This window comes from Massilia niastensis DSM 21313 (assembly GCF_000382345.1).
GTDB classification, from domain to species: domain Bacteria; phylum Pseudomonadota; class Gammaproteobacteria; order Burkholderiales; family Burkholderiaceae_D; genus Telluria; species Telluria niastensis.
The window spans coordinates 1-57,671 of the sequence record NZ_KB908108.1 but is presented as its reverse complement, the minus strand read 5'-3'; the positions used below and the strand labels follow the sequence as shown (position 1 = coordinate 57,671).

The following is a 57,671-nucleotide window of genomic DNA, read 5'->3' as shown; positions in this document are numbered from 1 at the left end:
CCAGTCGCTGCCGGCCAGCGACACGATCACCGGGCGGCGCGCATCCTCGATCAGGTCGCGCCGCTTCTGGTACAGCCGGTCGCCGCAGGTTTCCTTGTCGCCCTTGATGCCGGTCAGGACCACGAAGTCCAGGGATGCTTCGGAGCTCGCCTTCAGCGCATGCTTGAGCCAGGCTTCGCCGCCGTCGGCGGCATTGTTGCCGATGACGGCGAACTGGTGCGCGTCGCCATCCTTGTTCTTCTTCTTGCCATTCTCGCGCGCGCCGGCAGGCGCGATGGCCAGCAGCGCGGCGAGCATGCCGGCGAGGACGACGGACAGCTGCAGCCCCGGCATCAGGCGGCCAGGCGCTTCAGTTCGTAGAGACGCTCGAGCGCCTCGCGCGGGGTGAGCGCGTCCGGGTCGATGTCGGCCAGCAGTTCGCGCAGGCCGTCGTCGGCCGGCGCGGGCTGGGCCGGCTCGCCTTCCCGCATCGCATGAACCGCATCCTCGCAGGGAGGAGCGGCGAACAGGTCGAGCTGCGGCGTCGCGTCGAGCGCCTGGGCTTCCAGCCGCGCCAGGTGCTTGCGCGCGGCCTTGATCACCGCCGGCGGCACGCCCGCCAGCTGGGCCACCTGCAGGCCGTAGCTCTGCGAGGCCGGGCCGTCCTGCACCGCGTGCAGGAACACGATGCTGTCCTTGTGCTCGACCGCCGACAGGTGCACGTTGGCGGCGCTCGGATGGGATTCCGGCAGCTGGGTCAGTTCGAAGTAGTGGGTCGCGAACAGCGTGAAGCTGCGGCTGGCGTCGATCAGGTGGCGCGCGATCGCCCATGCCAGCGCCAGGCCGTCGAAGGTCGAGGTGCCGCGGCCGACTTCGTCCATCAGCACCAGCGAATGCTCGGTGGCGCCGTTCAGGATAACGGCCGACTCGGTCATCTCGACCATGAAGGTCGAGCGCCCGTTGGCCAGGTCGTCGCTGGCGCCGATGCGGGTGAAGATGCGGTCGATCGGTCCGATCGTGGCGCTGGTCGCCGGCACGTAGCTGCCGACGTAGGCCAGCAGGGTAATCAGGGCGACCTGGCGCATGAAGGTCGATTTACCGCCCATGTTCGGGCCGGTGATCAACAGCAGGCGCCGGTCGTTCGACAGGCGGCAGTCGTTCGCGATGAAGCGCTCGATCTGGTTCTCCACCACCGGGTGGCGGCCCTCGACGATGCTCAGGCAGGGCGCGTCGACCAGTTGCGGCGCGCACCAGTTGTTGCGCAGCGCATGGCTGGCCAGCGCCACCAGGGTGTCGGCCTGCGCCAGCGCGCGCGCGATGGTCTGCAGTTCGCCGATGAAGGGCGCGAGTTCGCCCAGCAGCTGGTCGTACAGCATCTTCTCGCGCGCCAGCGCGCGGTCCTGGGCCGACAGGGCCTTGTCCTCGAAGGCCTTGAGTTCCGGCGTGATGTAGCGCTCGGCGTTCTTCAGGGTCTGGCGGCGGCGGTAGTCGTCCGGCACCTTGTCGGCCTGGCCGTTGGTGACTTCGATGTAGAAGCCGTGCACCTTGTTGTACTCGACGCGCAGGTTGGCGATGCCGGTGCGCGCCCGCTCGCGGGTCTCGAGGTCGACCAGGAACTGGCCGGCGTTCTCGGACAGCGCGCGCAGCTCGTCGAGCTCGGCGTCGAAGCCGCGCGCGAACACGCCGCCGTCGCGCACCATGGCCGCCGGTTCCTCGGCGATCGCGCGGGCAAGCAGGTCGAGGCAGGCGTCCGGCGTGGCCAGGTCGTCGTGGATGTCGCGCAGCAGGCAGGTGTCGCCCGGGATGAAGCAGCGCGCCACCTGCTGGCGCAGGCTCGGGAGCTGCTTCAGGCCGTCGCGCAGGCAGGACAGGTCGCGCGGACGCGCCGACAGCAGCGCCACGCGGGTGGTGATGCGTTCGATGTCCGGCACCTGGCCCAGGGTCGCGGACAGGCTGCCGCAGGCATCAAGCTGGGTCAGCGCCTCGATCGCCTGGTGGCGCGAGCGCGCGACCGCCTGGTCGCGCCGGGCATGGTGCAGCCAGTGGCGCAGCAGGCGCGAACCCATCGCGGTGCGGCAGCCGTCCAGCAGCGAGAACAGGGTAGGGGACTCCTGGCCGCGGATGGTCTCGGTCAGTTCCAGGTTGCGGCGGGTGGCGGCGTCGAGGCCGATGTATTCGTTCTCGGTCTCGCAGGCCAGCGTACGCACGTGCTGCAGGCCGCGGCCCTGGGTCGACAGGGCGTAGCGCAGCAGCGCGCCGGCCGCGCCGAAGGCGGCGCCCAGCCCGTCCGCGCCGAAGCCGGTGAGGGTGGCCACGCCGAGCTGTTCGAGCAGGGACTGGTGGCCCTTGACGACGTCGAAATGCCATTCCGGCACGCGCTGGGTGTGCGCGACCGGGGCGTCGTCGAACAGGTCGGCGCCGTCGGCGCGCAGGATCTCGGCCGGCGCGATGCGTTCCAGTTCATGGGCCAGGCGCTGCTCCACCGTGCGCTGTTCGCCCGAGAATTCCATCAGGCGCAGCGCGCCGCTGGCCAGCGACAGCCAGGCCAGGCCGGCGGTGAAGGTCTTGCGCTGGTTCAGGACATACAGCGCCAGCAGCGGACGCTCCGATTTCTCGGGCAGCAGGTCGGAATCGGTCAGGGTGCCGGGCGTGACCACGCGCACCACCTTGCGCTCCACCGGTCCCTTGCTGGTGGCCGGGTCGCCGATCTGTTCGCAGATGGCGCAGCTCTCCCCCAGCTTGACCAGCTTGGCCAGGTAGCCGTCCAGCGAGTGGAAGGGCACGCCGGCCATCTTGACCGGATTGCCGCCCGAGGCGCCGCGCGCGGTCAGCGTGATGCCGAGCACGCGGGAGGCCTTCTCGGCATCCTCGTAGAACAGTTCGTAGAAGTCGCCCATGCGGTAGAACACCAGCATGGTCGGGTAGTCGGCCTTGATGCGCAGGTATTGTTGCATCATCGGAGTGACGCTACTTTTCGCGTCTTTCGTAATTCGTTGGTCTAGCGGCATTTCTCTGTCTAAGTGCATGATGTTAAGAGGCTATTCGCTTGTCTTCTCGGTGTGTTGCGTAGCCGGGACATGCTCCCGCATGCCACTACACTCTGTAGTTTGACTTACATTTTGAGCTTGCTTAAGGAAACCTGCGCGACAATCCGCTTCCTGTTCATCATGGTGTGTCAAAAGCTACGCCAGAGTTGTGCCGGAGACTACACATGCAATTCGATGCACGCGCTGCCAAGCTGCGACAGCCAGGCCAACACTTTACCACCTCCGACTGCCAGAGGCTTCGCCAGTCCGTCGGACGATGGCGGCTTGCTTGAGTTCTGGCTGTTATGCCCAGCTTCGCCTCGACCGCGCCCAGTCGCGCAAACAGCGCGTCAATGACGCGGTCCTTGCCCGTATCGGACAACTGGATCAGGTCGGGGCGGTTTCGTTGGCATGTCGGCATCATGCGTCAAATCGGCTCAGTTCACAACCACCTGGCGTGGTGCTCGCCCAGGCTTGAACAGTCACATTTCGTTTGCCTGTCGGTGCGGCGCGTCTACACTGTAATCAAGCTTGAACCTCAAGCTCATTCATAGGAGAACATCATGAAAGCACGGCTTACCAAGTTTGCGCTGCTGGCGGGTAGCGCCGTCGTCGCGACCATGTCGTTTGCACAAGAAGCTGCGACGCAACGCAGTGGCGGTCAAGACATTCAACAAGTGAAGATAGTGCGTCCGGCATTGGCCAATCAGATCGCTCCATATGGTTACGCGAGCACCGGAATCCCCGAGCGGATGGTCGATCTCGGCGGCGGCAAGAAGTACATCAACGTCACGCGCCTGGAAACCGTCCAGATCAACAAGGACGGTAACAGCGTCGTATGGACCTTCGACACGCTTGGCCTGGGGTCGTTTTCTCTCGCCAAGGTAATACCGTGGGCCCCGGGCGTCACTGTGTACATGGAAGAAAGCCCCCTGTACAGCGGGGGCTGAAGATGATCGGCACTGCGGATCATGCGCCCCAGCCCTTTAAAGGTCTCAACTAACGATTCCATTTTTCAGCACGCGCGCCGTCGATGAATGCTTCGGCCCGCCCGTATGGTTCCCCGCACGAGCGGGCGGGGGACCCGCTCCAGAGCCTGAAGAGACTGAAATCCCTCGGTTTCCCCGCGCGAGCCGGGACAGGATCCAGGTCATCGAAACCACGGCCAGCGCCTACCTGCTTTCCAGCGCAACCGCTAGGCGAAGCGGGCGCGCCCTTCGACCGCGACGCGGCCATTGCAGATGGCCGCGAACTGTCCCGCCTCCGGTCCCGCCGCCAGGCTGACCTGCGCGCCCAGCGGCGCCGGGCTGCGAAACGCGCAGGCGATCGATTCCATCCGTCGCCCCGACGCCTGCTCCAGCTGCGCGCAGGCCTTGGCCATCGTGTGCGCGCCGTGGATGATCGGGGCGCGCATGCCCATCAAACGCGCCGTCCATGGCCACAGGTGGATCGGGTTCCAGTCGCCCGACAGCGCCGCATAGCGCCGGCCCGCGTCGCGCGCGAGTGTCCAGCCGCCGGCCGCCGTACCCGCGGGCAGCTCCTGCTGGGCCGGCTTGTCGCCGGAGCGGCGGCTTCCACGCTTCACCAGGTAGGTGCTGGCGCACTCGAAGGCCAGGCGCTCGCCGTCGTGGGCCCGGGTTTCCAGCACGCAGTGCAGGGCGCCGTTCGGCGCCGGCGGCTGCATGTGCAGCGCCGTCGCGATGGCGAGCGGACGCGCGAGGAGCACGGGGCCGTGCTGGGTCAGGGTGTTGTCGACGTGGATCAGGCCGGGAAGGCGGAACGGGATGTCGCCCTCGAGCATGGTCGCCAGCTGGGCGCGCTGCGCCAGCAGGTAGAGGAAGGTGAGCGGCACGGCGTCGCCGGAAAACCCGAACGCGGCGCAGTAGCGGCGCACGTGGCCGAGGTCGATCCGGCCGAGCAGCCAGGTGGCCTGGACCGGGTTCCGCGCCGAGGGCGTCGGCCGCTTGAGCAGGGCGCGCAACAGCATCGTCGCGCCCATCGGCGGGAGAGGGGGGGAGGGCGGGGCACTCATCCGTGAAGGATAACGCGGATCGTGCCCCGCCGGAAGCTCAGGCCGCCTGCGCCGCTTCCCTGACGCGGCGCCCGATGTGGGCCAGCGCCTCGTCGACCTGGTCGATCAGGATCAGGCACAGGTCGCCCGCTTCGAGGCGCGCCAGGGCGCGGTCGATGGCGACGAATTCGCCATTGATCTCTTCCACGTGCGCGGTGCGGGTGGCGCCGTCCAGGCCGCGGCGCAGCAGGCCGATCACTTCGCCGTCGGCGCGGCCGCGCTGGCACTGGTCCTGGTACAGCAGCACGTCGTCGAAGGCCTTGCCGAGGATCTCGGTCTGCTGGGTGATGTCCTGGTCGCGGCGGTCGCCGGCGCCGCTGATCACCACCGAGCGGCGCCTGGCCGGCATGCTCTCGACCGCGCTCACCAGGGCCGCGATCGCGTCCGGGTTGTGGCCGTAGTCGGCGATCAGGGTCGCGCCGCGGTAGTCGAACACGTTGAAGCGGCCAGGCGCGTTGTCGCTCTCGCCCACGAAGGTCTTCAGGCCCACGCGGATCGCGTCCCAGGCGATGCCGACCGCCCAGGCGGCCGCCACCGAGGCCATCACGTTCTCGACCTGGAAGCCGACCATGCCGCCGCGGGTGATCGGCACTTCGCCCAGCGCGATGCGCTCGACGCGCTTGCCCTGCGCGGCGACCAGGTGGCCGTCCTCGACGAAGACCACGCGCCGGCCCTGGGCGCGGTGCATCGACATGATCGGGTTGCCGATGTCCTGGGCGAAGAAAGTCACGTCGCCGCGGGTGGTCTCGGCCATCGCGGCCACCACCGGGTCGGCCGCGTTCAGCACGGCCATGCCGCCGTCGGCCACGTTCTGCACGATCACGCGCTTGAGCACCGCCAGGTCCTCGAGCGTGGTGATGTAGTTCAGGCCCAGGTGGTCGCCCGCGCCGATGTTGGTCACCACCGCCACCTGGCAGCGGTCGAAGGCCAGGCCCTCGCGCAGCAGGCCGCCGCGCGCGGTCTCGAACACGGCGGCGTCCACGTCCGGGTGCAGCAGCACGTTGCGCGCGCTGCGCGGGCCGCTGCAGTCGCCGCTGTCGATGCGGCGGCCTTCGATGTAGACGCCGTCGGTGTTGGTCATGCCGGTGCGCAGGCCCGAAGCGGTGAGCAGGTGGGCGATCAGGCGCACGGTGGTGGTCTTGCCGTTGGTGCCGGTCACCGCCACCACCGGGATGCGGCCGTCGTCGCCTTCCTCGAACAGGGTCGAGATGATGGCCTCGCCGACATCGCGGCCCTTGCCGAACGAAGGCGAGAGGTGCATGCGCAGGCCGGGCGCGGCGTTGACTTCGACGATGCCGCCGCCCTGTTCCTCGATCGGCTTGAGCACGCTGTCGCACACCAGGTCGACGCCGCAGATGTCCAGGCCGACCATGTGGGCGGCGGCGATGGCGCGCTCCGCCACTTCCGGATGCACGTCGTCGGTCACGTCGGTGGCCGAGCCGCCGGTGGACAGGTTGGCGTTATTCCGCAGCACCACGCGCTGGCCCACGGCCGGCACCGAATCGGCGTTCAGGCCCTGCTTGGCCAGGCTGGCCAGGGCGATGTCGTCGAAGCGGATCTTGGTCAGCGAGGTCGCATGGCCGTCGCTGCGGCGCGGGTCGAGGTTGACCTGGTCGACCAGCTGGCGCACGCTCTGCCTGCCGTCGCCCACCACCTGGGGCGGATCGCGGCGCGCGGCGGCGACCAGCTTGTCGCCGATCACCAGCAGGCGGTAGTCGTGGCCCGGCAGGTAGCGCTCGACCATGATGTCGTCGCGGAATTCGGAAGCGGTGTGGAAGCCGGCGGCCAGCGCCTCCTTGGTGGTGACGTTGACGGTTACACCCTTGCCCTGGTTGCCGTCCTTCGGCTTGATCACGACCGGCAGGCCGATCTCCTGGGCCGCAGCCCAGGCGTCTTCCGGGTCGCTCACGACGCGGCCGTGCGGCACCGGCACGCCGGCGGCGTCGAGCAGCTTCTTGGTCAGTTCCTTGTCCTGGGCGATCGTCTCGGCGATGGCGCCGGTGGCGTCGATCTCGGCGGCCTGGATGCGGCGCTGGCGGCTGCCCCAGCCGAACATCACCAGGCTGCCTTCGGTCAGGCGGCGGTAGGGGATGTTGCGCTCCAGCGCGGCCTGCACGATCGAACCGGTCGACGGGCCGAGGCGCACGTCCTCGTCCAGTTCGCGCAGGCGCGCCAGCGCGCCCGCGAGGTCGAAGGGCTGGTCGTTCAGGGCGGCGTCGCACAGTGCCTGCGCCAGTTCCAGCGCCAGGCGGCCGACGTCTTCCTCGGTGTACTCGACCACCACCTGGTAGACGCCCTGCTCGAGCGTGGCGGTGGTGCGGCTGAAGGTCACCGGGCAGCCGGCTTCGGCCTGCAGCGCCAGGGCGGCGTGTTCCAGCACCTGGGCCATCGGCACGGTGTCGTCATGCCCGGTCGGCTGCAGCGGTCCGATGCGCGGGAAGCGCGCGCGCAGGCGCGTTTCGAAACCGGAAAGGGTGTTGATCGACTCTTCCGGCAGCGTGCACTTGACGATCGCCTCGACCGAAGTGTGGTGGCTCCAGAGATTGGGGCCACGCAGGGCCCGTACGCGTGATACTTCCATAAACCTTCAATCCTTTCGCGGGCCGCGACGACCCTGAAGCAGGGGCGGGCACCATGGCCCGGCATGCACCGGGCCGTTGCAGTGATTCACTAACCAGTTAGCCGTTTGCTTTTTTCCGGGTGGCGTCGAAAGCGCGCAGGCCGCCGCAGATCAGGTCGGCCGGCACGCCCAGCGCCCAGGCCGCACCCACGGCCGCCAGCACATTCTCGGGATGCTTCACGGTGGAGGGCTTCATCTTCGCCAGTTCCAGCAGCGGGGTTTCTTCCGCGCCCTCGGCCAGCACCACGCGCCCGCCACGCAGGAACACGACGCACCCGCCGGCTGCGCGGTGGCGCGCCAGGACCGCGTTGTTCTCGTCGGCCGCGTAGAAGATCACGCGGCCGTCGGACAGCGCGGCCAGCGCGGCCACGGCTTCGTTCGCCGCGTTCAGCACCGCCGCGCCTTCCGGCAGGATCACGTCGACCTGGGTGCGGATCACGTTGCGCATGGCGTCGTCATCGCGGATGTAGAACTCGGCCAGGTCGTCCAGGCCTTCCATGTCGGTCACGATGCCGACCGCGCAGCGGTCGTAGGGCAGGCCCTGGGACAGGATCGAGCGCGCGTTCGATTCGAACACGGCGGTCTGCACGGTGCGGTTGATCAGCAGGCGCTGGCCGGCCTCGAAGCCGGTACTGTCCCTGCTTGAAACCTGGCGCGCGTCCAGGTACAGGCCTTCGCCGTTGGCCACGCCGACGTGCTTGCCGCCGATGTGCACCAGGCAGCCCACCAGGCGCGCGATCAGGCTGGTGCCGAGGGTGCCGGTCACGCCCACCACCGGGATGCGGCCGTTCTCGCCCTCCTCGAACAGGTGGTCGACGATCGCCTTCCCGACCTTGCGCGGCGCGCCGGACGCCGGCTTGATGTGGGCCAGCAGGCCGGGGCTGGAATTGACTTCGATGATGGCGCCGCGCTGTTCTTCGAGCGGGCGCGAGATGTCTTCGCACACCAGGTCGATGCCGGCGATGTCGAGGCCGACGATGCGCGCCGCCAGCGCCGCCGCATGGGCGACCGACGGGTGCACCAGGTCGGTGACGTCGTCGGCGACGTTGCCGTTCAGCTGGATCAGCACTTTCTGGCCGGCCTGCGGCACCGAATCCGGGGTCAGGCCCTGGCGCTTCAGGTCCAGCTTGATCTCGTCGCTCTCGTGCGGCTTGACGGTGCCGAGCGGGAATTCCTCGCTCTCGCCGCGGCGCGGGTCGATGTTGATCTGGCTGTCGCACAGCGCGATCACGCTCTGCCTGCCGTCGCCGGTCACCCACAGCGATTCGCCCTTGGCGGCGGCGACCACCTGGCGGCCGACCACCAGCAGGCGGTGCTCGTTGCCGGGAATGAAGCGCTCGACCAGCACCGACTTGCTGTCGCCTTCCTCGGCGGCGATCGCGTAGGCGGCGACCACGTCGGCCTCGCTCATCAGGTTGAGCGAGACGCCGCGGCCGTGGTTGCCGTCGATCGGCTTGAGCGCGACCGGCAGGCCGATGTATTGGGCTTCTTCCCAGGCCTGCCCGGCGCTGCGCGCCACGGCGCCTTCCGGCACCGGCACGCCGCAGGAGGCGAGCAGGGTCTTGGTCAGGTCCTTGTCGCTGGCGATGCCTTCGCCGATCGCGCTGGTGCGGTCGGTCTCGGCGGTCCAGATGCGGCGCTGCGCGGCGCCATGGCCGAGCTGCACCAGGTTGCCTTCGGTCAGGCGGATCGAGGGGATGCGGCGGTCGGTGGCGCCGTCCACGATGTGGGCGGTCGACGGGCCCAGGCAGTAGCGGTCCACCAGGTCGGTCAGGCGCGCGACGGTGGCGGGCAGGTCGAACGGGGTGTCGTTGATGGCCGCCATCAGCAGCGCATGGCCGGCCTCGAGGGCGGCGCGGCCGACGACTTCGTCGCGGGTGCGGAAGGCCATCTTGTAGACGCCATGCTCGCCGGTCGAGCGGGTCTTGCCGAAGCCGGTCTTCATGCCGGCCAGGTTCTGCAGTTCGAGCACGACATGCTCGAGGATGTGGCCGGCCCAGGTGCCGTCGCGCAGGCGTTCGATGAAGCCGCCGCGCTCGCCGACGCCGCAGCGGTGTTCGACCAGGCCGGGCAGCCAGGCGGTCAGGCGGTCGGTGAAGCCGGGCAGGGTGTTCGAGGGGCATTCCTCGAGTTCGCCGAGGTCGAGCCAGACCTCGATCACCGGGCGATAGGTCCAGATGTTCGGTCCGCGCAGGTGCGTCACGCGGAGAAACTTGATGTCGTTCTTCTTCGTCATGTAATCAATGTCATAGTCGGCAGGCGCTCGCGCGCCGCTGGCCTTTGCCTTATGTGCCTGACTGTCCGCCGGGTAGCAAAAGGCGGCTACCCTAGCACACATCATGTATACTTGCTGAAACAAAGCTTACTGCCGAGCATTATTTCTGCCAGTTTCATTCTTTGTCATCCAAACGATACGCCGAAACGTTACAACGCTCTGTGGAGCGTTTCACGCAGCGGCGCACTGGACGGCCCTTGTGCCCTTGTCAAGCCGGCTGCCTATGCTCATCCCTCACCAGAACTTTGCCTGACATCGGGCGCATTACATGACAACTCAACAACTTGCCATTCCGTCGTCGCTGGCGGTAGCCGCCAGTTTTTTACCCGAACATTGGCAAAATGACGTTGCGAAACAGCTTGCACCAGGGGAAAACGTTTTAACTAGCGTAGAGGTTGACCTCGACGCGAAATTACATTTCGTCAAAGGCATCGTGCTCGTCACCGACCGCCGCCTGCTGGCGCGCGCCCCGGGCGAGAGCGCCTGGCGCGACTGGCCCTACCGGGCCGGCCTGGAGCTGCGTCACCATGACCATGCCGGCGTCGGCCACCTCGAGCTGGTGGATGCGCACGGCTTGCTGGCCGCCTGGCGCTTCACCCTGGGCCAGAACCTGCAGGCGATCCGCGTGGTCGACCATTTCCGCGACCAGGTGGAAAGCGTCGTCACGGGTGTCCAGGTGTTGCCTCCTGATCAACACACCTGCCCGAGCTGCAAGGCGCCGCTCGAGCCGGACCAGGAAGAGTGCCCGATCTGCGAAAAGGTGCTGCACACCCCGCCGTCGACCTGGACCCTGTTCCGACTGTGGCGTTTCGCCCGGCCTTACCAGGGACAGCTGCTGCTGGGCTTCATCCTGATGCTGGGCTCGACCGGGGCGCACCTGATTCCGCCCTACCTGACGATGCCGCTGCTGGACAATGTCCTGATTCCTTACCAGAACGGCCAGCAGATCGACATCAACCTCGTCTATCTATATATGGGCGGCCTGTTCGGCGCGGCCATGCTGGCCTGGGCGCTGGGCTGGGCCAAGACCTATGTGCTGGCGCTGGTGTCCGAACGGATCGGCGCCGACCTGCGCTCGACCACCTATGAACACCTGCTGCGGCTGTCGCTTGAATTCTTCGGCGGCAAGCGCACCGGCGACCTGATGTCGCGCATCGGCAGCGGCTCGGACCGGATCTGCGTGTTCCTGTCGCTGCACCTGCTGGACTTCCTGTCCGACGTCCTGATGATCATCATGACGGGCGTGATCCTGTTCACGATCAATCCGTGGCTGGCGCTGGTGACCCTGGTGCCGCTGCCCTTCATCGCCTGGATGATCCACATCGTGCGCGACAAGCTGCGCACCGGCTTCGAGAAGATCGACCGGGTCTGGGGCGAAGTCACCAACGTGCTGGCCGACACCATCCCGGGCATACGCGTGGTCAAGGCTTTCGCCCAGGAAAAGCGCGAAGCGGTGCGCTTCCGCGAAGCCAACAAGCACAACCTGCACGTCAACGACAAGCTGAACAGGGTGTGGTCGCTGTTCTCGCCGACCGTGTCGCTGCTGACCGAACTGGGCCTGCTGGTGATCTGGTGCTTCGGCATCTGGCAGGTGTCGCGCGGCGACATCACGGTCGGCACGCTGTCCGCCTTCATCGCCTACAGCGGCCGCTTCTACGTGCGCCTGGATTCGATGAGCCGCATCGTCTCGGTGACCCAGAAGTCGGCCTCGGCCGCCAAGCGCATCTTCGACATCCTCGACCACGTGTCGAGCGTGCCGGACCCGGTCAACCCGGCGAAGCTGGACAAGGTGGCGGGCAACATCGAGCTGCGCGAAGTCGGTTTCCGCTACGGCAACCGCGCCGTGAACCGCGGCATCTCGCTGAAGATCAATGCCGGCGAAATGGTGGGCCTGGTCGGCCACAGCGGCTCGGGCAAGAGCACCCTGGTCAACCTGATCTGCCGCTTCTACGACGTGGCCGAGGGGGCGATCTTGCTTGACGGCAAGGATATCCGTTCGTTCGCGGTGGCCGACTACCGCCGCCACATCGGCCTGGTGCTGCAGGAGCCTTTCCTGTTCTTCGGCACCATCGCCGAGAACATCGCCTACGGCAAGCCGGGTGCGACGCGCGAGGACATCATCGCCGCCGCGCGCGCCGCGCACGCGCACGAGTTCATCCTGCGCCTGCCGCAGGGCTATGACTCGATGGTGGGCGAGCGCGGCCAGGGCCTGTCGGGCGGCGAGCGCCAGCGCATCTCGATCGCGCGCGCGCTGCTGATCGACCCGCCGATCCTGATCCTCGACGAGGCGACCTCGTCGGTCGACTCGGAGACCGAGAAAGAGATCCAGAAGGCGCTCGACAACCTGGTGCAGGGCCGCACCACGATCGCGATCGCGCACCGCCTGTCGACCCTGCACCGCGCCGACCGCCTGGTCGTGCTGGACCGCGGCGTGGTGGTGGAAGAGGGCAACCACGACGAATTGATGGCGCGCGAAGGCGCCTACCACCGCCTCTACGAAGCGCAGGCGCGCAACGTGGACCAGGACATGGACGACAAGGACGACTAAATGGCAACGACACCCTTCCAACTGCGGCGCGACAGCTTCGGCAAACTGGTGCTGACCACGGAGTCGGGCGAGGAGCACGCCGGCGTGATCGCGGTGCGCGCCTTCCCGATCCAGGCGCCGACCCGGGGCATCTCGATCGTGCGCGACGGCGGCAAGGAAGTCGCCTGGATCGACGACCTGGACGAGCTGCCGGAGCAGGCCCGCACCCTGCTGCAGGAAGACATCGCGGGGCGCGAATTCATCCCCGAGATCCTGCACATCAAGGAGGTGTCGAGCTTCGCCACGCCCTGCACCTGGCATGTGAAAACCGACCGCGGCGACACCGAGTTCGTGCTCAAGGTGGACGAGGACATCCGTCGCATCGGCGACGCCTCGCTGCTGGTGGCGGACAGCCACGGCATCAATTTCCTGGTGCGCGACATGTACCACATCGACAAGCACAGCCGGAAGATCCTCGACCGCTTCCTGTAGGCCGCCGTTGCGGCGGCCCTGCGGGCTCCCGGTGTCCCGGATTTGACCCGGCGCCGGGCGCTTTTCCGCCATTCCGTTCGCCGGGCCACATACGCGGCCATGGTTTCCGGGTAGAGTTTGCTCATCAGCACAGAGCCTGTCGGAGACCACGCATGGATTCCATCAACCGCAACCAGCCGGAACACAACCGCCGCGACCTGAGCGGCGCCGACGCCATCGCCCGCCTCAAGGCCATGGTGGACGATGCCGACACCTGCTTCTTCCGTACCGCGGGCAGCCTCGGCCCGAGCCGCGGCGTACGCCCGATGAGCGTGCGCGAGACCGACGACCAGGGCGTCCTGTGGTTCCTGAGCGCCAGCGACAGCCACAAGAATGCCGAGCTCGCGGCCGATCCTTCCGTGACGCTGTATTTCCAGGCCGGCCCCCATTCCGGCTTCCTGGAAATCGACGGCCATGCCGAGATCTCGCAGGACAAGGCGCGCATCGGGCAACTCTGGAACTTCATGCTGCGCACCTGGTTCACCGGCGGCGAAGACGATCCCCGCATCACCGTGATCAAGGTGACGCCGCGCACCGGCTATTACTGGGACAACAAGCATGGCGACGCGGTGGCGGGCGCCAAGATGGCGGTCGGCGCGGTGATCGGCAAGACGCTCGACGATTCCATCGAAGGCCGGCTGGCGTTCTGACGCCGCAGCGCCACGCCGCCGCCGCCCGGCCACCGTGTCCCGGTCCCTGCACTTCATCCTGGTCACGATCGGCTCGGCCGGCGACCTGTTTCCCTTCCTCTGGATGGGCACGGCCCTGCGCGCGCGCGGCCACCGGGTCGATTTCCTGGGGCCGGACCTGCACGCGCCCTTCGTGGCGCAGGCAGGTCTGCCGTTCCACGGCCTGCCGGCCGATCCGGCGGTGCTCGACCATCCCGACCTGTGGCATCCGACCCGCGGCCTGGCCGTGGTGTGGCAGGCGACCCGCCCGGCCATGGCCGCGGTGCCGGCCGTCGTGGCGGCCCTGCCGCCGGGCGGGCCGCGCGTGCTGCTGGCCCATCCGCTGGCGCTGCCCGAGGCCGACCTGTGCCGCGCGCGCCAGCCCGGGCTGAAGATCGCGGCGGCCTATCTGGCGCCCTCGAACCTGCCGACCGTCCACGATCCCCTGCTGCTCGGGCCGTGGCCGGTGCCGCGCTGGGTGCCGCACGGGGTGCGCCGCTGGCTGTGGCGGCAGGCGGGCGCGCGCCTCATCGATCCGGTCGCGCTGCCGGACGTGAATGCGGCGCGCGCGGCGCACGGCCTGGCGCCGGCGCGCGAGCTGATCGCCCTGATGACCGGCATCCCGGACCTGTCGCTGACCCTGTTCCCGGAATGGTTCGCACCAAGCCAGCCGGACTGGCCACGGCCCCTGGCGGGCGCCGGCTTTCCGCTCTACGACCCGAACCCGGCGGCGGCCCTGGGCGCGGACCTGCGCGCCTTCCTCGACGCCGGCGCGGCGCCGGTGGCGTTCACGCCCGGCACCGGCAACCGCCAGGCCGACCGTTATTTCGCGGCCGCCGCGCAGGCGGTGGGCCGGCTGGGGCTGCGCGCCATCTTCCTGACCCCGCACCGGGAGCAGTTGCCCGCCCGCCTGCCGGAGCACATCCTGTGGCAGGACTACGTGCCGCTCAAGGCGCTGCTGCCGCGCGTGGCCGCGCTGGTCCACCATGGCGGCATCGGCACCACGGCCGAGGCCTTGCGCGCGGGCACGCCGCAACTGGTGGTGCCGCTCGCGCACGACCAGTTCGACAACGCGGCGCGCGTGCGGCTGCTGGGCGCCGGCGCCACCCTGCACGCGACGCGGGTGACGCCGGCGCGCATGGCGCGCGCGCTGCTGGGGGTGGTGGGCGAGGGCGGGATGGCGCGGCGTTGCCGCGAAGTCAGCGCGCTCCTGGCGGCGCCGTCCGGCATCGACGCCCTGTGCGAACGCCTGGAGGCGCTGGCCGGAGTGTGAGGCCGATTGTTGGGAATCGCACCGACATGGGGCGGCAGGCAGGGTGTAATGCCGCCATCGTCGATCAGCGGGAGGGCACATGCCCAGCAATGACAGGAAGGGCGCCGGCGGGCGCGAACCGGATGAGGGCTACGTGCGCGTGCGCGGCGCGCGCGAGCACAACCTGAAGAATGTCAGCCTCGATATCCCGCGCGGGGCGCTGGTGGTGTTCACCGGAGTGTCCGGCTCCGGCAAGTCGTCGCTGGCCTTCGGCACCCTGTACGCGGAGGCGCAGCGGCGCTACCTCGAATCGGTGTCGCCCTATGCGCGCCGGCTGTTCCACCAGATGCCGGTGCCCGAGGTCGACGAGATCGACGGGTTGCCGCCGGCGGTCGCGCTCCAGCAGCAGCGCGGCACGCCGACCGCGCGCTCCTCGGTGGGCAGCGTCAGCACCCTGTCGAATTCGCTGCGCATGCTGTACTCGCGCGCCGGCGACTATCCGCCGGGACAGGAACTGCTGTATGCCGAGTCGTTCTCGCCGAACACCCCGCAGGGCGCCTGCCCGCGCTGCTCGGGACTGGGCCGCGTCTACGAAGTGACCGAGCAGTCGATGGTGCCGGACGACTCGCTCACCATCCGCGAGCGCGCGGTGGCGGCCTGGCCGCCGGCCTGGCACGGCCAGAACCTGCGCGACATCCTGGTCACGCTCGGCTACGACGTCGACACGCCCTGGCGCGAGCTGCCGAAGAAGGACCGCGACTGGATCCTGTTCACCGACGAGACGCCCACGGTGCCGGTCTACGCCGGATTGACGCCGAAGGAAACGAAGGCCGCCCTGAAGCGCAAGGACACGCCCAGCTACCAGGGCACCTTCACCGGCGCGCGCCGCTACGTGCTGCAGACCTTCGCCAACACCGAGAGCGCCTCCATGAAGAAGCGGGTGGCGCGCTACATGGTCAGCACCGCCTGCCCGGTGTGCGAGGGCAAGCGCCTGCGCCGGGAATCGCTGTCGGTCACCTTCGCCGGCGTCGACATCGCCGAGCTGTCGCGCATGCCGCTCGAGCGCCTGGCGCAGTTGCTGGGCCCGTATGCCGAAGCCAGGGATGGCGACATCGGCCACCTGCATGCCGAGCAGGTGATCGTGCGGCGCCGCATCGCGGCCGACCTGGCGGCGCGCCTCGAGGTGCTGCTGGCGCTGGGCCTGGGCTACCTGGCGCTGGAGCGCAGCACGCCGACCCTGTCGCCGGGCGAACTGCAGCGCCTGCGGCTGGCGACCCAGGTGCGTTCCAGCCTGTTCGGGGTGGTGTACGTGCTGGACGAGCCCTCGGCCGGCCTGCACCCGGCCGATACCGAGGCGCTGCTCGATGCGCTGGCCCGGCTGAAGGCGGCCGGCAACTCGCTGTTCGTGGTCGAGCACGCGCTGGACGTGATCCGCCATGCCGACTGGCTGGTCGACGTCGGCCCGATGGCGGGCGAGCGCGGCGGCCAGATCCTGTACAGCGGCGAACCCGAGGGCCTGCGCCAGGTCGAGGCCTCGCAGACGCGGCGCTACCTGTTCAACGAAGCGCCGCCGCCGCAGCGCGCCCCGCGTCCGCCGAGCGGCTGGCTGCGCCTGCAGGGCGTCAGCCGCAACAACCTGCATGGGCTGGACGCCGCGTTCCCGCTCGGCGTGCTGACCAGCGTGACCGGCGTGTCCGGTTCCGGCAAGTCCAGCCTGGTCAGCCAGGTGCTGGTCGAGCTGGTCGGCGCCGCCCTGGGGCACAAGGCGGAGGCCGAGGAAGCGGGCGAGGAGCACGACCTGGAGCGCGAGGAAGCGCTGCCGCTGGAGGGGCGGATCGTGGCCGGCATGGAGGGCGTGCGGCGCCTGGTGCGCGTGGACCAGAAGCCGATCGGACGCACGCCGCGCTCCAACCTGGCGACCTATACCGGCCTGTTCGACCAGGTGCGCAAGCTGTTCGCGGCCACGCCGGATGCGCGCAGGCGGCGCTACGACGCCGGCCGCTTCTCGTTCAATGTCGCCAAGGGCCGCTGCGAGCACTGCGCCGGCGAAGGCTTCGTGATGGTCGAGCTGCTGTTCCTGCCGAGCGTCTACGCGCCATGCCCGACCTGCGGCGGCGCGCGCTACAACGACAAGACCCTGGAAGTACGCTACCGCGACCGCAACATCGCCGAGGTGCTGGGCATGACGGTGGGGGAGGCGATCGATTTCTTCCAGGGCGAAGCCCTGGTCGAGCGTTCGCTCGAGGTGCTGGCCGAGGTGGGGCTGGACTACCTGCGCCTGGGCCAGCCGGCCACCGAACTGTCGGGCGGCGAAGCCCAGCGCATCAAGCTGGCCGCCGAGCTGCAGCGGGCCACGCGCGGCAATGCGCTGTACGTGCTGGACGAGCCGACCACCGGCCTGCACCCGCTGGACGCCGACCGCCTGATGGTGCAGCTCAACCGCCTGGTCGATGCCGGCAACACCGTGATCGTGGTCGAGCACACGATGCGCGTGGTGGCCGGCAGCGACTGGGTGATCGACATCGGCCCCGGCGCGGGCGATGCGGGCGGCAGGCTGGTGGCCTGCGGGCCGCCGGAAGAAGTGGCGCGTGCGCAGGACAGCCGCACCGCGCCCTACCTGGCGGCCCAGCTGGCGCCGCAGCCGCGCCGGCGCCGGGCCTGAACCCCTCAGCCGAACCTGACCAGGTTCAGCGACGGCAGCGGACCGCCGGGAAACTGGATCAGGCGGCCGCCTTCGCCCAGGGCGCCCAGGTCGATGCCTGCGAAGCCCAGGCGCTGCACCAGTTGCGCCACCTCGCCCTTGGCGGCGGCGTCGTCGCCCGCGAGGAACAGCACCCTGCGCCCGCCCTCGGCGCCCGGATCGCCCGCCAGCAGCGCCGGCTGCAGGTGATTGAAGGCTTTCACTACCCGCGCACCCGGCACCAGCCCGGCCACGATCTCGCTGGAGCTGCGGCCGCCCAGGTCGAACGGACGGAAGGCCGGCGCCTCGATCGGGTTGTTGGTGTCGATGACGATCCGTCCGCCCCAGGGGCCGAGTCCGCGCACGGCGTCCGGAAGCCTCGACCAGTTCACCGCCAGGAAGACGAGGTCGGACTGCGCCGCCTCGGCCACCGTCACGGGCCGGATGCGCCCGCCGGTTTCGGCAGCCAGCCCGGCCAGGGATGCGGGCCCCCTGCGGTTGGCGATGCGCGCGTCGATGCCGGCGCGCGCCAGTGCGCGGGCGATCGCGCTGCCGATCGCGCCCGCTCCGATGATGCCGATGCTCATGCTCTGCTCCTTATGGCTAGGATCAGGCGGTGAAGCCGCCGTCCACCAGCAGTTCCGCGCCGGTCACGAAGGATGCCTCTTCCGAGGCGAGGAAGGCGACGCTTGCCGCGATGTCCTGGCCCTGGCCATAGCGGCCGACGGCGATGCCGGGCTTGACGAAGTCGGCGACCGGGCCGTCGGCCGGGTTCATGTCGCTGTCGGTCGGGCCGGGATGGACGGTATTCACGGTGATGCCCTGCGGGCCCAGGTCGCGCACCAGGCCGCGGGTGAAGCCGCTCAGCGCGCCCTTGGTGAGCGTGTAGGCGGACGCGGTCGGGAAGGCCGCGTACCGCACCATCGAGCTGCCGATGTGGATAATGCGGCCGCCCGCGCCCATGTGGCGCAGCGCTTCCTGGGTGGCGACGAACACGCCGGTGACGTTCACGGCCAGGATGCGCTGAAAGTCGGCGAAGGCGATCCCGGTCGGCGCGCCCAGCACGCTGATGCCGGCGTTGTTGACCAGGATGTCGATCCGGCCGAAGCGCTCGGCGACGCTGGCGACGGCCTGGCGCACGGCGTCCGGGTCGCCGGCGTCGGCCTGCAGCGCGACGGCGCGTCCGCCCGCCGCCTCGATCTCGTCCACGACCGCCGCGGCCTTGTCGGGCGAGGCGTGGTAGGTGATGGCGACGGTGGCGCCGTCGCGGGCCAGGCGGCGGGCGATGGCGGCGCCGATGGAGCGGCTGGCGCCGGTGACGATGGCGATCTTGCCTTGCAGGGGAGTGGTGCGGTCCATGATGCTTCCTTTCGTGTGAGTGGGTAAGGCCAGTATCGACACTGCCGCTCGCAACGGCTAGTCATGGATCTCTATAATCACTTTCAAGCAAAGCTTGAAAGTGAAACCATGGAAACCCTCTCGAACCTCGAATCCTTCGTGCGCAGCGCCGAGTCGGGCAGCTTCTCGGCGGCGGCGCGCCGCCTGGCGCTGACCCCGGCGGCGGTCAGCCGCAACGTCGCCCAGCTCGAGCGCAACCTCGGCGTGCGCCTGTTCCAGCGCAGTACGCGCGGCCTGACGCTGACCGAGGCCGGCGAGCGCTTCCTGGGCGCGGTCGGTGCGGGCCTGGACAGCATCCAGGGCGCCATCGCCGAGGTCACGGCCAGGGCCGGGCAGCCGGCCGGCACCCTCAAGCTGAGCGCGGCGCACGGCTTCGCGCGCGACTACCTGCTGCCCCTGATGCCGGGCTTCGTCGCGCGCTATCCGGGCGTGCTGACCGACTGGCATCTCGACAACCGCCAGGCCGACCTGGTGCGCGAGGGGTTCGACGCCGCCATCGGCGGCGGCTTCGCGCTCCAGGCGGGCATCGTGGCGCGCGAACTGGCGCGTGTCCACGTCGTGGCCGTGGCCACCCCCCGGTTCCTGCGCGGCCTGCGCGCGCCGCGCGAACCCGCCGACCTGCTCGAGGTCGACGGCGTGGTGATGCGCTCGATCCTGACCGGACGGCTGCGCGAGCGCCTGCTGCGCCACCGCTCGGGCGCGCAGGCAGCCTGCGACCAGCGCGCCCGCATCACGGTCGACGATCCGGATGCGCTGGTGCAGGCGGTCCTGATGCACATGGGGATCGGCCTGGCGGCGATGCCGCATGTGCTGCGCCACCTGGAGAGCGGCGAGCTGGTGCGGGTATTGCCGGACTGGCAGCAGGATGCGGGACCGATTTCCCTCTACTTCTCGAGCCAGAAACTGTTGCCCGCCAAGACCCGCGTCTTCGTCGATTTCGTCACCGCGCAGTTCCGCGAACAGCGGCTGGCGCAACGCTTCCTGGCCGCCTGAATGGTAGAGTGGAAAGGGTGCACGGATGAGCTCTCGGGTGCGCGCCGGAATTCACATTTGCGTTACACTTGGGATATTTTTTCCTTAACAAAAAGCATGTATGCCCGGTCCCACCATCGATAACAGCGAGTTTCGGCGCATCCTGACCCGTAACGTCGCGCTGCCCCTGGGCATGAGCGTCCTGAGCGCCATCGTGTTCGTGGCCATCATCGCCTACCTGATCAATGTATTGACCTGGGTCGAGCATTCCGAGAAGGTGATCGGCAACGCGCACGAAGTCAGCAAGCTGTCGGCCGAGATGGAAACCGGCATGCGCGGCTTCCTGCTGGCCGGCGACGAGGCCTTCCTGACGCCCTACCACCTGGCATCGCGCCGTATCGACGCGGGATTGACGACGCTCGCCGAGCTGGTCAAGGACAACGCGGCCCAGACCGACCGGGTGCACCGCATCGAGAGCGCCCAGCAGCAGTGGGAGCAGTATGCCAACGAAATGATCGCGCGCCGGCGCGTCGGCGAGGATGTGATCGGGCCGGTCAGTTCCGGCCGCGGCAAGACGCTGACCGACGAGATGCGCCGCACCTACGACGACCTGGTCGGCATCGAGACCAGGCTGCTCCAGGACCGCAACGAGACGGCGCGCCGCGTCACGACCTGGTCGGTGGTGAGCTTCCTGGTGTTCAGCGTCATGGTCGGCGTCGGCCTGGCGCTGTTCGGCCGGCGCCAGCTGGTGCGGCTGTCGACGACCTACCAGGACGTGCTGGAGCACGAGGCCCAGCACAATGCCGAACTGCGCCACCAGACCTGGTTGCGCACCGGCCTGAACGAGCTGAACCAGCAAAGCGCCGGCATCCACACCCTCGAGCCGCTGGGCGAGGCCGTGCTGTCGCACGTGACGCGCTACCTGGACGGCGCCGTGGCGGCGATGTACGCGCGCAGCGACGAGGGCGTGCTGCGCCGCATCGGCGCCTACGGCTTCGCGCACGACGCCGCCGACCATGCGCAGCTGATCCAGCCGACCGAATCCCTGGCCAGCAAGGCGGCCAACGAGAACCGCATCCTGGTCCTGCGCGACCTGCCGGACAACTACATCAAGGTCGGCTCGGCGCTGGGCGAAGCCTCGCCGCGCGAGCTGATCATCGCGCCGGTCTACAACCACGGCAAGGTCAAGGGCGTGATCGAGATCGGCTTCCTGCATGGCGTGCGCGAGCGCGACCGCGAATTCATGGAGCTGATCGGCCCGGCCGTCGGCTCGTCGATGGCGGCGGTGGTGTACCGCCAGCGCCTGCAGCACGCGCTGGAGGAAAGCCAGACCCTGAACGAGGAACTGCAGGTGCAGCAGGAAGAGCTGCGCACCGCCAACGAGGAGCTGGAAGAGCAGTCGCGCGCGCTCGAGGAATCGCAGGCCCAGCTCGAGAACCAGCAGGCCGAGCTGCGCACCACCAACGACCAGCTGGCCGAGCAGGCGCTGGCGCTGGACATGAAGAACGCCGCGCTGACCGCGGCCCAGGAGCAGCTGCAGTCGCGCGCCATGGAACTGGAACGCGCCAGCCGCTATAAATCGGAATTCCTGGCGAATATGTCGCACGAGCTGCGCACGCCGCTCAACAGCTCGCTGATCCTGGCCAAGCTGCTGTCCGATAACAGCAGCGGCAACCTGAGCGACGAGCAGGTGCGCTTCGCCCAGACCATCTACTCGGCCGGCAACGACCTGCTCCAGCTGATCAACGACATCCTCGACATCTCGAAGGTCGAGGCGGGCAAGCTGGAACTGATGCTCGAGGACGTGCCGGTGCGGCGCGTGGTCGAGGGCCTGGCGCGCAGCTTCGAGCCGCTGGCGCGCCACAAGGCGCTGGACTTCAAGGTCAGCGTGGCGCCGGACGTGCCGGCCGCCCTGCATACCGACCGCCAGCGCCTCGAGCAGGTGCTGAAGAACCTGCTGTCGAACGCGGTCAAGTTCACCGACAGCGGTGCGGTGAGTTTGACGGTCGCGGTGGGCGAGGGCGGCGCGCTGGCCTTCCGCGTGCAGGACAGCGGCATCGGCATCGCCCGCGACCAGCAGGAAAAGATCTTCGACGCCTTCCACCAGGCCGACGGCACCACCAGCCGCCGCTTCGGCGGCACCGGCCTGGGGCTGTCGATCTCGCGCGACCTGACCCGCCTGCTGGGCGGCGCCCTGGAGGTGTCGAGCAAGCCGGGCGAGGGCAGCGTGTTCACGCTGCTGCTGCCGCGTGGTGCTGCGCCGGTGGCGGCGCTGCTGGCGCCGGCCGCGCAGTCCGTGACCGACACCCTGCCGGCGCTGGCGGCCGCGGTCTCGGCCGCCGCGGCCACGACCGCCGCCGCCGCCGCCGCCGACTCCGAACCGGTCGAGTCCTTCCCGGACGACCGCGAGCGTCCGTCCGAGGGCGCGCGCACCGTGCTGGTGGTCGAGGACGAGGCGCAGTTCGCGCGCATCCTGTACGACCTGGCGCACGAGATGGATTACCGCTGCCTGGTGGCGCTGAACGCCGAGGAAGGCCTGGCGCTGGCGGCCAGCCAGAAGCCGGACGCGGTGCTGCTCGACATCCGACTGCCGGACCGTTCCGGCCTGACCCTGCTCCAGCAGCTGAAGGACAATCCGTCGACCCGCCACATCCCGGTGCACGTGGTCTCGAGCCTGGAAAACGGCGGCGAGGCGCTGCACCTGGGCGCGATCGGCTACGCGCTGAAACCGACCTCGCGCGAGGAGCTGGAAGAAGTGTTCCGCAAGCTGCAGGAGAAATCGGCGCAGAAGATCAAGCGCGTGCTGCTGGTCGAGGACGACGAGCGCCAGCGCGACAGCGTGGTGGAGCTGATCGCCGACGACGACGTCGAGATCGCGGCGGTCGGCACCGGCGGCGAAGCCCTGGCCCTGCTGCGCAGCCAGATCTTCGACTGCATGATCATCGACCTCAAGCTGCCCGACATGCAGGGCCGCGACCTGCTGGAGCGCATGTCGCAGGAAGAACTGTGCTCGTTCCCGCCGGTGATCGTGTACACCGGCCGCAACCTGACGCGCGACGAGGAGGCCGACCTGCTGCGCTACTCGCGCTCGATCATCATCAAGGGCGCCCGTTCGCCCGAGCGCCTGCTCGACGAAGTGACCCTGTTCCTGCACAAGGTCGAATCCAGCCTGTCCTCGGAGCGCCAGACCATGCTCAAGGCCGTGCGCGGGCGCGACCGCGTGTTCGAAGGGCGTACCATCCTGCTGGTGGATGACGACGTGCGCAACGTGTTCGCCCTGACCAGCGCGCTGGAGCAGCGCGGCGCGAAGGTCGAGGTGGGCCGCAACGGCTTCGAGGCCATCAGCAAGCTGGACGAGGTGCCGGGCATCGACCTGGTGCTGATGGACGTCATGATGCCGGGCATGGACGGGCTGGAAGCGACGCGCCGCATCCGCCTCGACGAGCGCTTCGAGCGCCTGCCGATCATCGCCATCACGGCCAAGGCGATGAAGGACGACCAGGAGCAGTGCCTGGCCGCCGGCGCCAACGACTACCTGGCCAAGCCGATCGACCTGAGCCGCCTGTACTCGCTGCTGCGGGTGTGGATGCCGGCATTGGAGCGGATTTGACGACCAACGCCCCGAACGATGTCGACATCGAGCTGCGCATGCTGGTCGAGGCGGTCTACCTGAAGTACAACTACGACTTCAGGGACTACACCGGCGCCTCGCAGAAGCGGCGCGTGGTCGCGGCCATGCGCGAGATGGGCTGCGACACCGTGTCGGCCCTGCAGGCCAAGGTGATGCACGAGCCGAACGGCTTCGCCCAGCTGCTGCAATACCTGACGATCCCCGTCACCGAGATGTTCCGCGACCCGGAATACTTCCTGGCGGTGCGCGAGCAGGTGGTGCCCTTCCTGCGCACCTATCCGTCGCTGAAGATCTGGGTGGCCGGCTGCTCGACCGGCGAGGAAGTGTATTCGCTGGCCATCCTGCTCAAGGAGGAAGGCCTGCTCGAGCGCAGCATCATCTACGCCACCGACATCAACCCGGAATCGCTGGAGGCGGCGCGGCGCGGCGTGTTCCCGCTCGAGCGCATGCGCCTGTACACCGAAAACTACCAGAAGGCCGGCGGAAAGCAGGCGTTCTCGGACTATTACGTCGCCGCCTACGGCGGCGTGCTGTTCGACCGCTCGCTGGTCGAGAACGTGACCTTCGCCGACCACAGCCTGGCGACCGACAGCGTGTTCTCGGAAACCCATTTCGTCAGCTGCCGCAACGTGCTGATCTACTTCAACCGGCGCCTGCAGGACCGCGTGTTCGGCCTGTTCCACGAATCGCTGTGCCACCGCGGCTTCCTCGGCCTGGGCAGCAAGGAAAGCATCGACTTCTCGAGCTACGCCACCCGCTTCGAACCGCTGGCGCGGCGCGAGCGCCTGTTCCGCAAGGTGTCGCCATGAGCCTGGACCAGCGCATCGCCTCCCTGCTTGCCGGGCGCCGCTTCGGGATGGTCGTGATCGGCGGCTCGGCCGGCGGGGTCGACGCCCTGATCGGCGTGCTGCCCGGCCTGCCGGCGGACTTCGGACCGGCCGTGACCTGCATCCTGCATGTGCCGTCCGACCGCGAGAGCCGGCTGGCCGAGCTGTTCGCGGCGCGGGTCGCCCTGCCGGTGCGCGAGGCGCGCGACAAGGAACCGGTCGAACCGGGTACCGTGTACTTCGCGGGAGCGGGCTATCATTTGTCCATCGAGCAGGACCGCAGTTTTTCGCTCAGCTGCGAGCCGCCCGTGCATTTCGCGCGGCCGGCGATCGACGTATTGATGGAGTCGGCGGCCGACGTCTACGGCGCGGCGCTGGCGGGCATCCTGCTGACCGGCGCCAACCACGACGGCGCCGACGGCATGGCCCGCATCCGCGCATGCGGCGGGCTGACCGTCGTGCAGGACCCCCAAGAAGCGCAGGCCGGCACCATGCCGACCGAGGCGATCCGGCGCTGCGCCCCGCACCTCGTGCTGCCGCTGGCTGGTATCCGCACGCTGCTGCCCCTGTTGGAGAAACCATGAGCGTCCAAGACCCAAGCAAACTTCTGATCGTCGACGACCTGCCGGAAAACCTGCATGCGCTCGACGCCCTGCTGCGCACCGAACAGTGCCAGGTGTTCCAGGCGAGTTCGGGCGACCAGGCGCTGGCGCTCCTGCTCGACCACGAATTCGCGCTGGCGATCCTCGATGTCCAGATGCCCGGCATGGACGGCTTCGAGCTGGCCGAGCTGATGCGCGGCACCGAGCGCACCCGCCACATCCCGATCGTGTTCGTCTCGGCCGCCGGCCGCGAGCTCGACTATGCCTTCAAGGGCTATGAAAGCGGCGCGGTCGACTTCCTGTACAAGCCGCTCGATCCCGACGCGGTGCGCAGCAAGGTCAAGGTGTTCGTGGCGCTCGACCAGCAGCGCCGCGAGACCCGGCGCCAGGTGGCGGCGCTGGAACGCAGCCGCCAGGAACAGGAGGTGCTGGTGCGCGAGCTGAACCAGACCCAGCAGGAACTGCAGCGCTCGCTGCGCATGCGCGACGAATTCATGTCGCTGGTCGCGCACGAGCTGCGCACGCCGCTCAATACGCTGTTCCTGGAATCCCAGATGCGCAGCCTGCAGCTGCGGCGCGGCAATGCCGCCGCCTTCAACGCCGACCAGATGGAAGCCATGGTGCGGCGCGACGAGCGCCAGATCAAGGCCATGATCCGGCTGATCGACGACATGCTCGACGTCTCGCGCATGCGCAGCGGCAAGCTGTCGATCCGGCCGGCGCGGGTAGAGCTGATGAACCTGCTCGAGCGCATTGTCAGCGACCTGTCGCTGCAGGCGGCCTCGACCGGCTCGACCCTGGCCCTGGTGCCGCACCCGCAAGTGGTCGGCTGCTGGGACGAGTTCCGCATCGAGCAGGTGATCGTCAACCTGCTGACCAACGCACTGCGCTACGGCTGCGGCCAGCCGGTCGAGATCAGCGTGCTGATGGACGGCGATACCGTGCGGGTCAACGTGCGCGACCAGGGCAAGGGCATCGAGCCGGCCGACACCGAGCGCATCTTCGAACCCTACGAGCGCGGCGCGCGCAATGGCGAGCCGAAGGGCCTGGGCCTGGGGCTGTACATCTCGCGCCAGCTGGCGGTGTCGCACGGCGGCGAACTGCGCGTGGACAGCCGTCCGGGCGAGGGCTCGACCTTCAGCCTGTTGCTGCCGTGCAGCGAACAGACCGTCTGCGCCGAAGCGGATGCCTGAACCCCAGCTTGCCGGCGCCCAAAACGAGGCGCCGGTTGCAGCCGCCAGGCATTTACGCCACACTGTCCGGGCTCTTCAGGGCCCATTTTCATGGGCCAGAATGAGCCGCGCTTGACTGATAGCTAAAATCAATCAAGAATATCGATTCAATCAATTTCACAAACGGCGAGCAGAACAGTACACTGCTTTCCATTGAGATTCATTCACCCCCGAAACAAAGGAGCTTACATGTCCCTTATCAACACCCAGATCAAACCGTTCAAGGCAACCGCTTACCACAACGGCAAGTTCATCGAACTGTCGGAAGAAAACTTCAAGGGTAGCTGGTCGGTCCTGATGTTCTACCCGGCGGACTTCACCTTCGTCTGCCCGACCGAACTGGAAGACCTGGCCCACTACCAGCCGCAGTTCGCAAAGATGGGTGTGAACGTGTACGGCGTGTCGACCGACAGCCACTTCGCCCACAAGGCATGGCACGACACCTCGGAAGCGATCAAGAAAGTCAACTACCCGCTGATCGGCGACCCGACCGGCACCCTGTCGCGCAACTTCGAAGTCATGATCGAAGAAGAAGGCATGGCCCTGCGCGGCACCTTCGTGATCAATCCGGAAGGCCAGATCAAGCTGATGGAAGTGCACGACAACGGCATCGGCCGTGACGCATCGGAACTGATGCGCAAGGTCAAGGCTGCCCAGTACGTCGCCGCCCACCCGGGCGAAGTGTGCCCGGCCAAGTGGAACGAAGGCGCTGAGACCCTGGTCCCGTCGCTGGACCTGGTCGGCAAGATCTAAGCTGGTCGACTAGCACTACCGCACCGGGCTGCTGCGGCAGCCCGGTTCGTTTCTACCCCATTCATCTGTTCAAGGAAAAAAAATCATGCTGGACGCAACCCTCAAGAAACAGTTGCAAGCCTATTTGGAAAAAGTGGTGCAGCCGATCGAGCTGGTTGCCTCGCTGGATGATTCGCCCAAGGCACGCGAAATGGATGAACTGCTCCGCGAAATCGCCGCGTTGAGCGACAAGATTTCGGTCGTGCAGAAATACGATGACAACGAGCGCAAGCCCTCGTTCGCCATCAACCGTGTCGGCACCGATATCGGCGTGCGTTTCGCCGGCATCCCGCTGGGCCATGAGTTCACCTCGCTGGTGCTGGCCCTGCTGCAGGTCGGCGGCCACCCCATCAAGCTGGACCAGCCGGTGATCGACCAGATCAGGAACCTGGACGGCGACTACGTATTCGAGACCTATATCTCGCTGAGCTGCCATAACTGCCCGGAAGTGGTGCAGGCCCTCAACGCGATGTCGGTCATCAACCCGCGCATCAAGGTCGTGGCCATCGACGGCGGCGTGTTCAAGAAGGAAGTCGAAGAGCGCCAGATCATGGCGGTGCCGATGATGTTCCTGAACGGCCAGCACTTCGGCCAGGGCCGCACCAGCGTGGAAGAGATCCTCGCGAAGATCGACGTGAATGCCGGCGCCCGCAAGGCCGCCGAACTGAACAAGAAAGACGCCTTCGACGTGCTGATCGTCGGCGGCGGTCCTGCCGGCGCGGCGGCCGCGATCTACGCGGCCCGCAAGGGCATCAAGACCGGCGTGCTGTCCGACCGCTTCGGCGGCCAGGTGCTGGACACCCTGGCGATCGAGAACTTCGTCTCGATGAAGGAAACCGACGGCCCGAAATTCGCCGTGGCCCTGGAAGAGCACGTCAAGCAGTACGACGTCGACATCATGAACACCCAGCGCGCCAGCAAGCTGGTGGGCGGCAAGCTGATCGAGGTGCATACCGAGACCGGCGCGGTACTGAAGAGCAAATCGGTCATCATCGCGACCGGCGCCCGCTGGCGCGAGATCAACGTGCCGGGCGAGAAGGAATACCGCAACCACGGCGTGGCCTATTGCCCGCACTGCGACGGCCCGCTGTTCAAGGGCAAGCGCGTGGCGGTGATCGGCGGCGGTAACTCGGGTGTCGAGGCGGCGATCGACCTGGCCGGCATCGTGGCCGAGGTAACCCTGGTCGAGTTCGGCGCGGAACTGCGCGCCGACGCGGTCCTGCAGCGCAAGCTGCACTCGCTGAAGAACGTCAAGGTGATCAAGTCGGCCCAGACCACCGAGATCCACGGCGACGGCAAGATCGTCAACGGCCTGAGCTACAAGGACCGCAACAGCGGCGCGATGCACAGGGTGGACCTGGAAGGCGTGTTCGTGCAGATCGGCCTGGTGCCGAACGCCGAGTGGCTGAAGGGCACGATGGAACTGTCGCCGCATGGCGAGATCGAAGTCGACGTGCGCGGCCAGACCTCGGTCCCGGGCGTGTTCGCCGCCGGCGACGTGACCACGGTGCCGTTCAAGCAGATCGTCATCGCGGTGGGCGAGGGCGCCAAGGCATCGCTGGCTGCGTTCGATTACCTGGTGCGCCTGCCGGTCGAGGAAGAGGAAGAAGCCAAGGCTGCGTAATGCATGAGGCGGGCCCTGAGGGCCCGCCGGATTGTGAAAAAGCCATCTCCCGGTTGGGAGGTGGCTTTTTTTGTTCGCCGGGACGTATGTACTGGTCGGAAACGAAATCGTTGTCGGCCCACTCCTCCGGCAGCGTGCAGGAAGGAAGCAGCCTGCCGACTACAAGAGTGACCATTCCGACTGCGGCATCGCCGCAGCAAAACAGGCTGTCAGTGGAAGAACACCAGCAAGGCGCCCGGAAGCGCCTCGGTTTCCAGCAGCAACCAGGTTGCTGCACTGGCCAGCGCCAGGTGGACAAAGGTCCACGTCATTGGATGGCGGCGCGACATGATGTTCTCCCGAGATTAAGCTTCGCTATTGATCGTGATGCCATATTAGCTACATACCCCGACAGCAGGCATCAGCGAATTCTCCGTCAATTTGTAGGAATAAACCTTGCGCCAAACAGGCGCAATGAGCCAAAAGAGGGCATCCTACGTAGGCAGTAGGCCGGGTCCTATAGTCGAGTCCGGGTCCGGGACCTACAGTGAGCCTTATCATGACCCGACACGACCCCACCCTCCTGCACCGCGGCCTGCTCGCCGTGCGCCGCAACACCATCCGCCGGCTGCTGCACTCCGTCTTCGGCATCGAACAACTCCGTGAAGGCCAGCAGAACGTCATCGACAGCGTCCTCGACGGTCGCGACACCCTGGCCATCATGCCCACCGGCGGCGGCAAGTCGCTGTGCTACCAGATCCCGGCCAGGATGCTGGAAGGGATCACGGTCGTGGTCTCGCCCCTGATCTCGCTGATGAAGGACCAGCTCGAAAAGCTGGAGGAACTCGGCATCCGCTCGGTCCAGGTCAACTCCAGCCTGAACGCCGAGGAAGAGCATGCCGCCCTCCAGGCCATCGAAGAGCAAGCCTGCGAGATCGTGTTCTGCACCCCCGAGCGCCTGGTGACGCCGGAATTCATCGAGTTGCTGCGCAAGGTCACGCTCGACATCGTCGTGATCGACGAAGCGCACTGCATTTCGCAGTGGGGGCATGACTTCCGCCCGGCCTACATCGGCCTGGCCGGCGCCATCGACGCCCTGGGCCGGCCGCCGATCCTGGCGCTGACCGCCACCGCGACCGACGAGGTGGTGGACGACATCGCCCGGCAGCTCGACCGGCCGAAAATGAATGTCATCAATACCGGCATCTACCGGCCCAACCTGCATTACTGCGTGGTGCAGGTGACGAACGCGGAAGAGAAATACGCGCAAGCCCTGCGCCTGGTGCGCGAGACCGAAGGCGTGGGCATCGTCTATGCCGCCACCGTCAAGGCCGCCGAAGAGATGCTGGCCGTGCTGGAAGAGGCGGGCGAGTCGGTGACGATCTACCACGGCAAGCTGCCGGCCGCCGAGCGCAAGCTGAACCAGGACCTGTTCATGGACGGCGAACGGCGGGTCATGGTCGCGACCAATGCCTTCGGCATGGGCATCGACAAGAGCGATACCCGCTTCGTGATCCACCTGCAGATCCCGGCCAACCTGGAGTCCTACTACCAGGAATCCGGCCGCGCCGGCCGCGACGGCCTGGACGCCCGGTGCACCCTGCTGTTCCTGCAGGACGACAAGCGCATCCAGCAGTTCTTCCTGATCAAGCATTACCCGACTGCCGAGGAACTGAAGGCCATCTACGAGACGGTGAAGGTGCTGCTCGGCGACGGCCCCGTGACCGCCGGGCGGATCGAGGAGCGGCTGGAGGAGCTCGCCGAGGCCAGCATCAAGGCCAGCCTGAAGCTGCTGAAGGACGCCAAGCTGCTGCGCCAGAACCGCAAGCTCGAATACCTGCCGACCAGGGCCGCGCCCAAGGCCGATGACTTTGCCGGACTGGCCCGGGTCTACGTCCAGAAGCAGGAACGCGATCGCGAAGCGCTCGAGCAGATGGTAGGCTATGCGGTCAGCGGCTTTTGCCGCTGGAAGCTGCTGCTCGACTATTTCGGCGACGAGGCGCCCGGTTTCGAGAAGTGCTGCCGCTGCGATAACTGCCTGAACCCGCCGGCGCTCGCCCTGACCGAAGACATCGCCATCCGCGACGACGAGTTCGACCGCGCGCCGGCACCCGAGCCGAGCGGTCCGCGCTTCGAGGTCGGCGCACGCGCCAAGGCGCCCAGGTATGGCGAAGGCGTGGTGACGGCCGTGGCCGGCGACCAGGTGACGCTGGCGTTCCCGGACCAGGACAGCCGCAGCTTCCTGGCCGACTACCTCGAGCCGGCCTGATCCGGGGAAGGGACCGCATGGGAGACATGGTCGTCGTCCGCAAGGAAGGACTGTATTGCGTACCGGGCCAGTTCTACATCGACCCGTGGCGGCCGGTCGAGCGCGCCGTGATCACGCATGCCCATGGCGACCATGCGCGCTACGGGCACGGGCACTACCTGTCGGCCGAAGCCGGCGTGAACGTGCTGAAGTCGCGGCTGGGCGACATCTCGATCGACGGCGTCGCCTACGGCGAGCGGGTCGTCCACAACGGCGTGGCGATCTCGCTGCACCCGGCCGGCCACGTGCTCGGCTCGGCGCAGGTCCGGATGGAATGCGGCGGCGAGGTCTGGGTCGCCTCGGGCGACTACAAGGTCGAGCCGGACAAGACCTGCGCGCCCTTCGAGCCGGTGCGCTGCGACACCTTCATCACCGAATCGACCTTCGGCCTGCCGATCTACCGCTGGGAGCCGGAACAGCAGATCCTCGACGAGATCAATGCCTGGTGGCGCCGTAACGCCGAGGCGGGACGCTGCTCGGTGGTATTCGCCTACGCCTTCGGCAAGGCGCAGCGCATCCTGTCGGGCCTCGATCCGTCGATCGGGCCGATCGTCTGCCACGGCGCGGTCGAGCCGCTGAACCGGGTCTACCGCGCCGGCGGCGTGGCCTTGCCCGAGACCCGCATGGTCAGCGAGGTCGACAAGGCCGACCTGCGCCGCGCCATCGTGGTGGCGCCGCCGTCCGCCAGCGGTTCGCCCTGGATGAAGCGCTTCGGCGACTACAGCGACGCCTTCGCCAGCGGCTGGATGCTGCTGCGCGGCGCGCGCCGCCGGCGCGGCGTGGACCGCGGCTTCGTGCTGTCCGACCATGCCGACTGGCCGGGCCTGATGAGCGCGATCAAGGCGACCGAAGCCGGGCGCGTGATCGTCACCCACGGCTCGATCCCGGTGCTGGTGCGCTGGCTGTGCCAGAACGGCCTGGACGCCGCCGGCTTCGACACCGAATACGGGGACGAGGAAGAAGACGAGTCGACCCCGCCGGCCGGCCGGGCCGCCGCGCAGGAAGCGGAGGCGCCCGCGGGAGAAGCCGATGCGTGAATTCGCCCGCCTGTACGCCGAACTGGACGAAACCACGTCCACCACCCGCAAGCTCGACGCCCTGCAGCAGTATTTCTCCCACGCGACCCCGGAAAACGCCGCCTGGGCCGTGTACTTCCTGGCCGGCGGCAAGCCGCGCCAGGCGGTGCCGGTCAAGCTGCTGCGCCAGTACGCGATCGACTACGCGGGCCTGGACGAGTGGCTGTTCGACGAGTCCTACCATGCGGTCGGCGACTTCGCCGAGACCATCGCCCACATCCTGCCGGCGCCGACCCGGCGCTCCGACGTCGGCCTGGCCGAGTGGATGGAACAGCGCATCGGACCGCTGCGCGGCGCCGATCCCGGGCGCATCCGCGAAGCCCTGTTCAGCTACTGGGATGAACTCGACTGGCGCGAACGCTTCCTGCTCGTCAAGCTGATCGGCGGCGGCTTCCGGGTCGGCGTCTCGCGCCTGCTGGTGACGCGGGCGCTGGCCGCGATCGCGGCGGTGGACAGCAAGGTGATCGCCCAGCGCCTGATGGGCTGGACCGACGGCCGGGTGGCGCCGACCGCCGCGGGTTTCCTGCAGCTGATCGCCGAGCAGACCGACGCGGAACACCAGCTGCGCGGCGGCCAGCCGTATCCCTTCTTCCTGGCCCACCAGCTGCAGGGCGAGCCATCCGCGCTGGGCGAGGTCGACGACTGGATCGTCGAATGGAAGTACGACGGCATCCGCGCCCAGCTGGTGCGGCGCGGCGGCCAGAGCTACCTGTGGTCGCGCGGCGAAGACCTGATCACCGAGCGCTTCCCCGAGCTGGCCGCGCTGCGCCTGCCGGAGGGCATGGTGCTGGACGGCGAGGTGCTGATCTGGCAGCCCGGCTGCGACGTCCCAAGCCCGTTCGCCGACCTGCAGAAGCGCATCGGCCGCAAGACCTTGTCGGGCAAGCTGCTGGCCGAACTGCCGGCCGTGCTGTGCTGCTACGACCTGCTGGAGCTCGATGGCGTCGACCTGCGCCATCTGCCCCAGCACGAGCGGCGCGCGCTGCTGGAAACCGAGGTCGCCGCGCTGGCGCAGGCGCAGCTGCGCCTGTCGCCGCTGGTGCGGGCCGCCAGCTGGGACGAGCTGGCGGAGCTGCGCGCCGCCTCCCGTGCGCGCAGCGTGGAAGGGATGATGCTCAAGGCGCGCGAGGCGCGCTATGGCGTGGGACGGACCAAGGACGTGGGCACCTGGTGGAAGTGGAAGATCGATCCCTACACGGTGGACGCCGTGCTGCTGTACGCCCAGCCGGGCAGCGGACGGCGCGCCTCGCTCTACACCGACTACACCTTCGCGGTCTGGGACGGCGAGGGCGCCGGGCGCCGCCTGGTGCCGTTCGCGAAGGCGTATTCCGGCCTGACCGACGCCGAGATCGCCCAGGTCGACAATGCGATCCGCCGCACCACGATCGAGAAGTTCGGGCCGGTGCGCTCGGTCAAGCCGACCATGGTGTTCGAGATCGGCTTCGAAGGCATCCAGCTCTCGCCGCGCCACAAGGCCGGGATCGCGGTGCGCTTCCCGCGCATCCTGCGCCGGCGCGAGGACAAGCCGGTCGAGGAAGCCGACACCCTCGACACCCTCAAGGGCCTGCTGGCCGCGGCGACGCCATGAGCAGGCTACCCGGCACTGCGCAAAAAACGGTCACACGTGCGCCTGCCGACAAGAAATACGTATAGATTCGAGGTGTACGGGTTCGTTGGAAGCGCCCGTCTCGTCGCCGCCGGCGCAACGCCGCGCTCGGCCCGACCGCAAACCGTTCGGCGTTGTTGATCGAAAGTGTGAGCATCATGAATGAGGACATCCCCAAGACGACTTTCCGCGGCCTTCCGTTAACGGACGAGCAGGAAAGCGAAATCAGGCACTATATCCATACGAAAGAGCGCAGTGGCGAGCCGTGGGACACGCCGGAACTGCAAGCGATGCTGGCGGACATGCTGAACCCGCCGGAGGTCGATGACGATTTCGAGGCGCGGGAAGACGGCATGGCTGCGGAGCGCGCGACCGCGGAGAACGAAGAATCGTTCGAGACGGACAGATGAACCGCAGTCGCCCCGGGCGCGCCTGTTTGCATCCTTAATGGAGGCGGCTGCGCTTCTGGGCATACATCTGCCTGTCGGCCAGCTGCACATAGTGCGACAGCGTCTGCGCGCCGCCCGGATCGCATTGCACGACTCCGACACTGATCGACACGCTGTACGGCCGTTCCTGGCTGAGATTGAACGCGCGCAGCCTGGCCCGGATACGCGCCAGGATCGCTTCCGGTTGCTCGTCGTCGAGGGTGTAGGCGACGAACTCGTCTCCGCCAAGACGCGACACCACGTCGGCCTGGCGAAAGGACTGGCGGAACACGATCGCGGCGTCCCGTATCAGGCGATCGCCCATGTCGTGGCCGAGGTCGTCGTTCACGCGCTTCAGGCCATCGATGTCCGCGAAGATCACGGCGCTGTTGGCATGCTTGCGCTGCGCCACCTTGAAGACCTGCTCCGCCTGCAGGAAAAAGCCGCGCCGGTTGTACAAGCCCGTCAGGACGTCGGTCAGCGACAGCATGCGCATCTTGGTCGCCGTCTCGTCCCGTCGCGCCAGTTCCGCGGCATGGGCATCGGAGCTGTGTGCGATCTGCTCGCGCTGGTCCCACACGAGCCGCTCCAGCGAGCTGCGCGCCTCGATCTTGCCCAGCGCCGCCGCAGTCAGCTCCAGGATATGCGACAGCGCCTGTCTGCACCTGTCCAGCTCTGCTGCGCTCGGCTCATGGTCCCATGCAACGGCGAGAGCGGCAATCGCGGCATGCGCCGGCACGGCCAGGGCGAGTGTACGCTGCCCGACGTGTTCGCACCGCCGGTTGCCATGCGCCTTGTCGTGCACGGCCGGCCCCACGCCGGACAACAGGGCCATCGCGGTTTGATACAGCGCATGGCCGGTTCCGGCTGGATGGGCGACGCCGCGGTTGTCGAACCCGACGATATCCAGCCGCTCGCCGCGCAGGAGCAGCAAGGCCGAGTCGGGCCGGATCATCTCGGCCAGGGCGCGGCCGACCAGTTCGAGCGAGCTGCCCGCCTCGTCGGCCTGGAGCAGTTCGCGCGACAGTGTCAGCAGTACGCGCAGCTGGGCCGGGCCGAGCTGTCTCGCTTCTGCCTGAGGCTTCCTCATTGCTCGCGGGTCTCCTGTGTTGGCTGCTGCCCGGGGAGATCCGTGGTGACGGACCGGGCTGATCCGGCTACGGCTGGCAGCCCGGCTATTCGTCGGCAGGGCTTGGGGACGAAGGGGTGATGGCTTCCGAAATCAGCTGCTCCGCACTGGGCATGCGACGCGACGACGGATTGTCGAGCACGCGCGTGATGACACTCGGGGGAACACGCTTGTATTCCATGTATTTCTGCGCCACTGAGCGGTTGCGCACGGTCAGGATATTGATGCCGCGCGTGACCGCCTTTGCAGTATCGACATCGGATCGATTTTGACGATTGCTCATTTCCTTAATCTCAACCAGGGCTGCGATGACGCGATCGGCATACTTGATGCGAAAAAAAACAATACACGCAATGAGCTTACTTCACCTAGCACTTTCTCGCCGGTTCCTGCAGTGTATGATGACCCCAAACCGCGGACACGGAGGTGAATTTGGGGCGTATTCGACCATGAGACACGGACTTCGACCCATCCCATGAGCGGCAACGACGTCAGCAAGCGTATCAAGGCCTGGCTGGCCGAGAAGGGCTGGAAGGCCTTCCCGTTCCAGCGCGAGGTCTGGGAGGCCGCGCTGGCCGGGCAATCGGGCCTGCTGCACGCGAATACCGGCGCCGGCAAGACCTTCGCGGTCTGGTTCGCGGCCCTGCAGCGCGCCGGGCTGGAAGCGAACCGGCGCGCCTCCGGCCTGCGGGTGCTGTGGATCACGCCGATGCGCGCGCTCGCCGCCGACACCCAGCGCGCGCTGGAAGATTCGGCCGCCGTGCTGCTGCCGGAATGGCGCATCGGCGCGCGCACCGGCGACACCGGTTCGGCCGAACGGGCGCGCCAGACGCGCAGCATGCCGGCCGCCCTGGTGACCACGCCCGAGAGCCTGTCCCTGATGCTCAGCCACGCGGCGGCGCAGGAGCAGTTCCGCCACCTGGACATGATCATCGTCGACGAGTGGCACGAACTGATGGGCAGCAAGCGCGGCGTGCAGGTGCAGCTGGCGCTGGCGCGGCTGCGCCGCTGGCGCCCGCAGCTGCTGGTGTGGGGCGTGTCGGCCACCATGGGCGACCTCGACCTGGCGCGCCAGGTGCTGCTGGGCCGGGACGAGGGCGTGCTGGTCGAGGGCGACCAGCGCAAGAAGATCGTGGTCGACTGCCTGATCCCCGCCAACGTGGCGCGCTTTCCCTGGGGCGCGCACCTCGGCATGCAGATGCTGGAGCCGGTGATCAGGGAAATCGAGGACTACGAGGCGACCCTGGTGTTCACCAACACCCGTGCGCAGTCCGAGATCTGGTACCAGAACATCCTCGAGGCGCGGCCCGACTGGGCCGGCGTGATCGCGCTGCACCACGGCTCGCTCGACCGCGACGTGCGCGAATGGGTCGAGCTGGGCCTGAAGAACGGCGTGCTGAAGGCGGTGATCTGCACCGCCAGCCTGGACCTGGGCGTGGACTTCCTGCCGGTCGAGCGGGTGCTGCAGGTCGGCAGCGCCAAGGGCATCGCGCGCCTGCTGCAGCGGGCGGGGCGCAGCGGCCACGCGCCGGGACGGATCTCGCGCGTGACCCTGGTGCCGACCAACAGCCTGGAACTGCTGGAAGCGGCCGGCGCCAGGAAGGCGGTGGCGGCGCGCCGCATCGAGGGACGCTACGTGCCGAACAAGCCCTTCGACGTGCTGGTGCAGCACCTGGTGACGGTGGCGCTGGGCGGCGGCTTCGATGCGGCCGAGCTGTTCGACGAGGTGCGCAGCAGCTGGTCCTACCGCACGCTCGACGAAGAGGAATGGCAGTGGGCGCTGGATTTCGTGGCGCGCGGCGGCCAGAGCCTGACCGTGTACCCGGAATACCGGCGCGTGCTGCCCGACGAGACGGGCGTGTTCAGGGTGCCGGACAGCGCCATCGGCCGGCGCCACCGGATGGGCATCGGCACCATCGTCTCCGATTCGACGATCCAGGTGAAGTACATGAGCGGCGGACGGCTCGGCAGCGTCGAGGAGTCCTTCATCGGGCGCCTCAAGCCGGGCGACCACTTCCTGTTCAGCGGGCGCATCCTCGAATTCATCCGCGTGCACGAGATGACGGCCTTCGTGAAGCGCGCCACCGGCACGCGCGGCGCCATCGTGCGCTGGTCGGGCGTCAAGATGCCGATGTCGGACGAGCTGTCCCGCGCCGCCCTGGAAGAGCTGCGGCTGGCCGAGCAGGGCGTGTTCGACGGACCCGAGATGAAGGCGCTGCGCCCGCTGATCGAGGTCCAGCAGCGCTGGTCGTCGCTGCCGACGCCCGAGACCCTGGTGGTCGAGCGCATGAAGAGCCGCGAAGGCTGCCACCTGTTCGTGTATCCGTTCGGCGGGCGCGCCGTGCACATGGGACTGGCCTCACTGTTCGCCTGGCGCATCGCGCGCACCCGGCCGATCACGTTCTCGATCGCCGTCAACGACTACGGCTTCGAGCTGCTGGCGCCCGAGGCGGTCGACTGGGCCGGGATCTTCGACGCGGAGACCGGCGCCGGCATCGGCCTGTTCGATACCGGCACCCTGCTGGAAGACGTGCTGGAAAGCCTGAACGCGACCCAGCTCTCGCAGCAGCGCTTCCGCGAAGTGGCGCGCATCGCCGGGCTGATCTTCCAGGGCTATCCGGGCCAGCCGAAATCGGCGCGCCAGCTGCAGGCCTCGTCCTCGCTGTTCTTCGAAGTGTTCCGCAAACACGATTCCGGCAACCTGCTCCTGAGCCAGGCCCAGCGCGAGGTGATGGAGCAGGAACTGGAGCTGACCCGCCTGCGCGACACGCTCACCGCCCTGCATGGGCGCCGCATCGCCTTCCACGAGGTGCAGCGCGCCACGCCCTTCGGCTTCACCCTGATGGTCGAGCGCTACCGCGAAAAGGTCAGCAGCGAGAAGCTGTCCGAGCGGGTCGCGCGCATGGTGCGCGAACTGGAAAAGGCGGCCGCGGCATGAACGGCGTCACGATCGAGGCCGGCGGCGCGGACCTGCTGCTGCTGCCGGAAAAGGCGGTGTTCTGGCCGGCCGAGCGCATGCTGGTCATCGCCGACATCCACTTCGGCAAGGCGGCGGCCTTCCGCTCGCTCGGCGTGCCGGTCCCGCGCGGCACCACCAGCGAAAACCTGGCCGGACTGGACGCCCTCATCGAAGCGCACGGCGCCCGCCACGTGGTGTTCCTGGGCGACTTCCTGCATGCGCGCGCGGCCCACGCCAGTTCGACCCAGCAGGCGATGCTGGCCTGGCGCCAGCGCCAGTCCGCGCTCAACTTGACCCTGGTGCGCGGCAACCACGACCTGCATGCGGGCGACCCGGCGGCCGCGCTCGGCATCGAACTGGTCGACGAACCGCATGCCATCGGGCCGTTCGCCTTCTGCCACCATCCCGACCTGGACACGCCCGGCTATGCGCTGGCCGGCCACGTGCATCCTGTCTATGTCCTGGCGACGCGTTTCGATGCGCTGCGCCTGCCGTGCTTCGTGGTGGGGACGCAGCGCATGATCCTGCCATCCTTCGGCGCCTTCACCGGCGGGCATGCGGTGCGCCCTGGGCCGGGCGACCGGATCTATGTCAGCTCAGGCGAGGCGGTTCACAGCGTTCGTTAGCGTACCGACCCGTCCCATTCACAGGCGTAATTTCTCCATCAAAGCCCAGCCTTATTCGAATGGAGGAGAAGCCCATGCATGTCCGTACCCTGTTGTGCACGCTGATGGTGGCGCTGGCCCCGGTCGGCGCGATGCTGGGAAGCGCCCCGGCCCAGGCCCAGCCGGGCCAGCTCGCCCGGGCCGTCCGGCCCGCCGGCCCGGTCATCAATGGTTTCAATGTCGAGGAAGTGCGCCGCCTGGCGCCCGGCGTCGAGCTGCACTTCGAGCTGTATGGCAGCCCGGGCGGCACCGCGAACCTGCGCATCGACGGCGCCACCCGCAACCTGCACCTGACCGAAGTCGAGCCCGGGCAGTACACCGGCACCTATACGATCGGCACCCACGACCGCATCCGTCCGGAAAGCGGCGTCACCGCCAACCTGCGCCTGGGCAACCAGGTCGCGACTAATATGCTGAGCGAATCGCTGATCCGCGGCGACGTGCAGCGCCGCCAGAACGGGCGCGGCGAACTGGCTTCGCTGCCGCGCATCGAACGCTTCGACGTCCAGGGCAGCCCCGACCTGGGCCCGGGCAACGAGCTGCGCTTCACCGTGAACGGCACGCCGGGCGCGCGCGTCGAGGTGGCGATCGCGGGGGCGCGCGGCGTGTTCTTCCTGCCCGAGGTAAGGCAGGGCGAGTACAGCGCCGTCTACACGGTGCGCAACACCGACCGCATCCAGCCGGACAGCCGCGTGACCGCGACCATCCGCGCCGAAGGCCGCTACTCGACGACCGTGCTGGGCCAGCCGCTGCTGGCGCGGAACGGCTATCACGGAGGGCAGGGCGCGCCGCGCGAAGCGCGCTATTGCACCAACTGCGCGGTGGTGGAGGCCGTCAACGTGATCGAGGTCAGCGGCGACGGCAACTACCTGGGCACGATCGGCGGCGCGGTGGCCGGCGGCCTGCTGGGCAGCCAGGTCGGCAGCGGCAGCGGCCGCAAGGCGGCCACGGTGGCGGGCGCGGTCGGCGGCGCCCTGGCCGGCCGCCAGATCGAGAAGAACATGCGCAGCAGCCAGCGCTACGAGGTCGTGGTGCGCTACGCCAACAGCGGAGCGACGCAGGCGATCCAGTACGAGAACGATCCGGGCTTCCGCGCCGGCGACCGGGTGCGCGTCAACGGCGGCGTGCTCGCGCGCGACCAGTAACCGGGTGGCTGGATGCGACGAGGCCGGCCGCCTTGCGGCGCCGGCCTCGTTCTTTTATATGGAGAGAGGATCAGGCGGTCGCCAGCACCTGGTCGTCGCCCGGCTGCTCCAGCTCGGCCTTCTGCCTGGCGCCCTGCTTGGTGCGCGAGCGCGAGGGCGGCAGGCGGCGCAGGGTCTTGAGGGCATCCGGGTCCTTGATGCCGATGGTGCGCTGGTCGACCGTGATCAGGCCGATCTCGTTGAAGGCGGACAGGGTGCGGCTCACCGTTTCCAGGGTCAGGCCCAGGTAGCTGCCGATCTCGTGCCGGGTCATGCGCAGGTTGAACAGCTTGCTGGAATACCCCATCGCCGCGAAACGGTCGGCCAGCGAGACCAGGAAGCGGGCCACCCGCGCCTCGGCCGACAGCGCGCCCAGCATGCCGATCATGGTCTGCTCGCGCACCAGTTCGCGGCTCATGACGCCGTACATCATGTTCTCGAGTTCGGCATGCACGCGGCCGAGCGCGGTCAGCTTCTTGAACGGCAGCAGGATCAGGTCGCAGTCGGACAGCGCCACGGCTTCGGAGGCGTAATGGCGGGTGTGGATGCCGTCGACGCCGAGCATGTCGCCCTTCATCGGGAAGCTCAGCACCTGTTCGTTGCCGAATTCGTCGATCAGCACCGTCTTGAGGAAGCCGGAATTGACGATGTACAAAGTGTCGAAGGCCTGGCCGATGGTGTGGACACGCTGGCCGGTCTTGAACTGTACATGCTGGAACAGGAGTTCCTCGGAGGTGACCGAGACGCTGGCCGGAATGCGGAGCAGGTCGCAGACTTCTTTCAGGTTGGACCAGAGGCGGCCCTGTCGCTGGCGGCCGGCTTCCATGGGAGTATGCAGGGTTGGCTGGGTAACATTTCGTTGTTCCGAGGTTGAGGGGGACTGCATGCTCATCTCCAGGTGAGGGGCTCAGGCTTCAGGCGGCGACCCGGCCGGCCAGCCTCGCGTGGGTTGCGGAGCGGACTGGCTGACGCCGTGACTTGGATCGCAAGCAAGTGAAACACTGGATTCAGTATGCCAACACGAGTCCGGCTCGAATATCAGCGATGCCTGAATATGCAGGTAGGAGAGATGGGGGCTGTGTAGGATTAATCTTATTGGCCAAGGCGGCGCGCCAGGGAAGAAGCGGGCACGCCGTATCGGACGCCGCGTCGGAATGGCACGGGCCGAGCGGATCGGGCAGGGAGCAAGGGGAAGCGACCCGGCACCAAAACGACGGGCCGGGGTCAAAACACTTCGGTGTCAGGCCCGCATCGGCGACAGCAAGCGGTGTGCGACGGCGTACTGGACCATCTCGGACAGCGAGCTCATGCCCATCTTCTGCATGATGCGCGTTTTATGCGTGCTGACGGTCTTGACCGACAGGTGCAGGCCGTTGGCGATCTCGGTGATCGACTTGCCGCCCACCAGCAGCGAAAAGACCTCGAATTCGCGGTCGGAGAGCTGCTTGTGCAGCAGCTGTTCGCTGGGCGCCATGATGTTCAGCGCCAGCTGCTCGGCCACCTCGGTGCTGATGTAGGGGCGGCCGGACGCGACCTTGCGGATGGCGCCGACCAGCTGGGTGCCGGCGCTTTCCTTGGTCAGGTAGCCCTGGGCGCCGGCGCGGATCGCGCGCACCGCGTACTGCTCCTCCTCGTGCATGGTGAGGATCAGGATGGCCAGCTTGGGCGCTTCGCTGCGCACCTGGCGGATCAGGTCGACCCCGCTGCGGCCCGGCATGGACAGGTCGAGCAGCAGCAGGTCGAAGCCGCCCTGGCGCACCAGGGCGAGCACCTCGAAGCCATTGGTCGCCTCGCCGGCGATCTCGATGTCGGCGGCGCCGTCGAGGATGCGCTTGAGCCCTTCGCGCATGATGGTGTGGTCATCGGCAATGACGATTCTTACCATGGCTTCATCCTCGATCCCTGGGCGGCGTGAAACCGGAGGGTAGCACACCGTTTCGGACAAAATCGTGTCCTTCTTCAAACTATGCAGGCGGGGTGGGGCAAGCCTGTCAGGTGCCCGGCTCCTTGATCAGGCGGTGCACCAGCACCGGCTTGGTCGTGTGCGACAGCACCTTGTTGGTCACGCTGCCCAGCAGCAGTTGCCCCCAGCCGCTGCGGCCGTGCGAGCCCATGAAGATCAGGTCGCAGCCTTCCTGCTCCGCCACGTCGACGATCTTCAGCGCGGCGGTGTCGGAAAACGCGGTCATGCAGGCGTGCTTCAGGTTGCTGCTGGCGCAGGAATTCATGATCTTGCCCATGTATTCCTCGCCCATGCGCCGCATCTGGGCGAGGTATTCCTCCTCGCTCGGGTAGGAGGGCGGGATGATCTCGACATACACGGGGTACTGGTATTCGGGTGCGACGAACAGGGCCAGCACCTCGGCGCCCATCTGTTGCGCGAACTTGACGCCGGCGCAGGCCGTGTGCTGGGACACGGCCGAGCCGTCGGTAGTGATCAGGATCTTGCGGTACATGATGACTCCTCCCAAGGGCCAGGTCCATTCTGGAGGTAATGGACGCGGTGGCGATTGCTATGACGCAAACTGTTGAGTTCTATCAAACACCAGGCTGTTGTTAAGTTGCAAAACCATCTTACGCCATCAGTCTCCCGATTACAAAATACAACACCGTGCTTGTGAAAAAAATCAGGAACCCGGCCTTTTGATTGTCGCGGAATTAAGTTTTTTTGTCCATTTTGTTGCATCGCGTTTTCCGAGATTTACCTACGGCAACCACACTGCTACACTCGCATCCATATTCTTACCGTCAATCAATATTTTTTGGCCGAGCACGGCCTGACGGACGCAGTACCCCGGATTGCATAGCGCACGCGAACTTATACATTATGGAGAAGCAGGGATGACCGACGCCGCTGACGATTTCGACGCATTATTCGAGGAAGTGGCGGCCCAGCGCGCCAGCGCGCCGGCGCCCGTACCGGTAGCGGCGCCCGCCGTCGCAGCGGTAGCCGCCGACGAGGACGACCTGGAATCGCTGTTCGACCAGGTATCGGCGGCCTCGGCCCCTGCCGTGGTCGTGGCCGCCGCCGCGCCGGTTGCCGCCGTCGCGGTCCCGGCCGCCGCCGAGGAAGCGCCGATGAGCGAGGCCGACCGCAACATGTTCGAGCGCCTGGGCGGCATCGTCCGCCTGCTGCACGACTCGCTGCGCGAACTGGGCTACGACAAGGCGCTGACCGAAGCCTCGTCCCAGATCGTGGACGCCCAGGACCGCCTGGAATACGTCGCCAGCCTGACCGAGCAGGCCGCCAACAAGGTCCTGAACACCCTGGACGAGGGCATGCCGGCCCAGGACCTGCTGTCCAAGCAGGCCAAGGACATGGAAACGCGCTGGGCCGACCTGTTCGCGGGCAAGCTCAGCCTGGATGAGTTTAAGGCCCTGGCCTGCGACTCGCGCCAGTTCGCGGCCCTGGTGACGGAAGCGACCGAAGCCGAGAAGGCGCGCCTGCTCGAGATCATGATGGCGCAGGACTTCCAGGACATCACCGGCCAGCTGATCAAGAAAGTGGTGAAGATCACCCAGACGGTCGAGCAGGAACTGGCCCAGCTGCTGCGCGACAACGCACCGGCCGACCTGAAGGAAAAACTGGCCCAGAAACACCAGCCATCGGCCCCGGCGCCGCTGATGCAGGGCCCGTCGGTGCCGGAGGCGGCGCTCGACCAGGACAACGTTGACGACCTTCTCGCCGAGCTGGGATTCTAATGGACGATATGCTCAAGGATTTCGTCGTCGAGGCGATGGACCTGGCAGTAAATGTAGAAGAGCATCTGCTGCGCCTCGAACGCGATCCCGACAACAAGGAAACGCTGAATGCGGTGTTTCGCTCCTTCCACACGATCAAGGGCGGCGCCGGTTTCATGGGCCTGCCCGCGCTGGTCGCGGCCTGCCACCTGACCGAAAACCTGTTCGACGCGCTGCGCACCGGCGCCGCGCCGGTGACCCCGATCGCGATCGAGGCCGCGCTGCAGGCCTCCGGTTTCGTGGCCGACCAGCTGAATGACCTGAACAATGGCGCGGCGCCGGAACAGCTGGCCCAGATGCCGGGCGACCTCGAGCGTATCCTGATGGATGCGATCGAAGGCAAGGGCGGCAGCGCGCCTGCCGCCGCCCCGGCGCCGGCGCCCGCGCCGCTTGCCGTGGCCGCCGCGCCGGCCGCTGCAGCGCCGCCCGCCGCCGCGCCGTCCGCCATCGGCGATGACGGCCTGGACTGGGCCGCGATGTATGCGGCCGTCGTGCCTGCGGGCACCGTGATCCCGGCAAGCGCCGCCGCGCCGGCCGCCGATGCGCCGGCCGCGGCCGCCGGCGGCGGCGCCGCTCCGGCCGCGGTCCCGGCAGCGGTTGCGGCAACTGCCGCGCCGGCCGCCGCGCCTGCCGCCAAGGGCGGCTGGGACGGTATCGATCGCCGCCAGGACCCCAAGGCCGCGGCGAACGCGCCGGCCAAGGACGAGAGCATCCGCATCGACGCGGTCAAGCTGGACGCGCTGCTGGAAGTGGCGGGCGAGTCGGTGCAGGCCGCCAACCAGGCTGCCGTGCTGCTCGAGCGCCTGCAGCAGTTCAAGTTCGAAGGCCAGGCCGCGGCCCTGATGGCGACCCTGACCGAGACCCTGGAACGCGCTTCGCGCTACTCGGCCGAACTGCAGCGCGCCACCCTGGCGACCCGCATGCAGCCGGTCGGCCGCCTGTTCCAGAAATTCCCGCGCCTGGTGCGCGAACTGGCCAAGGACCTGGGCAAGGATGTCGAGCTGACCATCGAAGGCGCCGAGACCGAAGTCGACCGCGTGGTGGTGGACAGCCTGTACGACCCGCTGGTGCACATGCTGCGCAATGCGCTCGACCACGGCGTCGAGTCGCCGGAGGAGCGCGTCGCGGCGGGCAAGCCGGCCAAGGCCTTCATCCTGCTGAAGGCGTGGCAGGAAGCCAACAGCGTCATGATCGTGCTGCAGGACGACGGCAAGGGCATGGACCCGGTCCGCCTGCGCAAGAAGGCGATCGACAAGGGCCTGATCGGCGAGAACGGCGCCCAGAGCGACGAGGATGCCTACCAGCTGGTGTTCCTGCCGGGCTTCTCGACCAAGGAAGTGGCGTCGTCGGTCTCGGGCCGCGGCGTGGGCATGGACGTGGTCAAGACCGCGGTGGAAAAGAACCGCGGCGCGATCCGCATCGAATCCCAGCTCGGCAAGGGCACCCGCTTCGCGATCCGCCTGCCGATCGAGCTGTCGATCGTGCCGACCATGCTGGTGTCGACCTCGGGCGCCTCGCTGGCGCTGCCGATGGCCGTCGTCGAGCGCGTGGTCGAGCTGCCGGAGAACTTCATGTGCGTCGGCGGCGCCCCGGTGCTGAAGGACCAGGGCCGTCCGCTGCCGGTGCGCTCGCTGGCGCTGGCGCTCGGCTACGAGGAATGCTCCGAGCGCGTCGGCATCGTCATCAATGCGCCCCAGCCCTATATCCTGGCGATGGAAGCGGTGGACGGCACCGCCGACCTGGTGATCAAGCCGATGACCGCGCTGACGGTCGAGGGCATCACCGGCACCGCGCGTTCCGCCGAAGGCGAGCTGGTGCTGGTGGTCGGCCTGTCCTTCCTGATGGACGGCTGCCGCAGCAGCGTGCGCCTGGCTGCCTGAGGCGATCTGGTGTAAAAAGGGAACAAATCCGGCGCTGTCATAAAAGCGCAACTAAGAAGCCCGCGTCATTGACGCGGGCTTTTTTTATTTGCTTATTACAAAATTGTTGCAAACTTTCTTTTCTGGCCTGCAACTTCTTTAGCATAATCGTTCACTGCCCCCTCTTGGTGCGGCACTGCACAATTATGGCATAATCAAAAACCTGGCCCGCATAAGGCGGCCTGCCGTATTACTGGATTGACCATGCAAAAAACGCTTTACGACAAACTCTGGGATTCCCATGTCGTGCGTGCCGACGCCGATGGCACCACTGTCCTGTATATCGACCGCCACCTGGTGCACGAAGTGACCAGCCCGCAGGCGTTCGAAGGCCTGCGCGAAGCCGGCCGCGGGCTATGGCGCACCTCGGCCAACCTGGCCGTGGCCGACCACAACGTGCCGACCACCGACCGCGCCCACGGCATCGCCGACCCGACTTCGCGCCTGCAGGTCGAAACCCTCGACGCCAACGCGAAGAGCTTCGGCCTCACCTACTTCAACATGAACGACAAGCGCCAGGGCATCGTGCACGTGATCGGGCCGGAGCAGGGCGCGACCCTGCCGGGCATGACCGTCGTGTGCGGCGACTCGCACACCTCGACCCACGGCGCCTTCGGCTGCCTGGCGCACGGCATCGGCACCTCCGAGGTCGAGCACGTGCTGGCCACCCAGACCCTGCTGGCCAAGAAGTCGAAATCGATGCTGGTCCAGGTCGACGGCGACATGCCGCCGGGCGTGACCGCCAAGGACATCGTGCTGGCCGTGATCGGCAAGATCGGCACCGCCGGCGGCACCGGCTACGCGATCGAATTCGCCGGCTCGACCATCCGCTCGCTGTCGATGGAAGGCCGCATGACCATCTGTAACATGGCGATCGAAGCGGGCGCGCGCGCCGGAATGGTCGCCGTGGACGACACCACCATCGACTACGTCAAGGGCCGTCCGTTCTCGCCCAGGGCGGAGCACTGGGACCAGGCGGTCGCCTACTGGCGCACCCTGCACACCGACGAAGGCGCGCAATTCGACACCGTCGTCACGCTCGACGCCGCGGAAATCCGCCCGCAGGTCACCTGGGGCACCTCGCCCGAGATGGTGACCTCGATCGACGGCCGCGTGCCCGATCCGCGCGAGGAAGCCGATCCGGTGCGCCGCGGCGCCATGGAAAAGGCGCTGGCCTACATGGACCTGGCGCCCAACACCCCGATCGACGAGATCGCGATCGACAAGGTGTTCATCGGTTCCTGCACCAACTCGCGCATCGAAGACCTGCGCGCCGCCGCCGAGGTGGTGCGCGGCCGCCAGCGCGCGTCCAGCGTCAAGCTGGCGATGGTCGTGCCGGGTTCCGGCCTGGTCAAGGAGCAGGCCGAGCGCGAAGGCCTCGACAAGATCTTCAAGGAAGCCGGCTTCGAATGGCGCGAGCCGGGCTGCTCGATGTGCCTGGCGATGAACGCCGACCGCCTGGAACCGGGCGAGCGCTGCGCCTCGACCTCGAACCGCAACTTCGAGGGACGCCAGGGGCAGGGCGGCCGTACCCACCTGGTCTCGCCGGCGATGGCGGCGGCGGCCGGCATCACGGGCCACTTTGTCGACGTACGCGCCCTCTGATGCGTTAAGACCAGACCTACCGTTTTTTGGATCCAGGAACATCATGAAAAAAGTATTCGCTCTCTCGCTTATCGCTGTCCTGCTGGCAGGCTGCAACACGATCTCCGGCATCGGCCGCGACGTGCAGAAGGTCGGCCAGGTCGTGACCGGCGCCGGCGGCAAATAAGAACAACAGCCGCGAGAGCGGCATGGGGAGCCTAGCAAATGGATAAATTCACCGTACACGAAGGACTGGTGGCGCCGCTCGACCGCGCCAACGTCGACACTGACGCCATCATTCCGAAGCAGTTCCTGAAATCGATCCGGCGCACCGGCTTCGGTCCGAACCTGTTCGACGAATGGCGCTACCTGGACCACGGCGAGCCGGGCCAGGACAACAGCGGCCGTCCGCTGAACCCGGAGTTCGTGCTGAACCAGCCGCGCTACCAGGGGGCCTCGATCCTGCTGACCCGCAAGAACTTCGGCTGCGGCTCCTCGCGCGAGCACGCACCGTGGGCGCTGCAGCAGTACGGCTTCCGCGCCATCGTCGCGCCGAGCTTCGCCGACATCTTCTTCAACAACTGCTACAAGAGCGGCCTGCTGCCGGTGGTGCTGTCCGAGCAGGATGTCGAGACCCTGTTCCAGGCGGTGGAAGGCAAGGAAGGCTTCACCCTGGTGGTGGACCTGGAGCAGCAGCGTATCGGCACGCTCGATGGCAGCCTGTCCTACGGCTTCGCGATCGACGAGTTCCGCAAGTACTGCCTGCTCAACGGCCTGGACGACATCGGCCTGACCCTGCGCCACGCGGACGAGATCCGCGCCTACGAGCAGCGCCACCTCGCGGCCCAGCCGTGGCTGGCCAACTCGATTTAAGAACTGAAAGAAACGGAATAAGCGGATGAAAATTGCGATCCTGCCGGGTGACGGCATCGGCCCGGAGATCATGGCCCAGGCGGTCAAGGTCCTGAATGCGCTCGGCGAACCGTTCGAGATGGAAACCGCGGAAGTCGGCGGCGCCGGCTATGCCGCGCACGGCCACCCGCTGCCTGAAGGCACCCTGAAGCTGGCCAAGGAAGCCGACGCGGTGCTGTTCGGCGCCGTCGGCGACTACAAGTACGACAAGCTCGAGCGCGCGCTGCGTCCCGAGCAGGCCATCCTCGGCCTGCGCAAGGAACTCGGCCTGTTCGCCAACCTGCGTCCGGCCATCCTGTATCCGGAACTGGCGGGCGCCTCCACGCTCAAGCCCGAAGTCGTGTCCGGCCTGGACATCCTGATCATCCGCGAACTGACCGGCGACATCTATTTCGGCAAGCCGCGCGGCGTGCGTGAATGCCCCGACGGCCCCTTCCAGGGCCAGCGCGAGGGCTTCGACACCATGCGCTACGCCGAAGGCGAAATCCGCCGCATCGCCCACGTGGCCTTCCAGGCCGCGCAAAAGCGCGACCGCCGCGTGACCAGCGTGGACAAGGCCAACGTGCTGGAAACCTTCCAGTTCTGGCGCGACATCGTCACCGACGTGCACAAGGAATACCAGGACGTCGAGCTTGAACACATGTACGTCGACAACGCGGCGATGCAGCTGGTGCGCGCGCCGAAGAAGTTCGACGTGATCGTCACCGGCAACATGTTCGGCGACATCCTGTCCGATGCGGCGGCCATGCTGACCGGTTCGATCGGCATGCTGCCTTCGGCCTCGCTCGACGCCAACAACAAGGGCCTGTACGAGCCTTCGCACGGTTCGGCGCCCGATATCGCCGGCCAGGGCGTGGCGAATCCGCTGGCGACCATTTTGTCCGCCGCGATGATGCTGCGCTTCTCGCTCGGCCGCACCGAGCAGGCCGACCGTATCGAGACGGCCGTCAAGCGCGTGCTGGCGCAGGGGCTGCGCACTCCCGACATTTACGAAGCAGGCACCACCAAGGTGGGCACCGAAGAGATGGGCAACGCGGTTCTCGCGGCCCTCCCGTAAGAGATTTACATATATAAAAGAGGGAAGATCATGAAATTAGTGGGTCTGGTAGGTTGGCGCGGCATGGTCGGTTCCGTCCTGATGCAGCGCATGCAGGAAGAGGGCGATTTCGACCACATCGAGCCGGTGTTTTTCACGACGTCGAATCCGGGCGGCGCTGCGCCGAAGATGGCGAAGAACGAAACCACGCTGAAGAGCGCCGCCGACATCGCCGAACTGTCCAAGTGCGAGATCATCATCTCGTGCCAGGGCGGCGACTACACCACCGAAGTGTTCCCGAAACTGCGCGCCGCCGGCTGGAACGGCTACTGGATCGACGCCGCCTCGACCCTGCGCATGAATGACGACGCCGTCATCGTGCTCGACCCGGTCAACAAGGACGTGATCAAGAACGCGCTGACCCGCGGCGTGAAGAACTACATCGGCGGCAACTGCACCGTGTCGTGCATGCTGATCGGCCTGGGCGGCCTGTTCGAGAAGGGCCTGGTCGAGTGGATGACCTCCATGACCTACCAGGCGGCTTCCGGCGGCGGCGCCCAGCACATGCGCGAGCTGCTGACCCAGTTCGGCACCATCAATGGCGCGGTCAAGCCGCTGCTGGACGACCCGGCGTCGGCGATCCTCGAGATCGACCGCACCGTGCTGGCGACCCAGCATGGCCTCTCGGGCGAAGAGACCAGGCAGTTCGGCGTGCCGCTGGCCGGCAACCTGATCCCGTGGATCGACAAGGACCTGGGCAACGGCCAGTCGAAGGAAGAGTGGAAGGCCGGCGCCGAGACCAACAAGATCCTGGGCCTGGGCGACAGCTTCGGTTCGAAGGCGATTCCCGTGGACGGCCTGTGCGTGCGCATCGGCGCGATGCGCTGCCACTCGCAGGCGCTGACCATCAAGCTGACCAGGGACGTGCCGCTGGACGAGATCAACGACATCATCGCTTCCCACAACCAGTGGGTGAAGGTGGTGCCGAACACCCGCGAAGCGTCGATGCGCGACCTGTCGCCGGCCGCCGTCACCGGTGGCCTGACGATTCCGGTCGGCCGCCTGCGCAAGATGTCGATGGGCGGCGACTACCTGTCGGCCTTCACCGTCGGCGACCAGCTGCTGTGGGGCGCGGCCGAGCCGCTGCGCCGCATGCTGCGCATCCTGCTGGACCGCTAAGGGCAAGCCGGGATGGCGGGCAGCGCCCGCCATCCCGCGAAAGCGGCCGGCGCCCGCCGGCCGTGCATAATCGATATCGGTCGTTAGATATCCGTCATCATCCTCGGTCATTCTGGCCACATATCCTCCCTTCCCCCCGCGCCGATGTGCGTGGAGAGCTTGCATGCTCCAGAGCATGATGTTATGTTGAGACTCCCGGAATTCGTCTTTCCCTAGGTCAACTTTTCTCTCGCTGCCAATTATGCATTTCTCCCACCGTCCTCCGCTCATGGCGTTTGCGCTGAAATCGATCACCGCAGCCGTGGCCAGTGCAGTGTTCCTGTCCTCGGCGTCCAGCGCGGCCGGGCTGGGGAAGCTGACGGTGCTGTCGGCGCTCGGCCAGCCCTTGCGCGCCGAGATCGAACTGACGACCACCCCCAGCGAGGATCCGACCGGCATGACGGTCAAGCTGGCCTCCCCGGAGGCGTTCCGGAGCGCGAATATCGAATTCAACCCGGCGCTGCTGTCGCTGCGCTTCGCCGTCGAGCAGCGCGGCGGGCGTCCGGTCATCCGCCTGTCCTCGAGCCAGCCCTTGAACGAGCCTTTCGTCGACATGCTGCTCGAGCTGACCTGGAATAACGGCCGCCTGGTGCGGGAGTACACCTTCCTGCTCGATCCGGCCGAATTGCGCACGCCCCAGCCGGCCCAGGTGGCCGCGGCCGGCGCAGCGGCTGCGGCCGCGCCGCGCGCCCAGGCGCCGGCGGCCAGCACCCCCGCGCCCGCGCCAGCGCCACGCGCGGAAGAACCGGCGCGCCGCACCGAACGCGCGGCCGCGGAAGGTCCTGCCGGCGCAGCGCCCGATGCGCCGTCGCGCTACCGCGTGCGTGCGGGCGACACCCTGGGCCGCATCGCCACCAGGCTCAAGCCGGCCGACATCTCGCTCGACATGATGCTGGTGGCGCTGTACCGCGCCAATCCGGACGCCTTCATCGGCAACAACATGAACCGCCTGAAGTCGGGCCAGATCCTGACGGTGCCGGATGCGCAGGCACTGCGCGGCAGCGGCGAAGGCGAGGCGCGCGGCGTGGTGATCGCCCATGCCGCCGACTTCAATGCCTACCGCAACAAGCTGGCGGGGCAGGTGGCCGCCAGCGCCCCGGCGCCGGCGCCGCAGGCCGGCCAGAGCGCGGCCGGCAAGATCACGGCCCAGGTCGAGGAACGTCCGACCGCGGCCAACGAGTCGCGCGACCAGCTGCGCCTGTCGAAGGCGGTGCCGGGCGCCGCCGGCGCTAGCGCGGGCGCGACCGCCAGCGTCGAGGACACGGTGGCGAGGGAAAAGGAACTGGCCCTGGCCCAGGCCCGCGTCAAGGAACTCGAAAAGAACGTCAACGAACTCGAAAGCATGATGACGGTGAAGAGCCGCGCGGGCGCCGAGGCGCAGAACACCGCGGCTGGCGAACCGGCGGCGGCTGCCGAGGGCGAGGCGCCTGTCGAGAAGAAGCCGGTCGCCAAGCCGAAGCGGGCCACGCCGCCGCCGCCGCCGGAGCCGACCCTGGTCGACACCCTGATGGACAACATCCAGCTGCTCGCCGCCGGCGCCGCCGTGCTGCTGCTGGGCGGCCTGGGCCTGGCCCAGCGCCGCAAGCGCAGGCAGGAAGCGGACAAGCCGGTCCATGCCGAGCCGTCCGTGCCGGGCGCGCCGACCCAGGCCGCGCACTCGCTGTTCGCCGAAACCGGCGGCCAGAGCGTCGATACCAACAACAGCGTGTTCAACTCCAGCTTCGCGCCCTCGGCCAGCCAGCTCGACACCAATGAAGTCGATCCGGTCGCCGAAGCGGATGTCTACATCGCCTACGGCCGCGACGCCCAGGCCGAGGAAATCCTGAAGGAAGCGCTGCGCACCCATCCGGAGCGCCATGCGGTGCGCCTCAAGCTGCTGGAGATCTACGCGGCGCGCAAGGACCTGCGCGCCTTCGAGAGCCAGGCCAGCGAGCTGTATGGCCTGACCCGTGGCCAGGGCGAGGAGTGGGCCCAGGCCGCCACGCTGGGGCTGGGCATCGATCCGCAGAATCCGCTGTATGCGGGCGCCGCGCCGGCGACCCAGGAACGCAGCCAGCAGTCGATGCTGTCGCAGCAGCTGGAAAACGCCTTCCGTGGCGGCGCGCCGGCAGCGGCGGCGTTCGCGGCGGGCGCGGTGGGCGGCGTTGCGCTCGCCAAGCACGACGACGCCGACTTCACCGCGGTGCCGGATACCGCGTTGGACATCACGTCCGCCGGCGCGTCGGCTACCGCCCTGGCGCCCGAGCTGGACACGGCCCAGCAGGCCGACGACAACTCGCTCGACTTCGATCTCGGCGGCCTGAGCTTCGAGCCGGTGACGAACAGCGAGCCGGCCATGGCGCCGCAGGCGAACGCCGACGCCACCGCGCTGCCGGAATTCGAATTCACGCTGGATCCGATCGAAGCGCCCGGCGCGCCGGAAGCGGCTGCTCCCGCTGCCGGGCCGACGGCATCCAGCGAGCCCTTCGACCTGGCCTTCGACATGAGCTTCGACGAACCCGCCAAGGCCGAGCCGGCCGTCGAGGCGGATGACGAAGACTTCACGCTCGCCCTGTCGCCGCAGGCGCAGCAGCCGTCCGTCGACATGGCCGGCCTGGCCAGGGAATTCGACGAGCTGCCGCCGCTGCCGGCGATGCCGGAGCAGGCCGCCCCAGGCAAGGAGCTGGACGACCCGCTGTTCGACCTCGACGCCATGGACTTCAGCGCCCCGGCCGCGCCAGGCGCCCCGGCCGCCGAGGAAGCCCCGGAGGTCCGCCCGGCGCCTGCGCCCGCCGCCAGCCTGTCGGACGATCCGCTGTTCGACCTCGACATGATGGACTTCGGCGCGCCGGCCGCTCCGGCGGCCGCAGCGGCTGCTCCGGTGGAGAGCGTCGAACCGGACGACGATCCGTTCGCGCTGCCGGAGTTTTCCACCGAGGAGCCGATCGTCGCGGCGGCGCCGGCGCCGGCCGCGCCGATGGAGCCGAAGTTCGACCTGGCCGACATCGACCTCGACCTGCCGTCCGACGCGCCGAGGGGCGCGCCGGCGGCCTTCGAATCCGCCGGCGCGCTGCCGGACCTGGACTTCGCCGACCAGGACGTGGCCGTGGGCGAGATGTCGCCCGAGCACATGGAAATGGAAACCAAGCTCGACCTGGCGATCGCCTACCAGGAGATCGGCGACAAGGAGGGCGCGCGCGAACTGCTGGATGAAGTCATCAAGGGCGGCAACCACGAGCAGGTCGGCAAGGCCAGCGCCATGCGCGAGCTGCTGGCGTGAGGCGCATCGCACTCGGTGTCCAGTACGTGGGCACCGGCTGGAGCGGCTACCAGAAGCAACCCGACCGCAACACCGTGCAGGACCGGCTCGAGATCGCGCTGGAGAAGTTCGCCACCGTGCCGCTGCACACGACCTGCGCCGGCCGCACCGACGCCGGCGTGCACGCGATCGAGCAGGTGGTCCATTTCGACACGGAGCTCGACCGCGCGCCGCAGTCCTGGGTGCGCGGCGTGAATACCTTCCTGCCCGACTCGATCGTGGTGCGCTGGGCCGCCGAGGTCCCGCAGGACGCCGACGGCCAGGACTTCCACGCGCGCTTCTCGGCGCGCTCGCGCACCTACCACTACGTGCTGTACAACCACGCCAATCCGTCGGCGCTGCTGGCGGGACGGGCAGGGTGGGTGTTCCGTCCGCTCGACGTCGAGCGCATGCTGGAAGCCGGCCGGCACCTGATCGGCACCCATGACTTCTCGGCCTTCCGCGCCTCGGGCTGCCAGGCCAACACGCCGGTCAAGGACATGCACGAGGTGAGCATCGTGCGCCACGGCGACATCATCGTCTTCACCGTGCGCGCCAGCGCCTTCCTGCACCACATGGTGCGCAACATCGTCGGTTCGCTCATCTACGTCGGCACCGGCCGCAACGAACCGGGCTGGATGGCCGAGGTGCTGGCGAGCCGCTCGCGCGACGTGGCCGCGCCCACCTTCATGCCGGACGGGCTGTATTTCGCCAAAATCGAGTACGATCCGAAGTGGGGCCTGCCGCAGGAGTCGGCGCCGCCCCTTCCCTGGCTGTAAGGAAGAGCATGCAACGCACCCGTATCAAGATCTGCGGCATCACCCGCGAGCAAGACCTGCGCGCGGCGGTCGATGCCGGCGCCGACGCCCTCGGCTTCGTGTTTTACCCGAAGAGCCCGCGCTACGTCACGCCCGAACAGGCGGGGCGGCTGTGCGCGGCGCTGCCGCCTTTCGTCAGTGCGGTCGCGCTGTTCGTGAACCCGAGCGTGGAGGAGGTGCGCGCGGTGGCGGAGCGCGCGCCGCTGGCGCTGATCCAGTTCCACGGCGATGAAACGCCCGAGCAGTGCGCGCAGATCGCCGCCGCCGTGCAGCGGCCCTTCGTGCGCGCCTTCCGCGTAAAGCCGGACACCGCGCCATCGGCTTTGCTAGAATACGAACTTGCATACCGCGCCGCCAGTCCATGGTTCTCGAGCCTGCTGCTCGATACCTTCGTGGACGCTTATGGCGGGGCAGGAAAGGTCTTCGATTGGTCTCTCATCCCAAAAGAGCTCGCGCCTCGGGTCGTTTTGAGTGGTGGCTTGAGCGTACAAAACGCGACTGACGCAGTGGTGCGTGTACGTCCCTTTGCCGTCGACATCAGCAGTGGTGTCGAAGCGCAGAAGGGGATCAAGGACGCCCGCAAGATCGCCGACTTCGTGTCGGCCGTGCGGGCTGCCGATGCCATCATTTCGAGCGAGACCACCCATGAAAGCCATCCCTGAACGCGGCGCCGCCGCACTGTTCAAGACCCCCGATTATCCGATGCCCGACACCAGCGGGCACTTCGGCCCCTATGGCGGCAGCTTTGTCGCCGAAACCCTGTCGCATGCGCTGGCCGAGCTGAACGACGCCTATGCGCGCTATTCGAGCGATCCCGAGTTCCTCGAAGAATTCCGCTACGAGCTGGCGCACTTCGTCGGCCGGCCCTCGCCGGTGTACCACGCGCGCCGCTGGTCCGAACTGGCGGGCGGCGCCCAGATCTACTTCAAGCGCGAAGACCTGAACCACACGGGCGCGCACAAGATCAACAACGTGATCGGCCAGGCCCTGCTGGCGCGCCGCATGGGCAAGCAGCGCATCATCGCCGAGACCGGCGCCGGCCAGCACGGCGTCGCCACCGCGACCATCTGCGCCCGCTTCGGCCTCGAATGCGTGGTGTACATGGGCGCCGAGGACGTCAAGCGCCAGGCCCAGAACGTCTACCGCATGAAGCTGCTGGGCGCGACCGTGGTGCCGGTGGAATCGGGTTCGAAGACGCTCAAGGACGCGCTCAACGAAGCGATGCGCGACTGGGTCACCAACATCGAGAACACCTTCTACATCATCGGCACGGTGGCCGGCCCGCACCCGTATCCGATGATGGTGCGCGACTTCCAGTCGGTGATCGGCGAGGAATGCCGGGTCCAGATGCCCGAGCTGGCCGGGCGCCAGCCCGACTACGTGGTCGCCTGCATCGGCGGCGGCTCGAACGCGATGGGCATCTTCTACCCGTACATCGGCGAGCCGGGCGTGCAGCTGGTCGGCGTCGAAGCGGCGGGCGAGGGCCTCGATTCGGGCAAGCACGCGGCCTCGCTGACGGCCGGGATCCCGGGCGTCCTGCACGGCAACCGCACCTACCTGCTGCAGGACGAGAACGGCCAGATCATCGAGACGCACTCGGTGTCGGCGGGCCTGGACTATCCGGGCGTGGGTCCTGAGCACGCGTGGCTGAAGGATTCGGCGCGTGCGCAGTATGTCTCGATCACGGACGACGAAGCGCTGGCCGCCTTCCACGACTGCTGCCGCATCGAAGGCATCATTCCGGCGCTGGAGTCGTCGCACGCGATCGCGCACGCGGTCAAGCTGGCGCAGACCCTGCCGAAGGACAAGATCATCCTGGTCAACCTGTCGGGCCGTGGCGACAAGGACATGCACACGGTGGCGCAGCGGATGGGGCTGGATTTCAGCTGATCCCTCGACCATTGATGACAACACACTGAAAGAAACAGCATGTCCCGAATCGAACAGACCTTCAACGCGCTCAAGGCGCAGAACAAGACCGGCCTCGTCACCTTCATCACCGCGGGCGACCCGGGCCCCGAGCTGACCGTGCCGCTGATGCACGCCCTGGTCGAGGGCGGCGCCAACGTCCTGGAACTGGGCGTCCCCTTCTCGGATCCGATGGCCGAAGGCCCGGTGATCCAGCGCGCCTGCGAGCGCGCCCTGAAATTCGGCATCGGCCTGAAGGACGTCTTCAATTTCGTGCGCGAGTTCCGCAAGAATGACCAGACCACGCCGGTGGTCCTGATGGGCTACGCGAATCCGATCGAGCGCATCGGCCAGAACGAATTCATCCGCTGCGCGAAGGAAGCCGGCGCGGACGGCGCGATCGTGGTGGACTACCCGCCCGAGGAATGCACCGAATTCGCGTCGGCGATGCGCGAGAACGGCCTCGACCTGATCTTCCTGCTGGCGCCGACGTCGACGACCGAGCGCGTGAAGCAGGTAGCCAGGCATGGCGGCGGCTTCAGCTACTACGTGTCCCTGAAGGGTGTCACGGGCGCCGGCAGCATCGACACCGCCGACGTGGCGCGCCGCGTGAGCGCCATCCGCGAGCACGTGAAGCTCCCGATCGGCGTCGGCTTCGGCATCCGCGACGCCGCCACCGCCAGGGCAGTGGCGGAAGTGGCCGACGCCGTCGTCATCGGCAGCCGCATCATCCAGGAGTTGGAGTCCACGCCGAAAGAGCAGGCCGTCGACGCCGTCCGCACCTTCACCTCCGGCATCCGCACCGCCCTCGACGCCCGCTAACCCCGGGGTCGGAGTCGAATTTACTGACAACTTTTAAAAGTTGCCCGTTATTCGACTCTGACCCTATTTCTCCGCGTGGCGAGCAATTTCCTCATAATTGGGGTCAGAGTCTAATGCGGTTAAGTTAAGCCGCCTTTGATCATTTGGCTGTTGTAAACGTGTAGCGGCTCTGTTAACCTGCGGTTCCGATGCTAGCCGATACCCTCCCACTTGTAACCGCAGATCTTCCCGCTCCTGATTGGCAACGGCTGGGTGAGCATCTGCCAGTTGAGTGGATCGAGCAGGCGCTCAGCCATACAGGTAAGGCGAGCATTCGACGAAGACGTTTGCCAGCACAGCAGGTAGTGTGGTTAGTCATTGCGTTGGCCTTGTACCGTCATCGTTCGGTACGGCAG

The 57,671-nt window shown here is 67.7% G+C and carries 45 protein-coding genes (1 of these 45 running past the window's edge); 33 read left to right on the top strand and 12 right to left on the bottom strand.

Annotated features, from left to right (window positions below; genetic code table 11):
* Both H162_RS0118535 and mutS read right to left on the bottom strand, forming a co-directional pair.
* Positions 1 to 333, bottom strand: partial view of a hypothetical protein gene (locus H162_RS0118535; RefSeq protein ID WP_020654989.1) — the start only. Its footprint begins 636 nt before the window's first position; only the first 333 of its 969 coding nucleotides appear in the window; the start codon lies at positions 331 to 333; its stop codon lies off the left edge, out of view.
* The gene (gene mutS / locus H162_RS0118530) at positions 333 to 2,936 is read right to left on the bottom strand and encodes a DNA mismatch repair protein MutS (protein WP_020654988.1); all 2,604 of its coding nucleotides are present in this window, start codon (positions 2,934 to 2,936) and stop codon (positions 333 to 335) included. The genes H162_RS0118535 and mutS overlap by 1 nt, the downstream gene beginning before the upstream one ends.
* Positions 2,937 to 3,568: 632 nt before the next feature.
* On the opposite strand from mutS, the gene H162_RS0118525 reads away from it, so the two are divergent.
* Positions 3,569 to 3,955 (top strand): CzcE family metal-binding protein, encoded by a 387-nt coding sequence (locus tag H162_RS0118525; protein WP_020654987.1) that lies wholly within the window; start codon positions 3,569 to 3,571, stop codon positions 3,953 to 3,955.
* 245 nt (positions 3,956 to 4,200) lie between these two features.
* Here H162_RS0118525 and H162_RS0118520 read toward each other — a convergent pair whose 3' ends face one another.
* From H162_RS0118520 to H162_RS0118510, 3 genes are all read right to left on the bottom strand, one after another.
* Entirely contained in the window at positions 4,201 to 4,992 is a 792-nt protein-coding gene (locus tag H162_RS0118520) for a MaoC/PaaZ C-terminal domain-containing protein (RefSeq protein WP_156885689.1), read from the bottom strand.
* 82 nt (positions 4,993 to 5,074) lie between these two features.
* The gene (gene cphA / locus H162_RS0118515) at positions 5,075 to 7,657 is read right to left on the bottom strand and encodes a cyanophycin synthetase (protein WP_020654985.1); all 2,583 of its coding nucleotides are present in this window, start codon (positions 7,655 to 7,657) and stop codon (positions 5,075 to 5,077) included.
* Positions 7,658 to 7,754: 97 nt separating this feature from the next.
* Positions 7,755 to 9,932, bottom strand: a complete 2,178-nt coding sequence (locus H162_RS0118510; protein ID WP_020654984.1) for a cyanophycin synthetase — start codon at positions 9,930 to 9,932, stop codon at positions 7,755 to 7,757.
* Between the two features lie 307 nt (positions 9,933 to 10,239).
* On the opposite strand from H162_RS0118510, the gene H162_RS0118505 reads away from it, so the two are divergent.
* The 5 genes from H162_RS0118505 (at position 10,240) to H162_RS0118485 (ending at position 17,611) form a co-directional block, all read left to right on the top strand.
* Positions 10,240 to 12,519: a cyanophycin metabolism-associated ABC transporter gene (locus tag H162_RS0118505; RefSeq protein ID WP_084677060.1), complete on the top strand. Its 2,280-nt coding sequence runs from the start codon at positions 10,240 to 10,242 to the stop codon at positions 12,517 to 12,519.
* Positions 12,520 to 12,990 carry a cyanophycin metabolism-associated DUF1854 family protein gene (locus H162_RS0118500; RefSeq protein ID WP_020654982.1) on the top strand — a complete coding sequence of 157 codons (471 nt, stop codon included), beginning with the start codon at positions 12,520 to 12,522 and terminating at the stop codon, positions 12,988 to 12,990.
* Positions 12,991 to 13,142: 152 nt separating this feature from the next.
* On the top strand, positions 13,143 to 13,679 hold the full coding sequence (locus H162_RS0118495; RefSeq protein WP_020654981.1) for a pyridoxamine 5'-phosphate oxidase family protein: 537 nt from the start codon (positions 13,143 to 13,145) through the stop codon (positions 13,677 to 13,679).
* Positions 13,680 to 13,713: 34 nt separating this feature from the next.
* Positions 13,714 to 14,970 (top strand): glycosyltransferase, encoded by a 1,257-nt coding sequence (locus tag H162_RS0118490; RefSeq protein ID WP_020654980.1) that lies wholly within the window; start codon positions 13,714 to 13,716, stop codon positions 14,968 to 14,970.
* 79 nt (positions 14,971 to 15,049) lie between these two features.
* Entirely contained in the window at positions 15,050 to 17,611 is a 2,562-nt protein-coding gene (locus H162_RS0118485; protein WP_020654979.1) for an excinuclease ABC subunit UvrA, read from the top strand.
* A gap of 5 nt (positions 17,612 to 17,616) precedes the next feature.
* On the opposite strand, the gene H162_RS0118480 is transcribed toward H162_RS0118485, so the two are convergent.
* Positions 17,617 to 18,216, bottom strand: a complete 600-nt coding sequence (locus H162_RS0118480; protein ID WP_020654978.1) for an NADPH-dependent F420 reductase — start codon at positions 18,214 to 18,216, stop codon at positions 17,617 to 17,619.
* Positions 18,217 to 18,238: 22 nt separating this feature from the next.
* Positions 18,239 to 18,988, bottom strand: a complete 750-nt coding sequence (locus H162_RS0118475; RefSeq protein WP_020654977.1) for a 3-oxoacyl-ACP reductase family protein — start codon at positions 18,986 to 18,988, stop codon at positions 18,239 to 18,241.
* Positions 18,989 to 19,096: 108 nt separating this feature from the next.
* Between H162_RS0118475 and H162_RS0118470 the strand changes: the two genes are divergently transcribed.
* From H162_RS0118470 to H162_RS0118415, 11 genes are all read left to right on the top strand, one after another.
* The gene (locus tag H162_RS0118470; protein WP_020654976.1) at positions 19,097 to 20,020 is read left to right on the top strand and encodes a LysR family transcriptional regulator; all 924 of its coding nucleotides are present in this window, start codon (positions 19,097 to 19,099) and stop codon (positions 20,018 to 20,020) included.
* A gap of 100 nt (positions 20,021 to 20,120) precedes the next feature.
* Positions 20,121 to 23,609, top strand: coding sequence for a response regulator (locus H162_RS0118465; RefSeq protein ID WP_020654975.1), 3,489 nt, complete (start codon positions 20,121 to 20,123; stop codon positions 23,607 to 23,609).
* A gap of 38 nt (positions 23,610 to 23,647) precedes the next feature.
* Entirely contained in the window at positions 23,648 to 24,439 is a 792-nt protein-coding gene (locus H162_RS0118460; protein WP_051109956.1) for a CheR family methyltransferase, read from the top strand.
* Complete coding sequence (locus H162_RS0118455) at positions 24,436 to 25,041, top strand: chemotaxis protein CheB (RefSeq protein WP_020654973.1); 606 nt, start codon at positions 24,436 to 24,438, stop codon at positions 25,039 to 25,041. The genes H162_RS0118460 and H162_RS0118455 overlap by 4 nt, the downstream gene beginning before the upstream one ends.
* Complete coding sequence (locus H162_RS0118450) at positions 25,038 to 26,252, top strand: hybrid sensor histidine kinase/response regulator (RefSeq protein ID WP_020654972.1); 1,215 nt, start codon at positions 25,038 to 25,040, stop codon at positions 26,250 to 26,252. Before H162_RS0118455 ends, H162_RS0118450 begins: the two co-directional genes overlap by 4 nt.
* Positions 26,253 to 26,480: 228 nt before the next feature.
* Positions 26,481 to 27,044, top strand: a complete 564-nt coding sequence (gene ahpC, locus H162_RS0118445) for an alkyl hydroperoxide reductase subunit C (protein WP_020654971.1) — start codon at positions 26,481 to 26,483, stop codon at positions 27,042 to 27,044.
* A gap of 85 nt (positions 27,045 to 27,129) precedes the next feature.
* Complete coding sequence (ahpF, locus tag H162_RS0118440; RefSeq protein WP_020654970.1) at positions 27,130 to 28,707, top strand: alkyl hydroperoxide reductase subunit F; 1,578 nt, start codon at positions 27,130 to 27,132, stop codon at positions 28,705 to 28,707.
* Positions 28,708 to 29,245: 538 nt separating this feature from the next.
* A complete protein-coding gene (locus tag H162_RS0118430; protein WP_020654968.1) occupies positions 29,246 to 30,955 on the top strand; it encodes a RecQ family ATP-dependent DNA helicase in 1,710 nt (569 codons plus the stop codon).
* A gap of 17 nt (positions 30,956 to 30,972) precedes the next feature.
* The gene (locus tag H162_RS0118425) at positions 30,973 to 32,031 is read left to right on the top strand and encodes a ligase-associated DNA damage response exonuclease (RefSeq protein WP_026354808.1); all 1,059 of its coding nucleotides are present in this window, start codon (positions 30,973 to 30,975) and stop codon (positions 32,029 to 32,031) included.
* Positions 32,024 to 33,658, top strand: coding sequence for an ATP-dependent DNA ligase (locus H162_RS0118420; RefSeq protein ID WP_020654966.1), 1,635 nt, complete (start codon positions 32,024 to 32,026; stop codon positions 33,656 to 33,658). Before H162_RS0118425 ends, H162_RS0118420 begins: the two co-directional genes overlap by 8 nt.
* 176 nt (positions 33,659 to 33,834) lie before the next feature.
* On the top strand, positions 33,835 to 34,086 hold the full coding sequence (locus H162_RS0118415; RefSeq protein WP_020654965.1) for a hypothetical protein: 252 nt from the start codon (positions 33,835 to 33,837) through the stop codon (positions 34,084 to 34,086).
* A 34-nt stretch (positions 34,087 to 34,120) separates the two neighbouring features.
* On the opposite strand, the gene H162_RS0118410 is transcribed toward H162_RS0118415, so the two are convergent.
* Together H162_RS0118410 and H162_RS33325 are read right to left on the bottom strand one after the other, a co-directional pair.
* Positions 34,121 to 35,194 (bottom strand): GGDEF domain-containing protein, encoded by a 1,074-nt coding sequence (locus tag H162_RS0118410; protein ID WP_020654964.1) that lies wholly within the window; start codon positions 35,192 to 35,194, stop codon positions 34,121 to 34,123.
* 85 nt (positions 35,195 to 35,279) lie between these two features.
* Positions 35,280 to 35,516 (bottom strand): hypothetical protein, encoded by a 237-nt coding sequence (locus H162_RS33325; protein WP_084677059.1) that lies wholly within the window; start codon positions 35,514 to 35,516, stop codon positions 35,280 to 35,282.
* Between the two features lie 192 nt (positions 35,517 to 35,708).
* Between H162_RS33325 and H162_RS0118405 the strand changes: the two genes are divergently transcribed.
* The 3 genes from H162_RS0118405 (at position 35,709) to H162_RS32760 (ending at position 40,002) form a co-directional block, all read left to right on the top strand.
* Positions 35,709 to 38,171 carry a ligase-associated DNA damage response DEXH box helicase gene (locus H162_RS0118405; protein WP_020654963.1) on the top strand — a complete coding sequence of 821 codons (2,463 nt, stop codon included), beginning with the start codon at positions 35,709 to 35,711 and terminating at the stop codon, positions 38,169 to 38,171.
* Positions 38,168 to 38,818, top strand: coding sequence for a ligase-associated DNA damage response endonuclease PdeM (gene pdeM / locus H162_RS0118400; RefSeq protein ID WP_020654962.1), 651 nt, complete (start codon positions 38,168 to 38,170; stop codon positions 38,816 to 38,818). Before H162_RS0118405 ends, pdeM begins: the two co-directional genes overlap by 4 nt.
* Before the next feature lie 74 nt (positions 38,819 to 38,892).
* A complete protein-coding gene (locus H162_RS32760; RefSeq protein WP_051109954.1) occupies positions 38,893 to 40,002 on the top strand; it encodes a glycine zipper 2TM domain-containing protein in 1,110 nt (369 codons plus the stop codon).
* Between the two features lie 70 nt (positions 40,003 to 40,072).
* On the opposite strand, the gene H162_RS0118390 is transcribed toward H162_RS32760, so the two are convergent.
* From H162_RS0118390 to H162_RS0118380, 3 genes are all read right to left on the bottom strand, one after another.
* On the bottom strand, positions 40,073 to 40,867 hold the full coding sequence (locus H162_RS0118390) for a Crp/Fnr family transcriptional regulator (protein WP_020654961.1): 795 nt from the start codon (positions 40,865 to 40,867) through the stop codon (positions 40,073 to 40,075).
* A 414-nt stretch (positions 40,868 to 41,281) separates the two neighbouring features.
* Complete coding sequence (locus H162_RS0118385) at positions 41,282 to 41,926, bottom strand: response regulator (RefSeq protein ID WP_020654960.1); 645 nt, start codon at positions 41,924 to 41,926, stop codon at positions 41,282 to 41,284.
* A gap of 106 nt (positions 41,927 to 42,032) precedes the next feature.
* Positions 42,033 to 42,497 carry a universal stress protein gene (locus tag H162_RS0118380; protein ID WP_020654959.1) on the bottom strand — a complete coding sequence of 155 codons (465 nt, stop codon included), beginning with the start codon at positions 42,495 to 42,497 and terminating at the stop codon, positions 42,033 to 42,035.
* 385 nt (positions 42,498 to 42,882) lie between these two features.
* Here H162_RS0118380 and H162_RS0118375 point away from each other — a divergent pair, with 385 nt between their 5' ends.
* The 13 genes from H162_RS0118375 to H162_RS33315 all read left to right on the top strand — a co-directional run.
* Positions 42,883 to 43,743, top strand: coding sequence for a protein phosphatase CheZ (locus tag H162_RS0118375; RefSeq protein WP_020654958.1), 861 nt, complete (start codon positions 42,883 to 42,885; stop codon positions 43,741 to 43,743).
* Complete coding sequence (locus H162_RS0118370; protein WP_020654957.1) at positions 43,743 to 45,662, top strand: chemotaxis protein CheA; 1,920 nt, start codon at positions 43,743 to 43,745, stop codon at positions 45,660 to 45,662. Before H162_RS0118375 ends, H162_RS0118370 begins: the two co-directional genes overlap by 1 nt.
* A 243-nt stretch (positions 45,663 to 45,905) precedes the next feature.
* Positions 45,906 to 47,306 (top strand): 3-isopropylmalate dehydratase large subunit, encoded by a 1,401-nt coding sequence (leuC, locus tag H162_RS0118365; RefSeq protein ID WP_020654956.1) that lies wholly within the window; start codon positions 45,906 to 45,908, stop codon positions 47,304 to 47,306.
* 43 nt (positions 47,307 to 47,349) lie between these two features.
* Positions 47,350 to 47,472, top strand: coding sequence for a lipoprotein (locus tag H162_RS33320; RefSeq protein ID WP_020654955.1), 123 nt, complete (start codon positions 47,350 to 47,352; stop codon positions 47,470 to 47,472).
* 38 nt (positions 47,473 to 47,510) lie between these two features.
* Positions 47,511 to 48,158, top strand: a complete 648-nt coding sequence (gene leuD, locus H162_RS0118355) for a 3-isopropylmalate dehydratase small subunit (RefSeq protein WP_020654954.1) — start codon at positions 47,511 to 47,513, stop codon at positions 48,156 to 48,158.
* Positions 48,159 to 48,183: 25 nt separating this feature from the next.
* A complete protein-coding gene (leuB, locus tag H162_RS0118350) occupies positions 48,184 to 49,254 on the top strand; it encodes a 3-isopropylmalate dehydrogenase (RefSeq protein ID WP_020654953.1) in 1,071 nt (356 codons plus the stop codon).
* Positions 49,255 to 49,284: 30 nt separating this feature from the next.
* The gene (gene asd, locus H162_RS0118345; protein WP_084677057.1) at positions 49,285 to 50,412 is read left to right on the top strand and encodes an aspartate-semialdehyde dehydrogenase; all 1,128 of its coding nucleotides are present in this window, start codon (positions 49,285 to 49,287) and stop codon (positions 50,410 to 50,412) included.
* A gap of 241 nt (positions 50,413 to 50,653) precedes the next feature.
* Positions 50,654 to 53,710, top strand: a complete 3,057-nt coding sequence (locus H162_RS0118340) for a motility hub landmark protein FimV (RefSeq protein ID WP_040787678.1) — start codon at positions 50,654 to 50,656, stop codon at positions 53,708 to 53,710.
* A complete protein-coding gene (truA, locus tag H162_RS0118335; RefSeq protein WP_020654950.1) occupies positions 53,707 to 54,507 on the top strand; it encodes a tRNA pseudouridine(38-40) synthase TruA in 801 nt (266 codons plus the stop codon). The genes H162_RS0118340 and truA overlap by 4 nt, the downstream gene beginning before the upstream one ends.
* 8 nt (positions 54,508 to 54,515) lie before the next feature.
* The gene (locus H162_RS0118330; RefSeq protein WP_020654949.1) at positions 54,516 to 55,208 is read left to right on the top strand and encodes a phosphoribosylanthranilate isomerase; all 693 of its coding nucleotides are present in this window, start codon (positions 54,516 to 54,518) and stop codon (positions 55,206 to 55,208) included.
* Complete coding sequence (gene trpB, locus H162_RS0118325; RefSeq protein WP_020654948.1) at positions 55,192 to 56,436, top strand: tryptophan synthase subunit beta; 1,245 nt, start codon at positions 55,192 to 55,194, stop codon at positions 56,434 to 56,436. Before H162_RS0118330 ends, trpB begins: the two co-directional genes overlap by 17 nt.
* 39 nt (positions 56,437 to 56,475) lie before the next feature.
* On the top strand, positions 56,476 to 57,276 hold the full coding sequence (gene trpA, locus H162_RS0118320; RefSeq protein ID WP_020654947.1) for a tryptophan synthase subunit alpha: 801 nt from the start codon (positions 56,476 to 56,478) through the stop codon (positions 57,274 to 57,276).
* A gap of 188 nt (positions 57,277 to 57,464) precedes the next feature.
* A partial coding sequence (locus H162_RS33315; RefSeq protein WP_211223723.1) for a transposase domain-containing protein occupies positions 57,465 to 57,671 on the top strand: 207 nt, incomplete at its 3' end.

Coding starts and splice junctions, on each gene's coding strand:
- trpB (WP_020654948.1), top strand. CDS start 55,192: ATGAAAGCCATCCCTGAACGCGGCGCCGCCGCACTGTTCAAGACCCCC.
- leuB (WP_020654953.1), top strand. CDS start 48,184: ATGAAAATTGCGATCCTGCCGGGTGACGGCATCGGCCCGGAGATCATG.
- H162_RS0118450 (WP_020654972.1), top strand. CDS start 25,038: ATGAGCGTCCAAGACCCAAGCAAACTTCTGATCGTCGACGACCTGCCG.
- H162_RS0118415 (WP_020654965.1), top strand. CDS start 33,835: ATGAATGAGGACATCCCCAAGACGACTTTCCGCGGCCTTCCGTTAACG.
- H162_RS0118330 (WP_020654949.1), top strand. CDS start 54,516: ATGCAACGCACCCGTATCAAGATCTGCGGCATCACCCGCGAGCAAGAC.
- trpA (WP_020654947.1), top strand. CDS start 56,476: ATGTCCCGAATCGAACAGACCTTCAACGCGCTCAAGGCGCAGAACAAG.
- H162_RS0118370 (WP_020654957.1), top strand. CDS start 43,743: ATGGACGATATGCTCAAGGATTTCGTCGTCGAGGCGATGGACCTGGCA.
- H162_RS0118510 (WP_020654984.1), bottom strand. CDS start 9,932: ATGACGAAGAAGAACGACATCAAGTTTCTCCGCGTGACGCACCTGCGC.
- cphA (WP_020654985.1), bottom strand. CDS start 7,657: ATGGAAGTATCACGCGTACGGGCCCTGCGTGGCCCCAATCTCTGGAGC.
- H162_RS0118430 (WP_020654968.1), top strand. CDS start 29,246: ATGACCCGACACGACCCCACCCTCCTGCACCGCGGCCTGCTCGCCGTG.
- H162_RS0118410 (WP_020654964.1), bottom strand. CDS start 35,194: ATGAGGAAGCCTCAGGCAGAAGCGAGACAGCTCGGCCCGGCCCAGCTG.
- H162_RS0118460 (WP_051109956.1), top strand. CDS start 23,648: ATGCTGGTCGAGGCGGTCTACCTGAAGTACAACTACGACTTCAGGGAC.
- leuC (WP_020654956.1), top strand. CDS start 45,906: ATGCAAAAAACGCTTTACGACAAACTCTGGGATTCCCATGTCGTGCGT.
- H162_RS0118475 (WP_020654977.1), bottom strand. CDS start 18,988: ATGGACCGCACCACTCCCCTGCAAGGCAAGATCGCCATCGTCACCGGC.
- H162_RS0118500 (WP_020654982.1), top strand. CDS start 12,520: ATGGCAACGACACCCTTCCAACTGCGGCGCGACAGCTTCGGCAAACTG.
- ahpF (WP_020654970.1), top strand. CDS start 27,130: ATGCTGGACGCAACCCTCAAGAAACAGTTGCAAGCCTATTTGGAAAAA.
- H162_RS0118495 (WP_020654981.1), top strand. CDS start 13,143: ATGGATTCCATCAACCGCAACCAGCCGGAACACAACCGCCGCGACCTG.
- H162_RS0118480 (WP_020654978.1), bottom strand. CDS start 18,216: ATGAGCATCGGCATCATCGGAGCGGGCGCGATCGGCAGCGCGATCGCC.
- H162_RS0118485 (WP_020654979.1), top strand. CDS start 15,050: ATGCCCAGCAATGACAGGAAGGGCGCCGGCGGGCGCGAACCGGATGAG.
- H162_RS0118455 (WP_020654973.1), top strand. CDS start 24,436: ATGAGCCTGGACCAGCGCATCGCCTCCCTGCTTGCCGGGCGCCGCTTC.
- H162_RS0118390 (WP_020654961.1), bottom strand. CDS start 40,867: ATGGAAGCCGGCCGCCAGCGACAGGGCCGCCTCTGGTCCAACCTGAAA.
- H162_RS0118380 (WP_020654959.1), bottom strand. CDS start 42,497: ATGTACCGCAAGATCCTGATCACTACCGACGGCTCGGCCGTGTCCCAG.
- mutS (WP_020654988.1), bottom strand. CDS start 2,936: ATGATGCAACAATACCTGCGCATCAAGGCCGACTACCCGACCATGCTG.
- leuD (WP_020654954.1), top strand. CDS start 47,511: ATGGATAAATTCACCGTACACGAAGGACTGGTGGCGCCGCTCGACCGC.
- H162_RS33320 (WP_020654955.1), top strand. CDS start 47,350: ATGAAAAAAGTATTCGCTCTCTCGCTTATCGCTGTCCTGCTGGCAGGC.
- H162_RS0118425 (WP_026354808.1), top strand. CDS start 30,973: ATGGGAGACATGGTCGTCGTCCGCAAGGAAGGACTGTATTGCGTACCG.
- H162_RS33325 (WP_084677059.1), bottom strand. CDS start 35,516: ATGAGCAATCGTCAAAATCGATCCGATGTCGATACTGCAAAGGCGGTC.
- H162_RS0118405 (WP_020654963.1), top strand. CDS start 35,709: ATGAGCGGCAACGACGTCAGCAAGCGTATCAAGGCCTGGCTGGCCGAG.
- H162_RS0118420 (WP_020654966.1), top strand. CDS start 32,024: ATGCGTGAATTCGCCCGCCTGTACGCCGAACTGGACGAAACCACGTCC.
- H162_RS0118375 (WP_020654958.1), top strand. CDS start 42,883: ATGACCGACGCCGCTGACGATTTCGACGCATTATTCGAGGAAGTGGCG.
- H162_RS0118385 (WP_020654960.1), bottom strand. CDS start 41,926: ATGGTAAGAATCGTCATTGCCGATGACCACACCATCATGCGCGAAGGG.
- H162_RS0118520 (WP_156885689.1), bottom strand. CDS start 4,992: ATGCTGTTGCGCGCCCTGCTCAAGCGGCCGACGCCCTCGGCGCGGAAC.
- H162_RS0118340 (WP_040787678.1), top strand. CDS start 50,654: ATGCATTTCTCCCACCGTCCTCCGCTCATGGCGTTTGCGCTGAAATCG.
- pdeM (WP_020654962.1), top strand. CDS start 38,168: ATGAACGGCGTCACGATCGAGGCCGGCGGCGCGGACCTGCTGCTGCTG.
- H162_RS0118470 (WP_020654976.1), top strand. CDS start 19,097: ATGGAAACCCTCTCGAACCTCGAATCCTTCGTGCGCAGCGCCGAGTCG.
- H162_RS32760 (WP_051109954.1), top strand. CDS start 38,893: ATGCATGTCCGTACCCTGTTGTGCACGCTGATGGTGGCGCTGGCCCCG.
- ahpC (WP_020654971.1), top strand. CDS start 26,481: ATGTCCCTTATCAACACCCAGATCAAACCGTTCAAGGCAACCGCTTAC.
- H162_RS0118505 (WP_084677060.1), top strand. CDS start 10,240: ATGACAACTCAACAACTTGCCATTCCGTCGTCGCTGGCGGTAGCCGCC.
- H162_RS0118465 (WP_020654975.1), top strand. CDS start 20,121: ATGCCCGGTCCCACCATCGATAACAGCGAGTTTCGGCGCATCCTGACC.
- H162_RS0118525 (WP_020654987.1), top strand. CDS start 3,569: ATGAAAGCACGGCTTACCAAGTTTGCGCTGCTGGCGGGTAGCGCCGTC.
- asd (WP_084677057.1), top strand. CDS start 49,285: ATGAAATTAGTGGGTCTGGTAGGTTGGCGCGGCATGGTCGGTTCCGTC.